This window comes from Chryseobacterium sp. FP211-J200 (assembly GCF_001643375.1).
GTDB classification, from domain to species: domain Bacteria; phylum Bacteroidota; class Bacteroidia; order Flavobacteriales; family Weeksellaceae; genus Epilithonimonas; species Epilithonimonas ginsengisoli.
This window is the reverse complement of sequence record NZ_LSHB01000016.1, coordinates 1-57,671: the sequence shown is the minus strand read 5'-3', so window position 1 is coordinate 57,671 and position 57,671 is coordinate 1. Positions and strand designations below refer to the sequence as shown.

General features: G+C 35.7%; 50 protein-coding genes (1 of these 50 running past the window's edge). 40 read left to right on the top strand and 10 right to left on the bottom strand.

Translation table 11 applies throughout. The features are described from left to right. From AXA65_RS06455 to AXA65_RS06440, 4 genes are all read left to right on the top strand, one after another. On the top strand, window positions 1-369 hold the 3' portion of the coding sequence (locus AXA65_RS06455) for a hypothetical protein (protein ID WP_063969304.1). The gene continues 447 nt to the left of window position 1, outside the view; only the last 369 of its 816 coding nucleotides appear in the window; its start codon lies off the left edge, out of view; the stop codon is at window positions 367-369. A 375-nt stretch (window positions 370-744) separates the two neighbouring features. After that, window positions 745-1,719: a ribonucleotide-diphosphate reductase subunit beta gene (locus AXA65_RS06450; RefSeq protein WP_063969303.1), complete on the top strand. Its 975-nt coding sequence runs from the start codon at window positions 745-747 to the stop codon at window positions 1,717-1,719. 481 nt (window positions 1,720-2,200) lie between these two features. After that, complete coding sequence (locus AXA65_RS06445) at window positions 2,201-3,856, top strand: ribonucleoside-diphosphate reductase subunit alpha (RefSeq protein ID WP_063969338.1); 1,656 nt, start codon at window positions 2,201-2,203, stop codon at window positions 3,854-3,856. A gap of 215 nt (window positions 3,857-4,071) precedes the next feature. Further along, window positions 4,072-4,959 (top strand): DUF72 domain-containing protein, encoded by an 888-nt coding sequence (locus AXA65_RS06440; protein WP_063969302.1) that lies wholly within the window; start codon window positions 4,072-4,074, stop codon window positions 4,957-4,959. 113 nt (window positions 4,960-5,072) lie between these two features. On the opposite strand, the gene AXA65_RS06435 is transcribed toward AXA65_RS06440, so the two are convergent. Next, entirely contained in the window at window positions 5,073-5,369 is a 297-nt protein-coding gene (locus AXA65_RS06435; protein WP_034962796.1) for a hypothetical protein, read from the bottom strand. 163 nt (window positions 5,370-5,532) lie between these two features. Here AXA65_RS06435 and glyA point away from each other — a divergent pair, with 163 nt between their 5' ends. From glyA to AXA65_RS06315, 24 genes are all read left to right on the top strand, one after another. Continuing rightward, the gene (glyA, locus tag AXA65_RS06430) at window positions 5,533-6,801 is read left to right on the top strand and encodes a serine hydroxymethyltransferase (RefSeq protein ID WP_063969300.1); all 1,269 of its coding nucleotides are present in this window, start codon (window positions 5,533-5,535) and stop codon (window positions 6,799-6,801) included. 65 nt (window positions 6,802-6,866) lie between these two features. After that, window positions 6,867-7,343: a regulatory protein RecX gene (locus AXA65_RS06425; protein WP_256333766.1), complete on the top strand. Its 477-nt coding sequence runs from the start codon at window positions 6,867-6,869 to the stop codon at window positions 7,341-7,343. A 100-nt stretch (window positions 7,344-7,443) separates the two neighbouring features. Beyond that, complete coding sequence (locus AXA65_RS06420) at window positions 7,444-8,100, top strand: outer membrane beta-barrel protein (protein ID WP_063969299.1); 657 nt, start codon at window positions 7,444-7,446, stop codon at window positions 8,098-8,100. Window positions 8,101-8,147: 47 nt separating this feature from the next. Further along, the gene (locus AXA65_RS06415; RefSeq protein WP_063969298.1) at window positions 8,148-8,930 is read left to right on the top strand and encodes a polysaccharide biosynthesis/export family protein; all 783 of its coding nucleotides are present in this window, start codon (window positions 8,148-8,150) and stop codon (window positions 8,928-8,930) included. A gap of 8 nt (window positions 8,931-8,938) precedes the next feature. After that, entirely contained in the window at window positions 8,939-11,263 is a 2,325-nt protein-coding gene (locus AXA65_RS06410) for a GumC family protein (RefSeq protein WP_063969297.1), read from the top strand. A gap of 79 nt (window positions 11,264-11,342) precedes the next feature. Beyond that, window positions 11,343-13,151, top strand: a complete 1,809-nt coding sequence (locus AXA65_RS06405) for an ABC transporter ATP-binding protein (RefSeq protein ID WP_063969296.1) — start codon at window positions 11,343-11,345, stop codon at window positions 13,149-13,151. Window position 13,152: 1 nt separating this feature from the next. Then, on the top strand, window positions 13,153-14,451 hold the full coding sequence (locus tag AXA65_RS06400; RefSeq protein ID WP_218281611.1) for a UDP-N-acetylglucosamine 1-carboxyvinyltransferase: 1,299 nt from the start codon (window positions 13,153-13,155) through the stop codon (window positions 14,449-14,451). Between the two features lie 9 nt (window positions 14,452-14,460). After that, a complete protein-coding gene (gene murB / locus AXA65_RS06395) occupies window positions 14,461-15,318 on the top strand; it encodes a UDP-N-acetylmuramate dehydrogenase (protein WP_086048096.1) in 858 nt (285 codons plus the stop codon). 4 nt (window positions 15,319-15,322) lie between these two features. Then, window positions 15,323-17,266 (top strand): acyltransferase family protein, encoded by a 1,944-nt coding sequence (locus tag AXA65_RS06390; protein ID WP_086048095.1) that lies wholly within the window; start codon window positions 15,323-15,325, stop codon window positions 17,264-17,266. A gap of 12 nt (window positions 17,267-17,278) precedes the next feature. Next, window positions 17,279-18,373: a glycosyltransferase family 2 protein gene (locus tag AXA65_RS06385; RefSeq protein WP_063969294.1), complete on the top strand. Its 1,095-nt coding sequence runs from the start codon at window positions 17,279-17,281 to the stop codon at window positions 18,371-18,373. Window position 18,374: 1 nt separating this feature from the next. Further along, on the top strand, window positions 18,375-19,232 hold the full coding sequence (locus AXA65_RS06380) for a glycosyltransferase family 2 protein (protein WP_165596568.1): 858 nt from the start codon (window positions 18,375-18,377) through the stop codon (window positions 19,230-19,232). Beyond that, the gene (locus AXA65_RS06375; RefSeq protein ID WP_063969292.1) at window positions 19,229-20,323 is read left to right on the top strand and encodes a glycosyltransferase; all 1,095 of its coding nucleotides are present in this window, start codon (window positions 19,229-19,231) and stop codon (window positions 20,321-20,323) included. Before AXA65_RS06380 ends, AXA65_RS06375 begins: the two co-directional genes overlap by 4 nt. Window positions 20,324-20,326: 3 nt before the next feature. Continuing rightward, the gene (locus AXA65_RS06370) at window positions 20,327-21,211 is read left to right on the top strand and encodes a glycosyltransferase (RefSeq protein ID WP_086048094.1); all 885 of its coding nucleotides are present in this window, start codon (window positions 20,327-20,329) and stop codon (window positions 21,209-21,211) included. A gap of 12 nt (window positions 21,212-21,223) precedes the next feature. Beyond that, entirely contained in the window at window positions 21,224-22,171 is a 948-nt protein-coding gene (locus AXA65_RS06365) for a glycosyltransferase family 32 protein (RefSeq protein WP_063969290.1), read from the top strand. A 10-nt stretch (window positions 22,172-22,181) separates the two neighbouring features. Next, window positions 22,182-23,087 carry a GT-D fold domain-containing glycosyltransferase gene (locus AXA65_RS06360; RefSeq protein WP_086048093.1) on the top strand — a complete coding sequence of 302 codons (906 nt, stop codon included), beginning with the start codon at window positions 22,182-22,184 and terminating at the stop codon, window positions 23,085-23,087. A gap of 9 nt (window positions 23,088-23,096) precedes the next feature. Then, window positions 23,097-23,963, top strand: a complete 867-nt coding sequence (locus AXA65_RS06355) for a glycosyltransferase family 2 protein (RefSeq protein ID WP_063969289.1) — start codon at window positions 23,097-23,099, stop codon at window positions 23,961-23,963. After that, window positions 23,963-24,847, top strand: coding sequence for a glycosyltransferase family 2 protein (locus AXA65_RS06350; protein WP_063969288.1), 885 nt, complete (start codon window positions 23,963-23,965; stop codon window positions 24,845-24,847). Before AXA65_RS06355 ends, AXA65_RS06350 begins: the two co-directional genes overlap by 1 nt. A 67-nt stretch (window positions 24,848-24,914) precedes the next feature. Then, window positions 24,915-25,988 (top strand): acyltransferase family protein, encoded by a 1,074-nt coding sequence (locus AXA65_RS06345; protein WP_086048092.1) that lies wholly within the window; start codon window positions 24,915-24,917, stop codon window positions 25,986-25,988. Between the two features lies 1 nt (window position 25,989). Then, a complete protein-coding gene (locus AXA65_RS20525; RefSeq protein WP_131797777.1) occupies window positions 25,990-27,024 on the top strand; it encodes an acyltransferase family protein in 1,035 nt (344 codons plus the stop codon). Beyond that, a complete protein-coding gene (locus tag AXA65_RS06335) occupies window positions 27,021-28,097 on the top strand; it encodes a glycosyltransferase family 4 protein (protein WP_063969285.1) in 1,077 nt (358 codons plus the stop codon). The genes AXA65_RS20525 and AXA65_RS06335 overlap by 4 nt, the downstream gene beginning before the upstream one ends. Further along, window positions 28,098-29,213, top strand: a complete 1,116-nt coding sequence (locus AXA65_RS06330) for a glycosyltransferase (RefSeq protein ID WP_063969284.1) — start codon at window positions 28,098-28,100, stop codon at window positions 29,211-29,213. After that, window positions 29,206-30,300 (top strand): EpsG family protein, encoded by a 1,095-nt coding sequence (locus AXA65_RS06325; RefSeq protein ID WP_063969283.1) that lies wholly within the window; start codon window positions 29,206-29,208, stop codon window positions 30,298-30,300. Before AXA65_RS06330 ends, AXA65_RS06325 begins: the two co-directional genes overlap by 8 nt. Then, complete coding sequence (locus AXA65_RS06320; RefSeq protein ID WP_063969282.1) at window positions 30,290-31,198, top strand: glycosyltransferase family 2 protein; 909 nt, start codon at window positions 30,290-30,292, stop codon at window positions 31,196-31,198. Before AXA65_RS06325 ends, AXA65_RS06320 begins: the two co-directional genes overlap by 11 nt. Continuing rightward, window positions 31,199-32,530 (top strand): polysaccharide pyruvyl transferase family protein, encoded by a 1,332-nt coding sequence (locus AXA65_RS06315; RefSeq protein ID WP_063969281.1) that lies wholly within the window; start codon window positions 31,199-31,201, stop codon window positions 32,528-32,530. A gap of 56 nt (window positions 32,531-32,586) precedes the next feature. Here AXA65_RS06315 and AXA65_RS06310 read toward each other — a convergent pair whose 3' ends face one another. Next, window positions 32,587-32,874 (bottom strand): hypothetical protein, encoded by a 288-nt coding sequence (locus AXA65_RS06310; protein WP_063969280.1) that lies wholly within the window; start codon window positions 32,872-32,874, stop codon window positions 32,587-32,589. 854 nt (window positions 32,875-33,728) lie between these two features. Here AXA65_RS06310 and AXA65_RS06305 point away from each other — a divergent pair. The 5 genes from AXA65_RS06305 to AXA65_RS06285 all read left to right on the top strand — a co-directional run bounded on the left by AXA65_RS06305 (window position 33,729) and on the right by AXA65_RS06285 (window position 40,410). After that, window positions 33,729-34,373, top strand: a complete 645-nt coding sequence (locus AXA65_RS06305; RefSeq protein ID WP_063969279.1) for a DUF6266 family protein — start codon at window positions 33,729-33,731, stop codon at window positions 34,371-34,373. 420 nt (window positions 34,374-34,793) lie between these two features. After that, the gene (locus tag AXA65_RS06300; protein ID WP_063969278.1) at window positions 34,794-35,945 is read left to right on the top strand and encodes a glycosyltransferase family 4 protein; all 1,152 of its coding nucleotides are present in this window, start codon (window positions 34,794-34,796) and stop codon (window positions 35,943-35,945) included. 37 nt (window positions 35,946-35,982) lie between these two features. Next, entirely contained in the window at window positions 35,983-38,676 is a 2,694-nt protein-coding gene (locus AXA65_RS06295; protein WP_063969277.1) for a T9SS type A sorting domain-containing protein, read from the top strand. Window positions 38,677-38,880: 204 nt separating this feature from the next. Further along, window positions 38,881-39,471 (top strand): hypothetical protein, encoded by a 591-nt coding sequence (locus AXA65_RS06290; protein WP_063969276.1) that lies wholly within the window; start codon window positions 38,881-38,883, stop codon window positions 39,469-39,471. 60 nt (window positions 39,472-39,531) lie between these two features. After that, on the top strand, window positions 39,532-40,410 hold the full coding sequence (locus AXA65_RS06285) for a mechanosensitive ion channel family protein (RefSeq protein WP_063969275.1): 879 nt from the start codon (window positions 39,532-39,534) through the stop codon (window positions 40,408-40,410). Between the two features lie 4 nt (window positions 40,411-40,414). Here AXA65_RS06285 and AXA65_RS06280 read toward each other — a convergent pair whose 3' ends face one another. From AXA65_RS06280 to AXA65_RS06250, 7 genes are all read right to left on the bottom strand, one after another. Beyond that, window positions 40,415-41,635 (bottom strand): hypothetical protein, encoded by a 1,221-nt coding sequence (locus tag AXA65_RS06280; protein WP_228391634.1) that lies wholly within the window; start codon window positions 41,633-41,635, stop codon window positions 40,415-40,417. Then, window positions 41,619-44,195, bottom strand: a complete 2,577-nt coding sequence (locus tag AXA65_RS06275) for a DUF2339 domain-containing protein (RefSeq protein ID WP_063969273.1) — start codon at window positions 44,193-44,195, stop codon at window positions 41,619-41,621. Before AXA65_RS06275 ends, AXA65_RS06280 begins: the two co-directional genes overlap by 17 nt. Window positions 44,196-44,547: 352 nt before the next feature. Next, window positions 44,548-45,741, bottom strand: a complete 1,194-nt coding sequence (gene sucC, locus AXA65_RS06270; RefSeq protein WP_063969272.1) for an ADP-forming succinate--CoA ligase subunit beta — start codon at window positions 45,739-45,741, stop codon at window positions 44,548-44,550. A gap of 238 nt (window positions 45,742-45,979) precedes the next feature. Next, window positions 45,980-46,240 (bottom strand): hypothetical protein, encoded by a 261-nt coding sequence (locus AXA65_RS06265; protein WP_063969271.1) that lies wholly within the window; start codon window positions 46,238-46,240, stop codon window positions 45,980-45,982. A 9-nt stretch (window positions 46,241-46,249) separates the two neighbouring features. Further along, a complete protein-coding gene (locus AXA65_RS06260; protein WP_063969270.1) occupies window positions 46,250-46,636 on the bottom strand; it encodes a DUF423 domain-containing protein in 387 nt (128 codons plus the stop codon). Window positions 46,637-46,639: 3 nt separating this feature from the next. Further along, window positions 46,640-46,969, bottom strand: a complete 330-nt coding sequence (locus AXA65_RS06255) for a hypothetical protein (protein WP_063969269.1) — start codon at window positions 46,967-46,969, stop codon at window positions 46,640-46,642. Between the two features lie 224 nt (window positions 46,970-47,193). Next, window positions 47,194-48,522, bottom strand: coding sequence for a hydroxymethylglutaryl-CoA reductase, degradative (locus tag AXA65_RS06250; RefSeq protein ID WP_063969268.1), 1,329 nt, complete (start codon window positions 48,520-48,522; stop codon window positions 47,194-47,196). Window positions 48,523-48,694: 172 nt separating this feature from the next. On the opposite strand from AXA65_RS06250, the gene AXA65_RS06245 reads away from it, so the two are divergent. From AXA65_RS06245 to AXA65_RS06230, 4 genes are all read left to right on the top strand, one after another. Next, window positions 48,695-49,471 carry a hypothetical protein gene (locus AXA65_RS06245; RefSeq protein ID WP_063969267.1) on the top strand — a complete coding sequence of 259 codons (777 nt, stop codon included), beginning with the start codon at window positions 48,695-48,697 and terminating at the stop codon, window positions 49,469-49,471. A 153-nt stretch (window positions 49,472-49,624) separates the two neighbouring features. Next, window positions 49,625-50,881 (top strand): putative DNA modification/repair radical SAM protein, encoded by a 1,257-nt coding sequence (locus AXA65_RS06240; protein ID WP_034962736.1) that lies wholly within the window; start codon window positions 49,625-49,627, stop codon window positions 50,879-50,881. Window positions 50,882-50,883: 2 nt separating this feature from the next. Further along, window positions 50,884-51,309: a hypothetical protein gene (locus tag AXA65_RS06235; RefSeq protein WP_063969266.1), complete on the top strand. Its 426-nt coding sequence runs from the start codon at window positions 50,884-50,886 to the stop codon at window positions 51,307-51,309. A gap of 75 nt (window positions 51,310-51,384) precedes the next feature. Next, window positions 51,385-52,143 carry a TIGR03915 family putative DNA repair protein gene (locus AXA65_RS06230; protein WP_063969333.1) on the top strand — a complete coding sequence of 253 codons (759 nt, stop codon included), beginning with the start codon at window positions 51,385-51,387 and terminating at the stop codon, window positions 52,141-52,143. A 3-nt stretch (window positions 52,144-52,146) separates the two neighbouring features. On the opposite strand, the gene AXA65_RS06225 is transcribed toward AXA65_RS06230, so the two are convergent. Continuing rightward, on the bottom strand, window positions 52,147-54,174 hold the full coding sequence (locus tag AXA65_RS06225) for a TonB-dependent receptor (protein WP_063969265.1): 2,028 nt from the start codon (window positions 54,172-54,174) through the stop codon (window positions 52,147-52,149). Between the two features lie 144 nt (window positions 54,175-54,318). On the opposite strand from AXA65_RS06225, the gene AXA65_RS06220 reads away from it, so the two are divergent. From AXA65_RS06220 to AXA65_RS06210, 3 genes are all read left to right on the top strand, one after another. Continuing rightward, window positions 54,319-54,828 carry a YceI family protein gene (locus tag AXA65_RS06220; RefSeq protein WP_063969264.1) on the top strand — a complete coding sequence of 170 codons (510 nt, stop codon included), beginning with the start codon at window positions 54,319-54,321 and terminating at the stop codon, window positions 54,826-54,828. Window positions 54,829-55,230: 402 nt separating this feature from the next. Further along, window positions 55,231-56,058: a 4,5-DOPA dioxygenase extradiol gene (gene ygiD, locus AXA65_RS06215; RefSeq protein ID WP_063969263.1), complete on the top strand. Its 828-nt coding sequence runs from the start codon at window positions 55,231-55,233 to the stop codon at window positions 56,056-56,058. 626 nt (window positions 56,059-56,684) lie between these two features. Next, window positions 56,685-57,656 (top strand): hypothetical protein, encoded by a 972-nt coding sequence (locus AXA65_RS06210; protein ID WP_063969262.1) that lies wholly within the window; start codon window positions 56,685-56,687, stop codon window positions 57,654-57,656. The last annotated feature ends 15 nt before the right edge of the window (window positions 57,657-57,671 follow it).

Sequence of the window (57,671 nt, the reverse complement as noted above, 5' to 3'; positions counted from 1 at the left end):
GCAAAAGTACCTTCCTCTTTCCAACAGCCCAATCTATTGGCAGGACAAATGGATATGGTAAAACTGGCTGGCGTTGTAGGGAAATTATTGGGGAAGGCCACACAATCGCCCAAAACCACCGCCAATTATTCTGAGAAACAGGAGTTTTACAAACGTGTGAAAGCCGTGGTCAATTTGGATTACTATACAGAATACGGTCTGGACGAATATGACTTTGATGTTTTCCTGGCTTATGCCGACGATCAGAAAGACCTTTCCAAGAATTACAGGAACAATTTCAACAAGGTGGCGATAGAAACCCAACTCAAAGTCGTGTTTGCGGAATATATCAAGACGCACAACTTCTCCAAGAAGGTGACAGAAGGTTAATATTTTTAACCATTTCCATCTCCATTTTTCGTGAAGCCGACCTTGTGCTTCTATTTGTTTAACTGTTTTGATGCTTTGTTATTGGGTTTTTTCATCATTTGTTTAATTTAAATTTGACAAGTTAACGCTGTTAGAGAATTTCAAATTATCAAGAATTCCCTATCCATCCACCTTTTAACATAATGTGGAAAACTTTTGCCGATGATTGTCAGTTTTTTGACTCATTTCCTCATTTTGCCCTTTCATTTATAGACTTCAATTTCTATTTTTGTAATCACTTAGAAGATAAAAATAACGCATTTCTCAGGCAGAAATATTCCGTTACGATTCATTATCTTTTCATAGAAACTAATTAATTGATAAAAACAGCTGATAATGGGAATTTTCGATAAAAGAATAAGCTACAAACCTTTTGAATATCCAGAAGTAATGCAATTTGTAGAGGCTATCAACAAGTCTTATTGGGTACATTCAGAAGTGGATTTTACAGCCGATGTTCAGGATTTCCATTCCCAGCTTGAGCCTCACGAGAAAAACGCGGTCAAAAATGCTTTGTTGGCGATCGCACAGATAGAGGTCAATGTAAAAACATTCTGGGGAAATCTTTACGACCACCTTCCGAAGCCGGAACTTAATGGTCTGGGTGCCACTTTCGCAGAATGCGAATTCCGCCATTCCGAAGCTTACTCCAGATTGTTGGAAGTGTTGGGTTACAACGACGACTTTATGGAAGTGGTGAATGTTCCAGCCGTAAAAGACAGAATCGAATATCTTGGAAAAATGTTGAAAAACGCCAATTCTCAGGATCCGAAAGCTTACGTTTCTTCATTGTTGCTTTTCAGTATTTTGATAGAGAACGTGTCCCTGTTCAGTCAGTTTGCGATTATTTTGTCGTTTACAAGATTCCAAGGTTATATGAAAAATGTGTCCAACATCATCGCCTGGACTTCTGTAGATGAGCAGATCCACGCCAATGGCGGGATCTATTTGATCAACAAGATCCGTGAAGAACAACCTGACCTGTTGACAGATGAAGACATAGAAGCGATCTATGACCTGGTTGACGAATCTATAGAAATGGAATCTAACATTTTGGACTGGATCTTCGAGCAAGGCGAATTGCAAAAAGTTTCTAAAAAGAATCTATTAGATTTTATGAAATACAGAGTAGATGACTCTTTGAAAAAAATAGGTGTTAAAACAAGATATAACGTTTCTCCGGAAGATTACCGTCCAATGGTATGGTTCGAAGAAGAAGTTTTCGCCAACTCTATGGATGATTTCTTTGCAAAACGTCCGGTAGATTACACAAAACACGATAAGAGTATTACTGCGAACGATTTATTTTAATTTATGCCAGGAAGCTGGATGTCTGAAGCTGGCGAGTCGTAAACTTTTGATATCAGCGTTGTCATCCTGAACGGAGTCGAAGGACTTTGTATCCAACAAGTACATCACATTGCCATTCTGCAGGAAATTAAACAAAGCTGTCGAGATTCCTACGAAATGACAAAACTGAATAAAAATCCTTTCAAAGTTTCAAACTGAGAAAGGTGTAAAAAAGAAAATTTTGAGAAATGTTTTTAATTCTTGGAGTTTTCTTTTTTATGTGAAATCGTCAAAAATGGCGAAGCGCGCCCCGGCTTGAGTGGAGCTCTTTTTCTGGCATTGCGATGTGGAAATGTTCAATTGGATAGCTTCACATCGTTCGCAATGACAGAAAAAAGCGGGAACGGAAGACGGATGAAGGCGCCCAAAACCTAACAAAGTGGTTCGACGTAAGTCAAATAAAATTAATAAGTTGCTAATTCCCTAAAATATAAAAGTTATGATGGACGAAAATATAGATATCTGGTGGCTTAACGAAGAGTCTGAACAAATGCTGAACAGAGGCTACCTTTTGAAAGGTGAAACTGTAGATGGCGCAATCGACCGTATTACAACGGCAGCTGCAAAACGTCTTTACAAACCGGAATTGCAACCGGCTTTCAAGGAAATGATAGTGAAAGGCTGGATCAGTTTCTCTTCTCCTGTTTGGGCGAATATGGGAACACAACGTGGTTTGCCGATCTCTTGTTTCAATGTTCATGTGCCGGATAATATCGAAGGCATCACGCACAAGTTGGGCGAGGTGATCATGCAGACGAAAATCGGTGGTGGAACGTCCGGTTATTTTGGAGAATTAAGAAACAGAGGAACTGCGGTGACAGACAACGGAAAATCTTCCGGGGCGGTTTCGTTTATGAAATTATATGATACAGCGATGGATGTTGTGTCGCAAGGTGGTGTAAGAAGAGGTGCTTTTGCAGCGTATCTTGACATCGACCACGGCGATATCGAGGAGTTTTTGAGTATCAAAGATATCGGAAGTCCGATCCAAAACTTGTTTACAGGAATCTGCGTTCCAGATTACTGGATGCAGGATATGATCGATGGTGATGCAGACAAACGTAAGATCTGGGCGAGAGTTCTAGAAAGTCGTCAGCAAAAAGGTTTGCCTTATATCTTCTTTACGGATAATGTGAATAGAAACAAGCCTCAGGTTTACAAAGATTCCGGATTGATGGTGAACGCAAGTAACCTTTGTTCCGAGATCATGTTGCCTTCTACGGCCAACGAATCGTTCATCTGTTGTCTATCTTCTATGAACTTGGAATTGTACGACGAATGGAAAGATACGAATGCTGTGAAATTGGCAATCTATTTCCTAGACGCGGTTCTTTCAGAATTCATTGATAAAACGGAAGGGAATTATTATTTGACTTCTGCTAGAAATTTTGCAATGCGTCACAGAGCTTTAGGATTGGGTGTTTTAGGATACCATTCTTATTTGCAGAAAAATATGATCCCGTTCGAAAGTTTCGAAGCGACTCAGTTCAATGCAAGGGCGTTCCGTCATATCAAAGAACAATCTGAAATTGCTTCCAAAGAATTGGCAAACATCTATGGCGAACCGGATATGTTGAAAGGTTACGGATTGAGAAACACGACTTTGATGGCCATCGCGCCAACGACTTCAAGTTCAGCAATCCTTGGACAAACTTCTCCTGGAATCGAGCCGTTTGCTTCTAACTACTACAAAGCGGGTCTTGCAAAAGGAAACTTTATGCGTAAGAACAAATATCTTGCGAAATTGCTAGACGCAAAAGGTTTGGACAACGAAGAAACTTGGAGAACGATTATGCTAAACCACGGTTCTGTACAACATCTTGAAGGTTTGTCTGATGAGGAAAAAGCAGTATTCAAAACGTTCCGTGAGATCTCTCCAATGGAGATCGTTTCTCAGGCGGCTCAAAGACAACAATATATCGATCAGGCGCAATCACTTAACTTGCAGATTCCATCTACAATGCCAGTGAAAGATGTGAATTATGTGATGATCGAAGCTTGGAAGAAAGGTGTGAAAACTTTGTATTACCAAAGAAGTTCATCGGTTTCTAAGGAAATGATGGTCAACTTTGTGAGTTGCTCGGCTTGTGAGGCTTAAGAATAAAAAAAATGAATTAATAATTGAACCACAGAATTTTCTGTGGTTTTTTTTGTTTGAATTTCTTTGGTGAGTTTTACGTCTTTGCGAACCCTAAAAACAGATTTATATTCCAAAAAATCTTTGCGGACTTTGCGTTTAAAATAATTAAAACTTTTCCCTAACTTTAAAGTTCTAAACTAACTTCTAGTTTCTAACCTCTAACTTCTTACAAAATGAAATTCGGACAAGTTGCAGATCCTTCACAGATAGATTTTACATTGCCAAAAGACCATCCTCAAACCAAATTCATTCTCGAGCACAATAAGAAAGGTTTGGAGAATATCTCCATTGGTTGTGCCAAGTGGAACAAGACCGACCTTAAAGGCTTTTATCCCAAAGGAACTAAAGACGAACTGACTTATTATTCCACACAATTCAATTCGATTGAATTGAATGCTACATTTTATGGAATGCCAACTGCCGAACAAGTTAAGACCTGGAAAGAGAAAACACCAAAAGATTTCAAATTCTTTCCGAAAATTACCAATACAGTTTCCCACTTCCGAAGATTGTTGAATATAACTGATGTTGTCACGCAGTTCGCTTCGGCAGTTCTTAATTTTGATGAAAAGTTGGGAATGGTTTTCTTACAGCTTCATGATAATTTCAAGCCAAAAGATTATGAACGACTGGAGAAATTTGTAAAAGATTGGCCAAAAGAAGTGCCCTTGGCGGTTGAACTCAGAAATACGGAATGGTTCACCGATGAAGAGGTTTTCAATACGGTTTGTGAATTGTTCGAAATGAATAACATTACCAATATCATCGTCGATACAGCAGGAAGACGAGATATGCTTCATATGCGATTGACGACGCCGAATGCTTTTATCCGTTACGTTGGTGCCAATGCCGACAGCGATTACGAAAGATTGGAAGATTGGCTGAAAAGACTGACCAAATGGAAAAAAGAAGGACTTCAAAACTTATATTTCTTCGTCCATCAAAATATTGAAAAAGCATCGCCACTTTTATCCGCACATTTAATTGAAAAAATGAATGAGGAATGGAAAACGGATATTCATGTTCCTGTCATGGCGGACGGTCAACCGACTTTATTTTAATCGATTCAAAGAAAAATAAAAATTCCCTTCAGTTCGAAGGGAATTAATTTTTTTCAAAAATTCCCCTCCCTTGGAGGGGCGACGAAAATTCAAAGAATTTTTGACGGGGTGGCCTAAGCCAAAAACTTAAGCTCTTTATCCTTGAAATTGTTATTTTCAACCAGTTTGTTCATCGCCTTCATCGTTTTCTTACGAAGTTTGGCAAGAATGCGGACATTTTTGTCCTCACTGTAGTCGAAGATGTTGTCTTCAAAAGAAAAGACATCACCTTTTTTGAAACTGATGTTGTTTTCCTTTAACTCTTTCAAAAGCATAAGGTTGGTCATCACCTTCAGAGAAGTGCTTTCCGCCGCTTCCATATATTTTAAAGATTTCAGAAGCTCTTTTTTATATTTTTTCTTAGAATTCATATTGTAGATATTTATTATTTTTTTTAAGGTCATATGTTATTGCATCACACTAATGAAAGTTTGAATTTCCAAAAGATGTCAAATTATATTAACTAAATGTTAATCGGCGAAAGTTATAAAAATATCTTCAGAATTTCTTATTTTTGACAAAAATAAATCTAAAATGCAAGACCCGATCTTTGACCTCATTGAAAAAGAAAGAGAAAGACAAACCCACGGAATCGAATTGATCGCTTCGGAAAATTTTGTTTCCGAAAATGTGATGAAGGCGATGGGAAGTGTACTAACCAACAAATATGCAGAAGGCTATCCTGGCAGACGTTATTACGGCGGTTGCGAAGTGGTGGATCAAGTAGAGCAATTAGCGATCGATAGAGCCAAAGAGCTTTTCGGCGTGGATTATGTGAATGTACAGCCACATTCTGGTTCTCAGGCCAATGCGGCCATCTACCTTTCCATTTTGAAGCCCGGCGATAAAGTGATGGGAATGGACCTTTCTATGGGAGGACATTTGACGCACGGTTCTGCAGTCAATTTCTCCGGAATTCAATATGAAGTTTGTTCTTACGGTGTTCAAAGAGAAACTGGTCTGATCGATTATGACCAGATGAGAGAAGTGGCTTTGAGAGAAAGACCAAAAATGTTGATCGCTGGATTCTCAGCTTACTCCAGAGATTTGGATTATGCCAAGTTTAGAGAAGTGGCAGACGAAATTGGGGCTACACTTTGGGCAGATATTGCACATCCGGCTGGTTTGGTTGCAAAAGGACTTTTAAATGACCCATTTGCACATTGCCACGTGGTGACGACTACAACGCATAAAACCTTGAGAGGTCCGAGAGGAGGAATGATCATGCTAGGAAAAGATTTCGAAAATACCTACGGGCACAAAACACCAAAAGGCGAAACGAAACTGATGAGTGCCGTTTTGGACAGCGCCGTTTTTCCAGGAATCCAAGGTGGTCCTTTGGAGCATGTGATTGGTGCAAAAGCGGTGGCATTTGCTGAAGCGATCGATTCTAAATTCGAAGTTTATGCTAAGCAAGTTAAGGCCAATGCGCAGGCATTATCAAAATCAATGGTAGATAACGGTTTCGAAATTGTAAGCGGCGGAACGGATAACCACTTGATGTTGATCGACCTTCGTAACAAGAATGTGAACGGAAAAGAGACCGAGAAAGCATTGGTAAAAGCAGACATCACTTGTAATAAAAATATGGTGCCATTTGATGACAAATCGCCATTTACAACTTCCGGGATCAGACTGGGAACTGCAGCAATTACAACAAGAGGATTAAAAGAAAATGATATGGCAACTATTGCTAATTTAATTTCAGAGGTTGTCGATAATATTACGAATGAAGAAGTTTTAGGTTCAGTTAAAAAGAAAGTGAATGAATTGATGGAGGGTCACGCACTTTTCAATTATTAATAAAATTTTAAACTTGACAATAAAAGAATGGACAATTTCGTTCATTCTTTTTTGTTTGAATACCAATGGAAAAGAAATCCTACACTTTTGACGAGATCAAACAAAAGATGGTCAACTACTGCGTCTATCAAGACCGTTGTCATGCTGAGGTAGAGCAGAAGATGAGAGATTTTTTACTGATTCCGGAAGCGAAAGATGAGATCTTTCTCTACTTGATGAAAGAGAATTATCTGAATGAAGAACGTTTCACGAGAAGCTATATTCGAGGGAAGTTCTATATCAAGCAGTGGGGAAGGAACAAGATCAGGATGAATCTGAAGCAAAAAGGGATCAATGAAAAATTGATCTCAAATTCTATGGATGAGATCTACGAAGAGGATTATGAAAAAACCCTGGCCAAGCTTTATCAAAATTATTTCTCCACCCAAAAAGGTTTGAAGGACTACCAGAAGAAAAGCAAAACGATCAGACATTTGATGTCCAAAGGCTACGAATATGACGTGATCTTGGAAGTTTTTAATAATCAGGATATTCAAAGTTAAATTAAATTAATATTGTAATTAACACATCAAAAACAAATTATTTTCTTAAAATAAATAAAAAATTCATAATTTCGTCCCAAATTAGCTCAATTTAAAGTTCATGAAAAAACTTATTCTTATATACACGCTCTTGTTGTTTGGGTTTGTAGGTGCGCAGTCTATAAAGTATGGTGTGACGGGGAGTGTGCATAAAAGCTCAATGCCTGGGATCCATGGCGTTGGAAAACCTGCTTGGGGTGGTAATATTGGGGTTTTTGCAGACTTTGCATTGGTGCCAAATGACATCTATGACTCTGCTTGGTTGTATTTCACACCGCAGTTGGAAGTTTACACCATGGGTGAGAAAGGTGATTGGAACGAGGATAAGATCAACTACCAAAAGTACAGCAATGTCTATGTAGGCGTACCACTTTATATCAAATATTATCTAAAGAATCAAGGCTACAAAGGCGATATTTACTTTATGGCGGGTCCCAAATTGGAGTTTTTGGCAAGCGAGAAAACAGATGAAGGGAATGCGGTAAATGAAGCCTTGGCTGCTGGAAAAGATCCAAAATTATTTGGTCTGGGTCAGAGAATGAATAAATTCAGTTACGGACTTTCTGTGAAGGCAGGTGCTAAGGTGGCTGAGTCTTTGGAGGTGTTTATTAGATTTGATAGAGGCTTTGCAAAGATCTACCCAGATTACACAGCTCAGACCACATACAATAGATTCCTGGCAATTGGCGTTAGTTATTACTTAGGGGAGTCGTATTAACGTTAAAATATTACTGTGAAAGTTTTTTGTACTTTTGCAGACTTAAAATGAAGAAACAAATATTTCTATTGCTGATATTCTTTTTGGCTTGTTCTTGTAAGCCCAAAGAGAACATGATCTACATGAGCAATCACAACTTCGAGCAGGAAGTTAGCCAAGCCAGATATACTGGGCTGAAAATTAAAGAAGCGGATGTTTTGGATATCAAAGTGTCCGCTTTTGACGAGATAGCGGTTAAGCCTTTCAATTTAACTTCAATGGCAACAACCAACGATCCCAACCAAGAGGGTAATGCGGGTGCTGATGGGCAATATACGGTTTCTCCGGAAGGTTATGTCGTGATGCCTGTATTAGGACGGGTGTATTGTTTGGGAATGACAAAGAAGCAGCTGGAAACTGATATTGAGGAACGCTTAAAGGTCTATTTGACAGATCCAAGGGTGGATATCAAATTGACAAATTTCAGCGTCAGTATTTTGGGAGCGGTGGGAAGTCCTGGGCAAAAGACCACCAACAAGGAAAAGCTTAATCTCTTCCAAGCGATAGCCTTGGCTGGCGATATGAATCCAGCGGCAGATAGAACAAACGTAAAACTGTTGAGATATTCTGAAGAAACACAGAAAGATACCCTGGTAGCTATAGATTTTTCTGATGCCAGCATCGTGAATTCGCCTTATTATTATTTACAGCAAAATGATATTCTCTATGTAGAACCGGATAGAAATGCTCAGATTGCAGCCAATACAACGAATCCTAATAGAGCCTTGTTCTTACAACTTTTGGCAGTAGGCTTAAGTTTAGTGGCTTTAGTTATTAGATTTTCACGTTAATTGTTCACATGGAATTATTAGACCAGGACTTCAGTCCCAATAAAAAGATAAATTTCAAAAAAGAGATTATTCGTTTTTTGAAATATTGGCCATGGATCATTCTGAGCATGGTGGTGTTTTATTTGGCAGCGTATTTTTATCTGAAATATACACAACCACAATACCAATCAAAAACCACATTGCTATTTCAGGAAGCGTCTGGCGGAAAAGGTGCTTTAGGTGATTTGAAGAGTCTTGGGATGGGCGTTAGTGATGGTGATGAGTTACAAGGAGAGGCGGCTATTATTATATCGAAACCGATACTTCAAAGAGTTGGTAAGAATTTAAATCTTGACGTTAGTTTTTTTGTAAAGGGAAAGATAAGAGAGGTTGAGCTATATGACAAGTCACCCTTCAAAGGTCAGATCATCAAGGAAAAGGATGGATTTTCAGGGGCGTCATACTACATAGAACCAGTAGATCAAAATACGTATAAATTATCGGAAGGAAGGTTATTGGCGGGGGATAGATTCCAGTATGGAAGACCAGCTAACTTACCCTTTGGTACTGTGATTATTGACAAAGTACCAAAGATCAGTCCATACAAGCTTAAAGTCATCTTCGGTTCAATGAAGAATGTAGTACGAAGATTAGAGTCTGGAGTAAAGGCTCAAGTCCAAACTGGTTTGCTTATGGATCTTAGTCTGGTTGGCCCGATTCCACAAAAGTCAGAGGATATTCTCAATGAGTTGGCGAGGCAGTATAATATTGATGGAGTAAATGATAAGAATATCGAAGCTCAGAATTCTGCTGAGTTTATTGACAGCCGTTTAGGATTGATCTCCCATGATCTCGAAAAAATAGAAGGAGATAAGGAGAATTTCAAAAAAGCCAATAAGATCACAGATCTTGATGTACAAGCGGGTATTGCTGTCAATCGCTTGACTGGTAATGTTGAAAATATATTTAATCAATCTGCTCAGTTAGAGGTTTTGAATGCGGTTTCGACTTTGGCTGATTCCGGCAAAGAGCAGTTGTTTCCAACAGGGCTAGGTCTTCCTGGCGCAACCGAAACACTTTTGTCACAATACAATGAGTTACTGTTGACAAAAAAAAGAACACTGAAGCAGGCAACCACGGCCAATCCCGCAATTAAGGCCTTCGATAAGGAACTTGCAGAGCTGGGAGTGGCCATTCGTAAAAATATACAGGAAAGTCGTGCACAGATCCAGAAAAGATTGGGGCAGACCAATTATGAAATGGGCGAAGACAAGGCCTCTATCTACAAATATCCCACGCAAGAACGAACCTTTAGAAATATAGAAAGACAAAGAAATCTAAAAGAATCCTTATATCTTTATCTATTACAGAAGCGTGAGGAAAATGCAATTACTTTGGCTGTTACAGCGCCAAAGACAAAAGTGGTAAATCCTGCTTATACGACTGGAGTTGTGACACCTAATTACAGTCAAATTAAAACAGCATCACTGATCGTTGGATTCTTCTTTCCTTTGGCAATCATTTTCTTTATCAGGATACTAGATGTTAAAGTCAGAACGAAAGATGATATTCAGAATTTAGTTCCTAATATTCCGGTGATTTCAGAGATACCATTTGAAGAAAGTGGAAAAACATTGATAGAAAAAAATGACTTTTCTATTTTTGCAGAATCATTCCGGATCCTGACATCCAATATAAAATTTATTCTTCGAGCAAAAGAAATTGACAAAGGTGGGGTGATACTAGTAACATCATCAGTAAAAGGTGAAGGTAAGACCACCATTTCAATGAATACAGCCCTGAGCCTTTCCGGTAGTGGTAAAGTATTATTGATCGGGGCAGATATCCGTAACCCGCAGCTTCACCGTTTCATAAGTAAAAAAACGAAAGGACTTACGGATTATTTGGTTTCAAGTCATGAGACTGTTCATGATTTTATTACAAACTCTGGTTTAGATAAGAATTTGGATGTCTTGTTTAGTGGGGCAAAAGCACCTAATCCAAATGACCTTCTGGATATGAGGAAGTTCGATGATATGATTTTGCTCCTTAAGAAAGATTATGATTACATCATTATGGATTCTGCACCGGTGATGCTGGTGAGTGATTCTATGCATTTGGTAGATATTGCTGATCTGGTAATATATACAGTGAAATCAGAATTTTCGGATAATGAGATGCTGTCATTTGCACAAAGTTTCAGAAAGGATAATCAAATCCAAAATATGGTGTTTGTACTTAATAATGTAAAGCCTGAATATTCTAAATATGGATATAAGTATGGTTATGGCTATTATTCTTACAACAAGCCTAAATCAAAATTAAGGTCTTTGTTTACAAAGAAAAAATCATAAAAAGATTATAATTCTTATTTTAATAATTTTTAGTCAATAATGTAAGTTATTTATTTAATTTTTTTTATGTTTAATAATAATGGCTGATAAAATTTCACATACGCCTTTTGGATACTTTAAGTATTTCTATCGAGCGATGGGTTTCAAACTCATTTTTAATATTTTATTATCGACTCTTTTGGGCTTATTTGACGGTATTGGTCTAGCTTTATTTATTCCATTGCTACAAATGGTAAGCGGAGGACAGTCGGCAGATAAAAACGAAAGTCTAGGTGGGATGACTTTTGTTTTAGATGGATATAAAGCTATGGGTATTCCTGTAAATCTTTTAACAATTCTACTACTTATCGTTATCATATTTACTTTGAAGGGCTTATTAAACTATATCCTCACGATGGAGCAGGTCGATTTACGACAGAAATATATGGTGTCATTACGTCTGAATCAAATTAACCTTCTTAAAAATTTAAGTTACAAAGGTTTTTTAAAGGTCGATTCTGGGATTATACAGAATACCGTTACAGCAGAAGTTGGTAAAAACTTAAATGCGATGATTCAATTTTTGAATACCTCCAAAGCTATTATTTTACTAAGTACATATGTTGTTTTGGCATTTATTGCAAATTGGCAATTTGCAATGTTTATCATTGTTGGTGGTTTTTTATCGAATATGATATTTAAAAAACTTAATAAGCTTATTAAAGAGACTTCGATTCTGATGTCCAAAAGAGGTAATCTTTTTAGTGGGTATATTATTCAAGCAATTCAATCTTTCAAATACCTAAAATCTACCGCCGGGTTTAGTTTGTACACCAATAAAATAGTTGATGTAATGAAAGATATAGAAATGATGAACAGACGAATTGGAAAAAACCAAGCTATTACCGCAAGTGTTAGGGAACCTATTTTAATGGTCATTATTTCAGGTGCTATTTTAATTCAGGTCTATTGGATGGATGCTACTTTAGGCTCAATAATTTTAGCTTTGTTATTGTTTTATAGAGCATTGAACGGATTAATGGGTGTGCAAAGCAGCTGGCAAAGCTTTATGCAAAATGTTGGATCTATAGAATCTATTAGTCAATTTAATTCCCAACTTAAAGAGAATGAAGAATCATTCAACAATAAAGAAAAGTATAATGGCTTTCATGCTGGCATTAATTTAAATAATGTAATTTTCTCCTATGGGGAAAGAAAGGTTTTATCGGATATCAATTTACATATCAAAAAAAATGAGACCATTGCCTTTGTTGGAGAAAGTGGTTCTGGAAAATCAACAATTGCTAATCTCATTGTAAGCCTGATATCGCCTGTTTCTGGAGAGATTAAAATAGATGACAAATCGTATAATGATTTTGATCTGGATAGTTTCAGAAAGAAGATAGGTTATATTACACAAGAGCCTGTCATATATAACGATAATATTTACAATAATGTAACATTCTGGGCTCCAAAGACTCAAGAAAATTTGACTAAATTCCATAATATTATGGAAAAAGTTTCTTTGACAGATTTTATGGAGGATCTATCTGAGAAAGAAGATACCCAACTAGGAGACAATGGACTACTGATCTCAGGTGGTCAAAAACAAAGAATAACAATAGCTAGAGAATTGTTCAAAGAAGTAGATATCTTGGTAATGGACGAAGCAACTTCTGCTTTGGATTCAGAAACTGAAAACTTTATTCAAGATAGTATTAATGAGCTTCATGGCCAATACACGATTATTGTCATTGCACACAGATTATCAACAATAAAGACGGCGGATAAGATCTGTCTGTTAGAAAAAGGAAGGATAGAAGCGGTAGGAGATTTCGAAGAATTAAAATCAATATCGCCGAAGTTCAGCAGAATGATCCAGTATCAAAACATAGCATTAGAAAATTAATATGGATATTATAAGAAATAACCTGACAGCAAAAATCAGAGGGGGTCAAATTCCCCAAGGTAAGGTTCGCGTAAGTGGCGCAAAAAATGCAAGCACCCGACTATTGGCAGCAGCACTGATCTCTGATGAAGAGGTTACACTTTCAAATTTTCCTACTCAGCTTGTAGATGCACAATACAAAATTGATTTTATTAGGAAATCAGGAGGTAATATTACTGTAGATACAGACAAAGAAGAGTTGACGATTGACAGTGGTAGTATCACTAGTTCTATTTTAGAAGATTATAATTATCCTATTAGAACAACCTATCTGCTCGTTCCAGGTTTGATAAAAAAAACTGGGATAGCCAGAATTCCATATCCGGGTGGCTGTAAGATTGGAGATCGAGGTTATGATCTCCATATGATGGTTTGGGAAAAACTTGGAGCAACGATTACGGAAAAAGAAAATTACATAGAAGTGTCTGCGCCATCTGGCTTCACAGCAGGAGAAATAGATTTTCCTATCTCTACAATTGGAGGTACAGAAAATGCGCTTATTTCGGCTTCTATAGCTGTGGGTGAAACTGTGATCAAGAACGCTTACATCAGCCCAGAGGTCAACAGTCTCATTGATTTTCTTAAAAGATTGGGAGTTCATATCGAAGTGGTTGGAAATAGTTTTATCAAGGTGAAAGGAACCAAATATCTACGAGGTACTTTATTTCCTGTTATCCCAGATAGGATAGAAGCTATTACCTGGATTGTCTACGGGATTATCTCAGGCGGTAATATCACTATTGAGGATGTGCCTTTTGATATGATGGAGATTCCATTGATCCATCTCAAACATGCCGGCATAGAAATTTACCGAAATTCCAATAACGTCATCATCTCTCCAGAATGTCTGGTTAATGGCGATATCCAGCCTTTTGAATTGGCTTGTGGTACGCATCCAGGTATTATATCCGATATGCAGCCTTTCTATACTTTACTTGGATTGCATGCGAACGGCATCAGTAGGATTTTTGACTACAGATATCCGGAGAGAATCAAATATTGCGAAGAGTTGAACAAATTCTACCCTAAAGCATTAGATGCAAAAGCTGGCACCATTAAGATTTTTGGAGGCAAAGAAATTATTCCTGCTGAAGCGGATTCTACCGATCTACGTGGTAGCATGGCCGTAGTAATGGCAGCATTGTTAGCGAAAGGTGAGTCCACGATCAATAATGTTGAAATGGCTCTGAGAGGCTACAATAATTTGGAAGATAAACTGAAAAATCTTGGTGTAGAATTCAAGGTGATTTCTAATCAATAATAGAGAGTAATGATAATTGCGGAAAATTTTGATTTGTCTCAATATAATTCCTACAAAATTTCGGCGGTTTGTAAGAGAGCTTTTTTCCCAAATACAGAGGAAGATATCAACTCTATATATTTTCAATATCCTGATTCCAAGAAAATAATCATTGGCAGCGGACATAATATCATTTTGTCAAAAGAATATTATGACGAGGATTTTATCATCTTTTCAGATTGTTTCAATGATGTAAAAATTAATGAGACAAATATAAAAGCGTTATCAGGAATTGACCTTTTAACATTGAGCGAATTGGCATTGGAAAATGAGTTGTCTGGACTAGAGATTTTTTATGACATTCCAAGTTCTTTAGGCGGTGCAGTAGTTATGAATGCTGGAGCAAATGGAGAAGATATCAAAGACCTGCTTGTAGAAACCAGATACTTTGACCCGAATGAAGCAACTTTTCATTCGATTGCAAAAGAAGATATCAATTTCGAATACAGAAACAGCTTTTTTCAGAAAAATCCACATCTCATAATCACCGAAGTGAGTTTACAACTTAAGAGAGGAAACAAAGATGACATTCTTGGGAAAATGCAAACTATAAAAAATCAACGTTGGGCAAAGCAACCTAGAGATTTTCCTAATGCAGGTAGCGTTTTTAAAAGGCCTGAAGGTTATTTTGTAGGCGCAATAATGGATGAATTAGGGCTGAAAGGATTTTCTATAGGTGGTGCAAAGATCTCTGAGAAACATGGCGGTTTTATAGTCAACCATGATCAGGCAACTGGTCAGGATATATTAGCCGTGATAGAGCATGTCCAAAGTATGGTCAAAGAAAAATACGGCTTCGAGTTAGAAGTGGAACAAAGAGTTATTTAGAAGGATGAGCATAAAGTACAGACCAGAAATTGATGGATTAAGAGCGATAGCAGTAATCCCTGTAATTCTTTTCCACATGGGTTTTTCTTGGATCAAAGGAGGCTTCTACGGTGTAGATGTCTTTTTTGTTATTTCTGGATTTCTTATCACTTCCAACATTCTAAGAAATCTGGATCAAGATAAGTTCAGTTTCAAGGATTTTTGGATCAAAAGGGCCAAGAGGATTCTACCTGCTTTGTACACCATGATCTTTATCGTTTTGCTGTTAGCACCATTTTTAATCTTCAAAGGTGATATTCCAGCACTGGTAACAGATGCGGTGCCAGCTATATTTTCGTATTCCAATTTCCATTCTCTGTTTGCGTTTGGAAATTATTGGGGCGGAACCGCGGAGCAATCTTTCTTTTTACACTGTTGGTCTTTATCTGTAGAAGAACAGTTTTATCTCTTCTATCCATTTTTGCTTTATTTCTTATTTAGAAAAAAGAGAAATATAAAGATGTGGCTTGTAGGTATTATTGTGATCAGTTTTTTGCTATTCATTATTGGGAGTTACAAGTTCCCACAGTCTACATTTTATCTTTTGCCGACCAGAGCCTGGGAATTGGCAGCAGGTGCGTTGATAAGTATTATAAAGCCTAACGATGTTAAAAATAAATTCAGCGGCATATTTTCATCATTTGGATTAATTTTAATATTCCTGTCTTACTTCGTTTTTCCGGGTTCGGGTAGCGTGAGTATTTTTGGAATATTACCGGTTTTGGGATCTGCGATGTTTATTTTGTATTCAACTCAACAGAGTTTTGTAAAGAACATAATATCCAATCCTGTCATTGTCTACATCGGGAAAATCTCTTATTCCCTGTATTTGTGGCATTGGCCGATTATCTTGATTGCGAAATATTACGAGTACAGGTTTTCTCATATATATCTCAATGTTGGGATAGTATGTTTAACATTTGTATTATCAATTTTGTCTTATCATCTGGTCGAAAAGCGAACAAGATTTGCATCATGGACTCCAAAATTTGCATTGTCTTTGGGTATTGTTACAATCTTATCCTGTATTTTTCTAAAATCGGATAGCTTTGATAAAACTTATAAGAATGATTTTAACAAAGTTATCTTTTATGGACTATACTATGATATCTCGCCCACTATCAAAGAGGTGTCAGAAATCAATAAAGCAAAAAGAGAAGGAATAATTGCACCAATTAGGGAAGATTATTATAAAAATGCATACAAAAATGGAGGAATGACATTTGGCAAAAGTGACTCAGATTCTAAAACTGTAGTTATAGGAGATTCCCACGGTGCCATGTGGGCAAAGGTTCTTAGAGAAATTTCTGATGAAATGAATACAAAAATATCATTTTACACAAGTGTAGGGAATAGTCCGTTTTATAATATAAACGATGTAGATAATCAGCAGGCTACAAAAAGTTTTACTCAAAAAGAACGTATAGATTATGCTCAAAATCTGAAAAATAAAATAGATGATTGTAATTCCGAACTTATCATTTTAGCTTGCAGATGGGAGACAATAAGTAAAAAAGATTGGCAATATTTTGAAGACTTACTTCAATATTTAAAATCAAAAGATAAAAAAGTATTGATATTGAATCAACCGCCGGTAACTGATTCATTTATAGATAAAAATTCTGTTCAGTATTTATCATTCTTAGGTTTTTCACCTAATAACAAAGTTCAATTCGTAAAGATTTTAAATGAGAAAAAAGTTTTAGATAAAAATCAATCTTTAGAAAAACTTAAAAAAAAATATGAAAATATAAATATTTTTAATGTCTACAAATTATTTTCTAAGAATGATTCAATTAAAATAATTAGTAGTAAAGATGTTTTATATTATGATGATGATCAGCTAAGCTATCAAGGAACACAAATCGTGACAAAGGCACTGGGTCAAAAAGTAAAATCTATTCTTTAGAATTAATAATATATGGAACAACAACCTTTAGTAAGTATTATTTCAGGCTATCACAATAGAGAAGATTTCGTAGATGATTCTATACAAAGTTTGATTAATCAAACGTATAAGAATACAGAAATCATTATTTTTGATGATTGTTCTACGGATAAAACCTATGACAAGCTTGTGAAAATTGCAAGCACAGACACTAGAATCAGACTCGTTAGAAATGCAGAAAACAAAGGTTTTGTAAAGTCATTGATAGCTGCTGTAGAATCTGCAAAAGGCGAATATATTGCCATACACGGTTCTGGCGATTTTTCTTACCCCACAAGGATAGAAAAACAGGTTGATGTTTTAAATAGTCGGGCTGAGATTGGTGTAGTTGGTACATTTGTGGAAAATATTACGGTGAATGAAGAAGGAGAAGATATGGCTCTAATGAAAAATTCTATTGATGGAAGCGCTACCGAAATATTGAAAAGTAGAAACATCTTTACCCATGGCGAAGTCATGTTTAGAAAAGCTTTGCACGATGAAGTTGGAGGATATCGTGAATTTTTCAAATTTGCCCAAGATTACGATCTGTGGGCAAGGTTAAGTTTCAAATGTGACTTCTACACAATTCAGGAATTTTTGTATAAAAGATTTCTACGAAGTGATGGCGCAACTGTCGTACCAGAGAAAAGATTGATGCAAATAAGGATGACAGAAGTAATCAAACAGAATCTTCAATTATTAGAAAATGGTGAAAAGGATTTGTTAGAGAAACACAGTAGTGAGGCATTTGAGAACATAAAAAATATAAGTAATGAAAGTCTTCGAGTTATTCTTGATAGGATTTTCGAAACCACATTGGCTTCAGCTGATAAGAAAAACAGGTTGGTAAGAAACACTGTCTTTACACTAATAAGAAGATCAAAAAGACCTATGCTTAATTATAAATTAATTGAGTTGTTTTTTTTAAAGTCCCATCGCAATGCAAAAGATTACTTGACATTGATTGAAAATAGGGAGTACGTGAAAGAATTAGTTTACAATAGTGCAAGTGTTTTTATTAAAGGGCAATTGCCAGTGACTTATAATTTTTTAAAGAATGTACAACAACGTGTTAAAAAAAAATAATGTGAAAAAAGTTTCAGTTATTATTCCTAATTATAATCACGCTGATTATCTCCAGCAGAGGATAGACTCTGTGTTGGAACAAACTTTTTTAGATTTTGAGGTGATTATTTTAGACGATTGTTCCTCTGATCATAGTATGGAAGTTATTGAAAAATATAGAGATCATCCAAAAATTTCTCATATTGTTTATAATAAGGAAAACTCAGGGTCAACATTCAAACAGTGGAAAAAAGGTATAGATTTGGCAAAAGGAAAATGGATCTGGATTGCAGAAAGTGATGATTATTGTAAAGAAAATTTTTTAGAAAATGTACTTGATGCTATAGATAATTCGGATGCAGTATTAGGTTTTTCCCTTTCAGAAGAAGTCGATTTGAATAATAAGACAATTAGAAAAAGACCATTATCGATAGAACATAATGTCGCTCATGGAAAAGATTATATACTCTCAAATTTAATATATCAAAATGATATTTATAATGCAAGTATGGTTTTGTTTAACAAGGAATACATAGACCAAAATATTTATAAAAAGCTAACTAATTATAAATATGCTGGAGACTGGCTATTTTTTGGTGATATAATAAAAAAAGGTTGTGTTATAGAGGTTCATGAATACCTAAATTATTTTAGACGACATAATAATAATGTGAGTAATCCTTCGATGAAGAAAGGTTTATCTTTTTTAGAAGGTCTTGAGGCTGTTTTAGAATTAAAGAAAGGTTTTGGAATTCGAAAAATTAATTTTCTAAAAAAGTGGATTTCTAAGTGGAAAGTTTTTAATGATAATTTTCGTTTTTCAGCGAAAACCAATTTATTGATTTTTATAAAAATAATAAAAACTGTTCTCCATCCATGAAAAAAAATATTGCAATAGTTACCAATTCAAATAATTTGTATAGTGAGACTTTCATACAGGCTCATAAAAATATTGATGCAAATGTATTTTTTTATTATTCTGGAAGAATTCCTGAAATGTTAGAGAATTATGGTCCATTATATAAGCATTCGTTTAAACAAATAATTCATAGATTATATTATAGACTTTTTAAAAATAAAAATATTTCTGCATATCTATTCAGAGAGTCTTTGAAGGAAAACAAAATTGATACAGTATTATCAGAATTTGGAACAAATGCTGTTCATATATTGGATATTTGTAGACAGGAAAATATGCCACTTGTTACCTATTTTTTTGGATTTGATGCTTACAAAACGGAAGTTTTAAAAGAATATGCAAATCAATATAAAGCGCTTTTCGAATATTGTAAAGCTATCATGGTAGTGTCTCTAGATATGAAAGAGCAATTGATCTCTCTTGGGTGTGATGAAAAAAAAATTGTCTATTCACCATGTGCCGCAAGTGATATTTTTCTCAAGGTACAACCATCCTTTGAAGAACCAAAATCTTTTATTGCACTTGGGCGGTTTGTTAACAAAAAATCTCCAGATTCTACAATCTTGGCATTTAAAAAGGTAATAGAAAAATATCCCGAAACTAAATTATATTTTGGAGGCAATGGTGTTTTAGAAGAAACATCAAAGAGATTGGTTAATTATTTTAACTTGAATTCAAATATAAAATTCATTGGTGTCCAGGATCAAAATAGTTATATTCGTTATTTTCAAAAGGTAGCAGCATTTGTTCAGCACTCTATAACTGCCGAAGATGGAGATAAGGAGGGTACACCTGTTGCTATTTTGGAAGCTAGTCTTGCAGGGTTGCCAATTATTTCTACATTACATGCAGGGATTCCAGAAGTTGTAATCAATGGCGAAACAGGAATATTGGTGGAGGAACATGACATTAATGGAATGGCGAATGCAATCATTCAAATAATAGAAAATACCGATAGGGCAAAGATGATGGGTGAAAAAGGCAGGAATTATGTGAAACAAAATTTTTCAATGCAGAGTCATTTGGAAATTTTAGAGAAAACACTTTTCTAAAAAATGGATAGTAGAATCACTATATATATGCCAACCAAAAACAGGTTGTCGCTGCTGATAAATGCGGTTAATTCCGTTTTAGAACAAACTTATAAAAATTGGGAATTGATCATTGTAAATGATGCTTCTACCGATGAAACAAAAAAGTATCTTGATCAATTGGTCTCAAAGAATACGAGAGTAAAAGTAATACATCATACAGAATCACTTGGCGCTTGTGTATCAAGAAATGATGCACTTTCTTTAGCAACCGGAGATTTTATTACAGGTTTGGATGATGATGACGAGTTCAAGCCAGACAGATTAAAGATTTTTATTGACAATTGGGAAGATGATGAAAGTACGATTGGGCTTTCTGCTTACAAGAGCAATAAAATTGATGGCATAGTTGGAGAAACGAGAAATGATTTAAAACCTTTTTATATTATGCAGGACGACCTCCTTTATAAAAATGATATTGGAAATCAAGTCTTTTTACGAACAGCGGATTTAAGAAATATAAATGGTTTCGATAAAGAATATAAAATCTGGCAGGATTTCGATTGTTGGTACAGATTACTTAGTAATAAAAAAAAAATTAAAAAAATTCCTTTTGATACTTATATTTTTGAACATAGTGAAAGGCCAGACAGAATTACGCATAGTGGTAAAAAAAATGTGATGAACTCATATGGATTATTTGTGAAAAAAAATAATTTGAACTTTCGAAAGAGAAATATATTAAAATTTCATTTGCTAGGATACGGAGTCAAAAATTATACGATTTTTTTTTATTTTGAACTAGTTTTTATGACATTGTTTGATTTAAAGACCATTGAAAAACTTAATAATGAATATTTAAAACCTTTGATTAAAAATAATCTTAAAAGAATAGGCTTAATAAAATAAGAGTCAAAAAGAATGTCTTTCAAATCAATCAAAATAAAAAATGCGCCGGAACCCAAAATCCTATCTTGGGGAAAAGGTGAAGATGACTTTCAAGATATACCCAAAATCATTTGGATGTTTTGGCAATCAAAAAAGCCATCTATTTTTGTCAATATTTGTATTGAAAACTTAAAAAAAAGACTTGCTGACTATGAAATTAGAGTCATTGACTTTGACAATATAGATGAATATATTACGAATCCACCAAAATTTAATGATTTACCTCTGGCTAATATTGCTGATTGGATCAGATTATATTTGATAAAAGAATTTGGAGGATATTGGTTGGATGCAAGCATATTGGTTACAGATAACTTTAAGTGGATTGAAAAACTCAAAATTCAATATAAATCCGAATTTGTTGGGTTTTATTCTGACGATTGCACTATAAATTTAGAATATCCAATAGTTGAAAATTGGTTTTTTGGAGCTCCGAAACATTCTAAATTTATAACTGATTGGTTTGTAGAGTATAACAATTGTATATTCTCTGGAAATCGCCAAGTTTACTATAAGGATTTGGATGCCAGTGTTTTGCAAAATATATGGAATCCTAGTTATCTTTTGCCGTATGTATCAGTTGCAGTAATTATGAGGAGGAATAAAGATTATAAACTTACGCTTATCAAAGCAGGTGATATGGGACATTTCTATTCATATAATTACGTATTCACTCAACCTTGTGTGATACAAAATGTAATGCTATTCAGTAAACCGCCCCAAATTATTCCCAAAATCATCAAAATGACAAGCGGAGGAAGATCAGCATTGGACTCATATTTAGAAAAAGGCTTTTATAATTTTAGCTCACTGCTATTTAATATAATAGATGAGAAAAATATTGATAAAAAATTAAGAGTCAATAGATTGCTGCAGTTTTTTATTAAAAAAATCACAAGGTCAAATATAAAATCTATCTAAAAATTTAAAAGTGCTAAAATACCTCAAAATCAAAATTAATAATATTGTCACAAAGGTTTCTGTACAGATAAATCTATTGTTGAAGAAAATATTTCCTATTAAAAATGTATATAATGTAGATGAGACCATAGATTTTCTGTTAAAGACAAAAAGTTCTATAAGCAGATTGGGAGATGGAGAATTTCATCTCATTTTTGGAAGAAGTAGTTTAGGTTTTCAAAAAAATTCTTTGGAATTACAACAAAGTCTAAAAAAAATTTTAAAAAATGATGTGAAGGGATTGATAGTGGCCATTCCTCATAACATAATCTATATGGATGATTTATTGCCCTATTCATTTGATTTTTGGCGACATTTTTATGGGACACTTTATTATAAATTATATCCAATTTTAGTTAAAAATAAGTTCTATGCTGATACAGGATTATCAAGATTGTACATGGGCTATAAAGATAAAAATAATCCAAAAATTGCTGAAAGGTTCGCAAAAGTAAGGTTATTGTGGGAGGGGCAAAATATTATAATAGTAGAAGGAACGGATAGTAAGTTAGGAACTATAAATAATTTTTTTGCAAATTCGGCATCCTTAAAAAGAATTATATGTCCCTCGAAGAATGCTTTTGAAAAGATAGAGACCATTGAAAAAGAAATAGTGAATAATTATAACAAGGATGATATAATTATTCTTGCTCTAGGACCAACAGCTACTGTCTTAGCTTACAACTTGGCTCAAAAAGGTATCAGATCTTTAGATTTAGGTCATATTGATGTAGAGTATGAATGGTTTAAAATGAAAGCCACAGACAAAGTACCAATAAAGGGAAAGATACTTAACGAAGTGGTAAATACTCAGTCGAACTCTGAGTCTTTCAAAAACATCGAGTACGAGAATTCGATTATTATAACTCTAACTTAATTGTAGCAATTGAAAATTTTATCAGTAATAATAACCTACAATTCTGAATATTGGATTAAAAAAAATATCACTTCAATACTTAATAATAGTGAAGGAGTAGATATTGAGATTCTGGTAGTAGATAATGCATCCAATGATAGCACAATTAATATTATTAAGAATAATTTTCCGGAAGTAAAAATTATAGAATCAGGAAAGAACTTAGGTTTTGGAGCCGCTAATAATTTGGCTTTTTTATATGCATTAGAAATTGGTTATGATTTTGTCTTTCTAATAAATCATGATGGTTGGTTGTTACCAGAATTTTGGAAGAAAACATTGCCTATACTTTCTGATGAGGAGTACACAAAATATGGACTTTTATCTCCAATTCATTTTGATGCGACATTAAAAGATTTTGATTTTGGATTTAAAAGATACCTCGGAAATACTTTGGGAAAAAATAATAACGAAGTGATAAATGTAGATTTGATAAATGGAGCATTTTTGTTTATTTCAAAAGAATGCTTGATAAAGGTAAGGGGATTTGATCCCATTTTCTTTTTTTATGGTGAAGATATAGACCTTTGTTTGCGAGCGAAAAAAAAAGGTTATAAAATAGGTATTATCAAAAATGCAAGTGTTGTACACGATCGCAAAGAAAGAGTGTTGTCAGATGATAGGATTTGGAATCATTTGGTTGCAAATCATTTAATCCAGATTAAGTCAATTTCTGGAGGATTCTACAAAAGCTTCTTTAAAACAAATTATAGTATATTCGTTGAATGTTTTCGTAATATTTCAGACAAAAAACAGAGTAAAAATTATCTCAGATTATTTTTTTATTTATTGAGAAATATATCACAGATAAAAAATGCATATTATAATTTTAATTAATGAAAGCATCCATCATCATTACAACATATAATCGTCCGGAGTTTTTGAAGCGCGCTATATCAAGCTGCAAAACTCAAAAAACAAATTATGAATTTGAGATAATTGTAGTAGATGATAATGGAATAGCTACACCGGCACAAATTGAAACTTTAAAGATTGTAAATGGATTTGAAAATGTAAAATATATTATCTTGGAAACTAATTCTGGGGCTTGTATTGCGCGTAATCGAGGTGCAAAACTGGCAGAGGGCCAATACTTGTTTTTTCTAGATGATGATGATGAGTATCTTACTGATAAAGTTCAAATGCAGGTTGATTTTTTAGACAACAATCCAAAATATGATGGTTGTTTGGCTGCTTTTAAAAGAGTTAATACAAATGGAACGCAAATTATTGCAAATAGTAATTTTCCTGTAGTAGGAGATTTTAAAAATTTCGTTGCAAATGGTAATTTTTTTACGCCGATGATTTGTATTCGAAAAGATTCTTTTTCACTAAGTGGAGGATTTATAGATATTCCGCGTTTCCAAGACAGATTTTATATGATGACGATGCTGGAAAAAGATTTTAAATTTGAAGTTATTATGGATCAACTGCATATAATGTATGAACATGATTCTGAAAGAATAACATCAAAATCCATTGAAAAGACGCAAAAATCTATTGATCAGATGATGGTTTGGTTACAGGCTCGAAGACAGGATTTTACGAAACAAGAATGGAAATATATTGAAATAGATGGTTTACGTAAAATTGGTATTAGTCTGTATAATTCTGAATCACGAGTGAACCGACAAAAAGCAGCAAGATTATATTGGGATATTTATATCAGAAGTTTTGTTTTTTCGGACTTCATATTGATGCTTAAAAGTTTAATTAAGTAAGATTGTTTTAGTTGTCTAATGAAATTCCAAAAGTATATGTATAACATTTCAAATAAAATTTCCTAATATGTCAAAGCGTATAGATATATTAGACGGATTAAGAGTCGTTGCTATTTTAATGGTCATTCTTTATCATTATTACAGTAGATATTTTGGTATTCATTACTCTTATTCTGTCAACACGAAAAATGTCTTTCACTTTGGTTATCTTGGAGTGGAGTTGTTTTTTATTATATCAGGCTTCGTAATCACATTGACTTTGGATAAAAGCAAAGATATTTTTGATTTTTTGAAAAAAAGAATTATCCGTCTTTGGCCCGCCATGTTTCTTTGTTCCTTGCTTACTTTTGTTTTTGTAATTTCCTTTGACCACCAATTATTGTTCCCTGGATCTCATGATTTTAAGAATCTATTGATATCAAATACTTTTATAAGCCCAAGTTTGATCAATTGGATTTTCAATACCCAGTTCAGTTACACAGATGGAGCATATTGGTCTTTATGGGTTGAGATCTCTTTTTATTTTATAGTGTCTGTGTTGTATTTTATTAGTAAAAAGAATCTAATGAGAAATTACGGGCTAGCTGCGATGTTTTTCGTAATTGTTCATTTTTTATTTATTTCGGGAACAGGCAAATTGGTCGTAACAAAAATTTTAAGTGAAGATCAATATGATGTCATAAGAAAGTTTGTTACTATTTTCAATATAATGGAGATGGGATTGTGGTTTTACATAGGTATGCAATTGTTAGAGATGTTTCGTTACAGAAAAATTAAAAACCTTCTATTATTCTCAGCTTTTTTTATAGTACAAACCTTATTACTAGGTATGGGAAAGGAGACATTGTTGTTTTGCTTTTTTGTATATATTATTTTAATAATGTTTATTTACTCGCCTCATTATCTGAGGTTTTTAGAAAATCCTGTAATATCTAGATTGGGAATATGTTCTTACTCTGTGTATTTGATACATGAAAATATCGGGGTTATTATTATTAATAAATTGAGTCCTTATCTAGTTGGATTCAATTGGATTGTTGGAGTGGCTCTATTGATAATTTGTTTTATTTTTGGGATCTATTGTTATAAATATTGGGAAAATCCAATATCAAAAAAAATTAAAACTCTTATTTTTAAATAGGATGAGTATAAGCGTTCAAAAATCTAATCAATTAAAAGTAGTAGCAATATTAATGATGCTTTGCCTGCATCTATTTAATAGAAACTATAAAGGACTTTTTGAACCTTTTCTTTTTGTTGGGAAACAACCTCTAGTATTTTATTGGTCATTATTTTGTGATGCTTGCATGCCAATTTTTGCATTTGTAAGTGGTTATGGATTATATTATAAATTCCAAAATGATAAAGCAGCTTTTGCTAATGGGAATTTTGCTAGACTAAAGAGGTTATACGTCAATTACTGGATCATTATTTTAATTTTTCCTGTGACACTTGGATTGATTCTAAAATTTCCTGATTATCCCGGTAGTATCACAAAAGTCATTTATAATATCATCGCTTTTGATAACTCCTACAATGGAGCTTGGTGGTTTTTTACGACATACGTGATTTTTGTTTTTACAAGCAATTTTTGGTTTATCTTACTACAGAGGCTTGATCCCTATTTGTATATTTTTATTTTATTTATAGTTTATATAGTTTATTTTTACTTGAGACTTAATAGATTTTGGGAAGAGAGAACCTCTTTTGAGGTGTTAAATATCTTTCTTAAAGATTTAATATTATTTTTCTATACACTTTCCCAATTTATGCTAGGTGCTTTCGCGTTGAAATACAATTGGAACAAAATTGTAAGTCAATGGTTCAAAAATATCAGGTATAAAAATATAACAATCTTAATCCTGATTTCAGGATTGATAGTATTGCACGCTACTATACCCAATTTTATTATTTCACCCTTCATAGCACTTTGTTTCATATTTCTATTCTGCCAAATAGAATTAGGTTTATACATATCAAAAGGTTTAGATTTTCTCATACCTCATTCAACAAATATATGGTTGATACATATGTTCTTTTATTCGATATTTTTCCCAAGTTTTATTTATTCATTCAGATATCCTTCCATAATATTTTTCATGTTGCTTATGATTTGCGTTCTTTGCTCTTATGTTATTAATTTTATCAACTTACAGATTCAAAAATTAATCAAATGAAGTTACTCTACATCACAAATGGCATCAATGGTTCTGGTGGATTAGAAAGAGTTCTTTCTTTGAAAGCATCTTTGTTGGCAGAGAACTATGGCTATGAAGTTTCAATATTGGTGCTTAATGATTCCGACAAAGCTCCGTTTTACAATTTCAGTTCCAGAATCAGATTCTATTCCATCGAGGTTGGAGGAAATCCAATTGGGTATGTTTTGAGTTATAAAAATGGAATACAAAGGGTAATAAACGAAATCAAACCTAACATTATTTCTGTCTGTGATGATGGTTTGAAAGGTTTTTTCATCCCGCAATTTGTGAGAACGAAAGCCAAGATAATCTATGAAAGACATGTGTCAAAATTAGCAGAGACAAATTCAAATCAATCAATTTTACAGAAGGCTAGTACCCGTATAAAATGGTTGCTGATGGAAATGTTAGGTAAGAAGTTTGATAGCTTTGTTGTATTGACCGAAGGTAATAAAAAAGAATGGGGGTCATTACGAAATATAGAGGTTGTGCCCAATCCATTGTCATTCTATCCAGAAATGTCTTCTCATTTAGATAATAAGAAGGTGATTTGTGTGGGAAAGATCTCATTTCAGAAAGGTCAAGATCTTTTATTAAAGGCATGGAAAAATATAACTCAACAATTTCCAGACTGGACTTTGGAATTATACGGTAAAGAGAATCGTAATTTTCTGGATACATCTACTTTACCTGAAAATGTGTCCTGGTACCCTCCAGCAAAAAATATCAAAGAAAAGTATCTTGCTAGTTCCATCTACGTGATGTCATCACGTTTTGAAGGCTTTGGTATGGTGTTGATAGAAGCAATGGCATGTGGTGTTCCTTGCATCAGTTTCAATTGCAATTATGGGCCTTCGGATATAATAAGTGACGGGATTGATGGTTTTCTGGTACAAAAAGAAAACGTAGATGAGCTGTCAAGAAAAATCGAGTATTTAATTGAAAATCGGGAAAAAAGAATAGAGTTTGGAAAATCGGCCAAGCAAAATGTAAAGCGATTTTCACCGCAAATGATTGTAGAACAATGGAATAATTTGTTTAAAAATTTATAAATGAAAATAATTTTTAATACAGATCAGACCTTCCTTCATGGTGGAATAGAAAAAACAATGGCAACCAAGGCTAATTATTTTGTTAATATTCCCAATGTGCATGTTTATATTGTTACAACAGAACAAAACGGCAAGTTACCATGTTATTTTTTAGATGCAAGAGTTACACTAATAGACTTAGGTATCAATTATGACCGTCGGCTAAGTTATCTTTCAAAAAGAAATCTTAAAAAGACCTTTCAGCATTTTCGTCGTCAATATGAATTGTACAAAATATTGCAGCCGGATGTTGTTATTTCTGCAAACTTTAATTTTGATCATTATTGGCTGCCCTTTTTACTATCCAAGGTCAAAGTGATAAAAGAGAGACATGGTTCAAGGTTTTTTGAAGATAAGCTTAGAAAAAACACCTCATTTTTGAATAGACTTAAATTTGCCTTTAATAATTGGTTAGATAGTAAATATAGTCATATTGTTGTCCTTAATGAAGATGAAAAGAAATATGTAAAATCCAACAATGCAGTTGTTATCCCGAACTCTGTCTGTGTTCCAGAATACAAAGCTGAGCTAAAAAATAAGACCGTTATTGCTGCGGGACGTATCTCGCCTGTTAAAGCATTTGATGAGTTGATACAGGCGTGGAAGGTTGTCTATGATAATTTCCCCGATTGGCAATTGCACATCTATGGTGACGACTATTTAGACACTGGGGAAAAACTCTCAGAGCTTATTGGTCAATTGGAGCTTCAAGATGTGATTTCTTTCAAAGAAAGTGTAAAAGACCTCCCGTACGTTATGCAACATTATAGCATCTATGCAATGTCTTCTATTACAGAATGTTTTCCAATGGTTTTGTTAGAGGCATTGTCGGTAGGTCTTCCTATTGTATCTTATGATTGTCCAAATGGTCCAAGGAATATTATTAGGGATAAAGAAGATGGACTTTTGGCGGAGTATAGAAATAAGCGTAGTCTTGCTGAAAAGCTGTTAGAATTAATAAATGATGAGAACAAAAGATTAGAAATGGGAAATTCAGCAAAGATAAATGTCCAACGTTTCAATAATGACCGTGTAATGGAACTATGGTGCAATTTGTTAAATTTGCAGCATGTTTGATTTTGTGCCGTTGCCAATATATTCTGCAGTTTATTACAACGTTATGTTTGTGATTATGCTGATGGTATTATTACATTCAATGGTCTATGATATTCGCGAGAAAAAAAGTCTTGATTTTTTTCATGTTTTAGGTTACATCCTTATAGTCGTAATGATTCTGTATATGGGTTTTCGTCCTGTTAGTGGGCGTTACTTTGCTGATATGGCTACTTATAGAAAAGGATATCTATTGATGCAGAGAGGTGTTGTAAAAATTGAACATGATTATGCATTCAATTATTTTATGTGGGCATGTTCACAAATTATGCATCACAAATATTTTTTCTTCATTGTTGATGTACTTTATATCATTCCATGTTACATCTTTTCGAAAAAATATTTTTCAAGTTATTGGTTTTACGCATTTTTTATGTTTGCTGGCTCTTTCTCGTTTTGGGCGTATGGGACCAATGGCATCAGAAATGGTCTGGCAACTTCATTTTTTATTTTAGCACTTTGTTATTATGAGAAAAAATGGATGATGTATCTTTGGTTCCTAATTGGTATGTTATTTCATAGTTCTTTGGTAATTCCGTTGGCGGCATATATTACTTCAAGTCTTTACAAAGACCCGAAAGTGTACTTATATATATGGCTGGCAGCAATTCCTCTTTCTCTTGCAGGTGGAAGTGTCTGGCAAGAATTATTTTTTAATAATTTGGGATTTTCTGATCGTACTAGTGGCTATATGGAAGGCGAAAGTGTGGAAGGTTCTTTCTCGTCATCAGGCTTTAGGTGGGACTTTTTATTATACAGCTCTTTTGGTATTATCGCGGGCTACTATTTTATATTTGTAAAAAATATACATGACAAATTTTATATTCATCTATTTGGTATTTACAGCATTGCAAATGCATTTTGGATATTAGTTATTACAGCCAATTATAGTAACCGTTTTGCTTATTTGTCTTGGTTCATGATGGCGCCTGTAATAGCCTATCCAATGTTCAAGTATAAAATATGGAAGGATCAGTATAAAATGTTCGGGATTATACTAAGTATTTATTATTTGTTCACGTATCTAATGTTTTTGAAAAATGGAAAGTAGGATAACAGTTTTCACGCCAACCTATAATCGCGCACATCTTTTACCAAAGCTTTATGACAGCTTAAAAAGACAATCTTTGCGAGACTTCGAATGGCTCATAATAGATGATGGCTCTGTAGATAATACGGAAGAGGTGGTTAGTGCTTGGATCAAAGAAGGTGAAATAAAAATCGTTTATCATTTTCAAGAGAATCAAGGAATGGTGGCGGCTCACAATACCGCCCACTACCTTATGACGACGGAACTTTGCATTTGCATAGATTCTGATGATCATATGCCGGATGACGGGATAGAGAAAATATTGGGTCTTTGGGAGAAATATGGTTACGAAGATTCTGCCGGAATGGTAGGTCTGGATGCCTATACCAACGGAAAAATCATAGGTACTAAATTACCTGATATCAAAGAATGCAAATTCTCCGAACTTTATACGAATTACAAGATCAGTGGCGACAAAAAATTTATCCATAACAGAAAAGTTTTTAATCAATACCTACCATATCCAAGATTGGGAAATGAGAAATTCCCTGTTACAAGTTACCTTTACCTCTTTATAGAACAGAAGCATAAGTTGTTGATTTTTAATGAGGTGTTCTGTATTGTAGAGTATATGGAGGATGGTCTTTCTAATAATCTGATAAAACAGTACAGAGAAAGCCCGGATTCTTTTGCTTTTTACAGGATTGCTAAGATGAAATTCGCTCTCAACTACAAAGAGAGATTTCAGAATGCTATCCATTATGTTTCTTCAAAATTATTAGGAAACCGTACTGGACTTCTAAAGGATTCTCCTGCCAAATTGACCACGCTTTTAGCGTATCCATTTGGAGTCATGCTTTATTATTATATCAAAAACACAAATAAAACAGCCGTAAATAAAACCTTAAATAAAAAATAAATGAAGGCGATCATAGTCCCTGGAATTACAGATATGAACAAAGGAGACCAGGCGCTGGTCTGGGAGAGTTACAGATTGGTAAAGGATACTGGTCTCTACCAGGATATCTACATTCTAAATTCTGGCGATACAGATGAAGAGAAAAAAAATCTTAGCGAGCAGACACATAAAAGAGGCTTCCCTATATTGGAAAATATTCTAAAGCATCCGAGAAGAGGTCAGCACAAAAAAGATGAACACATCAAGGAGTCCAAATTAGAGCTTGCAAAACAAATCAAAAATGCTGGACTGGATTTTTTGAGCACTTGGTTTTTGATTTTAATTGCAAACAACACACAGCTTGTAAAATTATTTTACGGCAAAAAAACGCAGACAACGGTTTCTCATTTCAGAGAGTCTGATGCTGTTTTTGTAAAAGGTGGCGGATTTATCCACGCATATGGTGAGAAGACAGCTCCTTATCTAATGTGGTATTTCTTGTTTTATGTTAGGCTTGCAAAAAAAATGAAAAAGAAAGTGATTTTCTTCCCCAATTCTTATGGTCCATTTCATGGGGTAACAGTAAAGTCACAGGTCAAAAATGTCTTTAGCACATTGGATTTGGTGTACGCAAGAGAGAAAGTTTCTTCGGATGCAATGTCCGGGTTGTTAGGTAAGAATATACCAGTCGAAATGGATCTCGGATTTTTTCTTGAGAAAGGCTCTGAACAAAAGGCGGTGGAGATTCTTGAAAAATACGGTCTTGATATAGCCGATAAAATTGTGGGGGTCACAGTTAGGCCTTGGCGTTTCCCAGGTAAGGACAATCCTTTGGAACTCTATGCAAACTATCTGGATTCTGTTTATCAGCTGGCTCAATATGCAATCAGCAAAGGATTCAAAATTGCCTTATGTAATCAATCGATTGGGCCTAATTCTCATGAAGACGACCGCAATGCAATTAGAGATTTATTAAAGAAATTTGGAACCAACAGTAATGTGTTCTGGATCAATGAAAATTTGGATTGTGATGATTTGAAAGCTCTTTATTCGTACTTTTCAGTTTTTGTCGGAACGCGTTTTCATTCAGTTATTTTTTCTTTAACCTCTCTAGTGCCCTCGATTGCCATAGGTTATGGAGGTAATAAGGCGAAAGGTATTATGGGGGATTTTAATTTTGATAATCTGGTCGTCCAGATAGAGGACGTCACTTCTAATTCATTGATAAAAATGTTCAATGAGATTACGGATAATTACGAGTTAAGCAAAAATAAAATCAGTGATTACCTTTATAAACTGGATGTGAGTCGAAATAGGATCATGTCAGATATTATTAATTTATATGAAGATTGATATTACCAATGTTTATGTAAAAATCTCAATAAAATGCAATATATTATTGATGAGTTTTAACAATCTTTCCGACTGTCCAAACACAGCAGGATAAGTTCCGCATAAAGAAGAACTTTGATATAATAGACCTGGCCTTCTAATTTCAAAAACGACAGACGTTTGCGAGCTCGGTACGCCCTCATCGTTCGTTTACTGACACCTAGCACTGCTGCTACGCGCTCCTCAGGAAGAATATGATCTTGGTCAAAGGGTAGTTCTACGATGTTTATCTGTTGGTACATCTTTTTGAGGTCCAAATACCATTCACGGATCTGGCCCTCACTGAAAAGTGAAAATTTTTCCATCATTTGTGTATTTGAGACGAATTTAGAAATTCCAACTCAATAAAAATTACGGGTTTCCGTAATTTGATAAAATTTCTAAAAGATATTTCCATTTCTTTCATTAAGGATTTCCTCAATTGAGTGACACTTAAAAGAAAACACTTAATTTTAAGATGTAAATATCAGTTACAACCCACTAAAAATTACATTCCTCGCATCTTATACAGCCTTTAGAGTCAGGATAGAAAATGCCAGTTACTTTTAGTGATCTTTTCCAAACCAGTAAGTCAATGATCAAAACTTAAAAATCTAAGTAGGAGTTACAGCTTACCAAGAATTACTATCCACACATCTAAGACACCCTTTAGGGTCGGGGTGAAAATTTTCTTTACCGCGATTATCAACATCACGCAATAAATCGAGAAATACCTTATTATTTAATATCGAAATTAATATAAGACTCCCTTTAGGGGTGGGGTAGATACCAGCCACTTTAGTCAGTGTTTTAAACAATTTAGTCAATAATCAAAACTTAAAAATCTTAAATATAAGTTACAGCTTACCAAGAATGTCCACACATCTAAGACACCCTTTAGGGCCAGGGTAAAAACACCCTTCACCACAATCATCCCGAGTTACACTCAAAACACTCCCACGCTCCAACCCCAAATCCTCCACATCATAACAATCCCTATACAAACCTAAGACAAAGCCTATACAGTGACTTCCAAAACCTATAGCGGGCCTATAGAAAGTATAGCCAAATGTTTATTTCTTATATCAAAAAGGAAAATTTCGGCAAATTTTGGAAGTGCCAAATAGATTAATGGGGCATGTTTCTAATTTTGGAACATTAACCCAAAAAAAATACAACAATGGGAAAATTAAATGATTCTTTATTATCAGGATCCAGCGGTCGCACAGGCCGCTTAGTGGTGGCAAATGTTGCCGGAACAGAAATTTTGAGAGTGCGTCCTCGCAAAAAGACCTCCGCACCCTCATCCAAGCAACTGTTGATTCAGGACAGGATGAGACAGTGTTATGATTTTATTCTGCCTTACAAAGGTTTTGCGTCTTTGTATTTTGGAACCAAGGTCGGTTTGAGATCATGCTACAATCAGGCGATCACGAATTTGCTGAATGCTTACAAATTAGATTTTACGCTACTGACGATCACGCCGGAATATACCGAGATTGAATTTGCAAGGGGTAATTTGTTGGCTCCGATTCCGACAGGCCTCACATCTCCTGCTGCAGGCAGTTTTGAAGTCGAATGGTACAACAATGCGGCGGGTGACCCTGACAGGGAAACTGATCAGCTTCAGTTATTGTACATGGCAGAAGGTCAAAAGAGTCCAGTGTTCATAGAAAACATGGGCGAAAGGGTAGATACAACATTGACAGTTACCGTGCCACCCAATCTACAAGGAAAAATGGTCCATGTATGGATAGCATTCCGTGCACTGGACATGATGCAGGTCTCATTATCGGCCTATGTGGGAAGCGTGATGGTTCCTTAAGAGCACTTTAAAGGCTGTCTTAGCAAAAAAAATCGGTGGGTGATAAATATAGCACGTCCAATGACCACCTCTATTTTGATACAAACCGAATGTTAGCTAAGACAGTTTTTTATTATTAAGAATAAAGCTTAACGTAATTAATGTCCTCACATCTAAGACACCCTTTAGGGTCGGGGCAGAAAATACCCATCACATCCAGTATCACCTTCAAACCAATTTGCCGCTATCGAAATTTAATAAAATTAATAATTCCGCCTTGTGTGAAGCCATGTCATAATATCTAAGACACCCTTACCTTTAAATGCCACCTTAAGGCGATGAATCAAGAAATGTTATAATATTGTTTAAAAATGATCTATGGAAATCTTCGGCAGAAAAAGTAGACCAAAAACCAATATCTTTGCCCATTATCGCTAGACTATGAAAAAAGTATTTCGCATTTCCACGGTGCCAAGCTCTCTCAATATCCTTCTGAAAGGGCAGCTGAGGTATTTGAACCAGTTTTTTGAGATTACTGCGATTTCCGGGTCTGGCCAAGATCTGGATGACACCAGGCTAAGGGAAAATGTGAAGACGCATGTGATCGAGATGCAGCGTCCGATCTCGCCTTTTAAAGATCTCATATCACTGGTCAAACTTTATTGGTATTTCAAAAAGGAGAGACCGGACATTATTCATTCCATAACACCCAAAGCGGGATTGCTGTCCATGATCGCTGGCAAATTGGCTGGTATTCCCATAAGGATGCACACCTTTACAGGCTTGGTTTTTCCATATAAAAATGGATTGATGCAGAAGGTTCTGATAATGATGGACAGACTTTTATGTTACTGTGCTACCAATATTTATCCCGAAGGACAAGGCGTTAAGAAAGATCTGGAGCAATACGAGATTACAAAAAAGCCTTTGAAAGTCATCGCAAATGGAAATGTCAACGGCATCGATATAGCCTATTTTGACCCTGTACTGTTTTCTGAAATTGACAAGCTCGCACTAAGAAACGAATTAGAGATTGATGGAACCGATTTTGTATTCTTGTTTGTAGGGCGTTTAGTGAGAGACAAAGGAATCAATGAGTTAGTTGAGGCTTTTGTGGAACTGAATATTAAGTCTCCCAAAACTAAATTATTGTTGGTCGGGCCTTTTGAAGAAGAGCTTGATCCTGTTTTACCAGAAACGAAAAATAAGATACAGAATAATGCGAATATCATTTCAGTAGGATTTCAAAAAGATGTTCGGCCGTACTTTGCGATATCGGATACATTTATTTTTCCAAGCTATAGGGAAGGCTTTCCAAATGTGCTGTTACAAGCTGGTGCGATGGGCTTGTTTAGTATCGTTACGGACATCAGCGGGAGTAATGAGATCATTAAAAACGGATTGAATGGCCAGGTCATACCGGTAAGGGATAAAAATGAATTGTTCAAGGCGATGTCAGCTCGGTTAAAGAATAACAACGATGGGTCACCTAATGAAAATATCTGCAGGTCGCTTATAGCAAAGGCCTATGAACAAAGTAATGTGTGGGAATCTATAAAAAATGAATATTATTCTCTGATTGATAATAATTAATTCTTTAATTTTGCAGAAATAATAAAAATAAAAGGTTATGAAAATAAATATACTTTTTAAAAGTGTGTTTTTGATTATGTTCTTGATGGCCATAACAATGAAGGCACAAGTTGTTGTTGCAGAATTCAATAATTGGACAGCAAAATATGCTGTTGGAAATTATACACAAGTATCAACAGCAGGAGTATGGAATATGACCCGAGCATCGGTGTATCCTGCAGGAAGCGCGAGTATTTCTTTGAATGGTTATGTAGAACTTGCAATTTCTAAGTCTACAGAAGTTGCCGGAACTTTAACTACTCCGACTATAGCAAAAGGGGGTGCACGGTCAATCACTGTTTTGGTAGCGGTAAGGCCTATAAATATAAATTATACAGAAACCACAAGAGTTTTGGTGGAGAAAAGTATTAATAATGGTAGCTGGACATCAGTAGGGTCGTATAATGTAATTACACCAAAGACTTTAACTGTTGAAAATTTTACAATTCCGGTCAATGATTATAGCGACAATATAAAATTTAGAATTTCGAGAACTTCTGGTAAATCAATATTCTTAGACAGAGTAGTGGTAAATCACTCATTCGTCCTTTCGTCCAGTACTGAAACTGTCTGTCCTAATACGCCAGTGGTTTTGACAGCTCAAAGTTCAGCACCTTTTAACTATACCTGGTCTAGCACTGTTGGTGGTAATCTCGTTCAGAATACAGGCGCTTCAGTAACAGCCAACCCTTCACAGAACGCAACTTATACTGCATTTGGAACATACACCAATTCTTTTGGAACATTTACGGATACAAAGATTATAAATGTTAATACCAATGTTACGCCTACAGCAACTTTGACAGGTGGTGGAACGATTGATACCGAACCAGGTTCAGTAAACCTGCAAGTTGCACTGACAGGAACGGCCCCTTGGTCAATTACTTATACTGCCAATGGTGCAAATCCTCAAACCATAACAGGCATAACAAATTCACCATTTATTCTGACAGTCTCTCCGGAGGTGGATACCAATTATCAAGTGACAGCAGTCTCTGATGCCTCATGTAATGGAACAGGAGTTGGTGTTTCATCGGTATTGGTCAATAAAACGGTTTGGAGAGAAAGCAACAGTGTTGTAGGCTGGTCCAACGGATTACCTAATGCCACTTTGAATACTTACATTTTCGAACCATATGTTACCGGCACTAAAGGCTCTTTTATTGCAAAAGACTTAACAATAAATAACAATGGGCTATTGACCGTAAGTCCTAATACAGTAATTACAGCAAGTCGTTATATTAATGGCATCACATCTGATAGATTTGTTGTCGAAAGCGATGCTAATATCATGCAAAGTTCCAATTCAGAGAATAATGGAGCAATCACAGTGAAAAGGATTTCTAACATGGCAAAAATGCATTTTACGTATTGGAGTGCACCAGTATCAGGTCAAAATATGTATGCATTTTCAGATGGAGGATTAGTAGGTGGAACACCTAAAAATAGATTCTTTATTTACAGTGAGTCCACGGATTTATTCGACTTTTATGGAATTAATGATGCGTATAGCTTTAGAGTAGGTCAAGGTTACGCAATCAGAGGTAAAGACAGTTATAATACAAATTTTAACAGCCCTGCTCCATATACATTTACATTCACTGGTATTCCAAATAATGGAAACTTAGCTTTTCAAAACTTAAAATGGACAAATGCAGCTCACGGCTACAACTTGGTAGGTAATCCTTATCCTTCGAATTTAGATTTTGATGCTTTGTACGATGCTAATAGCTCTTTGATATATGGAACAGCATATTTCTGGACAAACCAACAATATGTTCCAGATCAGCAAGGGGGTAACTATTCTGGTTCTAACTACGCCATCTACAACAGAAGTGGTGGTGTACCGGCAACGTTCCAGGATGGTGTAGATTCTCCTGTCCCTACACAATACATCAAAGTGGGTCAAGGATTCTTGGTTCAAAGTATGAGCGGTTCGCACAATCAGCCATTACAGTTCAACAACAGTATGAGAAGTTACAGTGCATCTAGCATCTTCTTCAACAAGCAGGAAGTTAAGTCAAAAGACAGGTATTGGTTAAATCTAAAATCGCCTTCAAACATCAACAACACGATATTGGTATCTTACATGCCAGGTGCTACAGACGGTTATGAGAGATTGTATGATGCAGATATCTTGGTATTAGGTTCAGATGCTTTCTATACAACAAATGGTACTGCTAAATTGGCCATCCAAGGTAGAAAATATCCATTGAGAGCAGATGATGTGGTAACATTGGGAACAAAATATTTTGAAACTGGTAACTACACTATTTTCCTGAAGGAGAAAGAAGGTATTTTCGACACAGATCAGGCAATCTATCTGAAAGATAAACAACTGAACAAAGTGATCAACCTTTCTGAGGAAGGTCAATATACTTTCGCAGCTAGTAAAGGTACAAACGACATAAGATTCGAGGTAATCTACCAAGACATCCTGTCTTTCGATTCTGTGAACAGGTCTGCAGGAAGCGTAAGTGTTGCCAAAGATGAGGTGGACGTAGTGGTGAGAGATACCACAAACAACATCACCGTAATTGATGTGTTCGACGCTTCTGGAAAACTAGTTCAGTCTGTTGCAGGTAAGAGTCAAAAAGAGGTTAGAATAAATACTTCAGGTTTGATCAAAGGGGTTTATATCCTAAAGATCACTTCTGATAAAGGAATAACAACCAAAAAGGTGATCTTGTAAAAACTCACCAACTAAATAATAAAGGCCAATCTGCAAAGATTGGCTTTTTTATTTTACATAAAAATAAACTCTTTTTATGTATTTTTCGATTTTTACCAATTTCTGTTAAAAGTAGCTACGTGACATTTTGCAGTCTCATTTTCCGGAATGGCACAACCTTTGTAAAATGTAGAAAAGATAATTATTAACGAAAAATTTAACAATATGAAAAAATTATTATTAGGAGCAGTAGTGTTAGTTGCAGGATTATTCTCTACAGCAAACGCTCAGATACAAGAAGGAAACTGGATGGTAGGAAGTAGTTTACTTTCAAGTAATTTTGGTCTTAACACTGGTGCTGGTTATGATATCGCATTACAGCCGAAAGCAGCCTATTTCATCAAAGATAATGTGGCGTTGGGAGGTTATGTCAATTTAGGGATCAGCAAAGTGACAAAGGGTTCACCTACAAGATTTGATTATGGCGTAGGAGCTTTGGGTCGTTATTATATTTCTCCAGGTGAGGCAGGTGTTGACAACCTTCTTAATCACGGACGTTGGTTCTTCGAAGGTAACTTAGGGGTTGGAGGTTCTTCAGTAGAAAATGGAAATTCAACAACTGGATTAGATTTCGGAGTAGGTCCAGGTTATTCTTACTTTATTACGCCTAACATCGGTATCGAAGGGTTGGTAAAATATGTAGGACAGTCAGGTTTCGGTAACGAAGGTTTGAATTCGAATATCACTTTCAACGTTGGTTTCAGTATCTATTTACCAAGCGGACAAGCAAAAAGAATTGCAAACGAAGCTAAATAATTTTAGACTCAGCATACAATAAAACCGGCTTTTGTCGGTTTTTTTTATTAATATCACATTATGGAATATTTACACACCGTTTACGCCGTCCTAAAAAGATGGTACATCAGTTTTGCAGAACTTACACCAAGGCTCATCGTTGGGATTCTGGTCTTCCTCTTTTTCCTGATGACCAGTACTTACCTGAGTCGTTGGTCTGTAAAACTTTTTCACAAGCTTTTCCCAAAAACGAAAAACGAATCTGTGGTCACCCTGATCTCCGTATTCAAATTTCTGATCATTCTAATGGGTGCCTTCATCTCATTGGAGATTATGGGGTTCAGTGGCTTCTTTATCAAGTTCTTGGGAAGTTTGGGTGTTGCCGGGGTAATTGCGGGGGTTGCGCTGAAAGATCTTGTATCAAGTATGTTTTCCGGAATGTTGGTCGGTGTAGACAAAGCTTTTAAAATTGGAGATTATGTCACGATTGGCGGCAACTCTGGAACTGTTCAGGACATTGGATTGTTGACCACCAAAATGATCACAGATGATGGAAAGAAAGTTTACATTCCAAACCAGATCATCTTCAACGCACCGTTTTTCAATGTGACGGCTTCACCACAGCGCAGGATCATTTTGGACTTCGAAATTCCTGTTGGTGAAGATATTCAGAAAACAAAGGCGGCAATCTTGGATGAGATCAAAACTTTGGCACATGTCGATAAGACCGATGCGACTGAGGTTTTGTTCACCAATGTAAAACAAGGCGTTTTCAATCTGCAGGTCAAATTCTGGTTGGAGAAAGGCAACAACTTTAGCCAACTTAAAAGTGGTGCGATCATGCAGATCAACGAAAGATTGGTGAAAGAAGGCGTCAGCCTCGTAACGCCGACAAGCATCAATGTTACGACCTCACAAGAAGCTGCTAAAGAACAGGTCAATCATGATGACAAAGTCTAAATGATCAATTTTCTTTATTTAGATCCTTTATCATCGTCATGGCAAAATAACCAATGATCAACACCGCAAAACCAATGCAAAGCCACATGAACAAAGAGGTTTGCCAAAAGGTCTTAGATGAATCGGCTTCTTTTGGATCATCAATTTTGTCTAAATTTGAAATTGTTGCAACAGGATAGTTTTGATTAAAATCAATGCCTGAGTGAGCCAGATCATAAGCTGGAGCAGAAAGTTTCGAATCGATTTTTAAAGTGTAATTTTCATTGGCTTTCAGGTCTGCAAGAATGCTCACTGGATCTTGGAACAAAGAGATTTTGTTGATCTGTAATTCTGGATTGTCTTGGTTATCAATTTCTATCGTGAACTCTTTAACGAACAATTCTGAAACTTCAAAACTGTTTTTGACTTTTGAATTCAGTTGGAAATTGCTAACCGTTTCATTATAATCAACTTCAGTTCTTTTCTGAGTTCTGGTTTTATTGATGACGATCCGAGCTTCTCTCAAATAGAAATTGGGCGCCGAAATATCAAAACCAATCGCATCGATCACTTGTGGATCTTTGAAGCTGATATGGATCTTCGTTTGCTTCTTCTTTTTATCCGTCGTTATTTTTTGTTCGAAGTTTTGAAGTTCTATTTTTGATTTTTTGACAGCATAATTTTTCTCCAATCGAACTTCCAACACATTGATTGGAAGCGAATTTTTATCAATGAAATCAAATCTCAGAAACTTATAATTATTTAGCGGAAAAGAAAAATTGCGTTCCACAGAGGTTTTTCCGCTGTCATTCAAATCGTTTATGGTTTGATTAATGACCAGACCGAACCATTCCTGATTATCGTTGCTTCCGCTAATGCTGTAAGTTTTATCAACATCTGTATTGGCGATTTTCAAAATCAGATGTTCCAGATTCAACGCTTTTTCATTCGAAACCACTACAGAAGTTACTTTGTTTGGAACCGCATTTCTTGATACGATCGTCAAATTCTCATATTGTAGATCCGTAGATCTTCCTTCAAAAAGAACGTAAGGAACTTCATTGTTTTTCGCATCGAAAATTCTTAAAAAATCCAAGTTATTTTGCGATGCAGAACGCACTTCCGGCGAAAGCACGATTTGATGCAAACCACTTTCTGAAACTTGATTTATTTGCCCTTGATAATTTTGTGCTAATGAAAAACTCAATGCAAAAAAAGTGGAAAGAAGGCTAAATATTTTCTTCATTGTCTGTGTTTTGAGGTTGCTCATCGATCACCAGTTTTTTGATCTTCTGATAAACGAATGAGATAATTAAAATAAGAACGCCCAGCAAAATAAATGCAATGATCTTACCAGTTTCTGATACATTTTTGATATCGAACAGGAATAGTTTCGCGATCGTTAAACCTAATAACGAAAGGGAAATGATACGCAAAGGTTTGTTCTGTCTTTTGATACCAACAATCAGGAAGGCAAAAGATAGAACGCCCCAGAGAATTGGGTAACCGATCTTGACGATCTGCATTTTTGCTAAAGAGAATTTGTTATCGATAAATGAAACTTTATCGCCATTGTATAGACCATCTTTGATCGGATACGTTTTCGCCAATTCTACCTGATCTACAATATCGCTAGAGAACATCAGACTGTGGATCATCACTTCATTGCTCAAAATGTAGACGACACAAAAAGCCAAAAGCCAAAGTGCGAATTTGTGATTCAGGAATTTTGAAAACTCATTGTTGGCTCTATTTTTAACGATAATATAAAGGAAATATCCTATGCAGATCAACAACAAATAATGCGTGAAATATGCAACTTTACTTGATGTAGATTGCGTTACATTTTCAACCATTTCGTTCGTCGTCAGTTGGAAATAGATGATGAGGTAGAGTAAAATGTTGATTCCGGCTAAACTAATGGCAAAGCTTGTATTGAAGTTGTTTTTCTGTTTTAAAACAAAGAAAATCAAGCCTGCACTGAAAATGAAATGGTACAAGACCGGAAGCGATGTCGCCGAATAATAATTGGAAATATATTCGTTAGACTGGTAATAAACCTCGAACATTCCGACGAAATAACCAATAATTACAGCCAAGATTATTGCCGTAGTTCTGTATATTTTTGGATCGATCTCGAGGAAATAGAACATCGTGATCTCTCGTTCTTTCTTTAATAAGTAATAAGTTGCAACCAATGAAGCCAACGCTACCAAACCTGTGATGAAGATCTTGTTGAAAAATGGTTTCAAAGTAATATCCGTAAACTCGTGATAATATTGATTCCAATCGATGAACAAACTGAAAAGCATCAAGATTTGAACGACAATTGCACCAAATTTGAAAGTCGCGATCTTTGATTTTTGAGAAAGCCACAACAGCAAAACCGCTTCGCCAGCCCAGAATAAGGTGATGTAATTTCCATTGAACTGGAATGGAATGGTCAGCGTGATAAACGTCAAAGCCAAGCCTAGCAAAAAGTAGATCGCGTTTTTGTTGATCCCGAATTTTCGGTACAAAATCATTGCAAAAACCAAGTTATACAATGCTAACGCAATCGTGAAAATTCCTTTGAACTCAGGTTTCCAACTTTGGATCATGGTCGCGCCCATTCCGAAATAGAAAAACGTGTTTGCCAACATCAGGAAATATTCCATCTTGGTGAATCCACCTTTGTTACGAATATTATTAATGACCGCTGCAATGCTAAAGATGATGTAGAAAATGGTCGCGAAAAACAACCCACCACGATACGGAAGTTTGTTATCGGAAAACTCGACGCCGAACCATCCAGAGAACAAGACACACGTAAAAATGAACGCCAACAACGTCACCAGATTCCACTTCTTGAAATAGGCAATGATCAGCATTCCAATGTTGAGGATCGCAATGTAGGTAAAGAGAACTTTGTAGTTTCCTTCGCCTGTGCTGACCATAAATGGAACGGCAAAACCGCCAATCAATGACAGAACTGCTAATTCTTTTCTATTGTAAGAGACCGAAACCAGCACACTGAAAATGGTGATCACCACCATAATGATGAAGGCGACGGTTTGGCTGAATAATTTGTAATCGTGGAAGGCAATTCCAATCGTGAGGTAGAAAATACTGATTGCGCCGGCCACAAAAACAGAACTGAATGCGGCGTAATTTTTCTTCAATCGGTGGGCGATGACCATCACGATGGCGCCACTTAGGATGCCGATGCCGACACGCGCTGGCTCATTGATCCAGTCTTTGTCGATCGCATATTTCACAAAGAAACTGATTCCTAGGACCAAGATCAGGATCCCGATCTTGTTGATGAGGTTTTCACCGATGAATTTCTCGATGTCCGGATTTTTCTCTTTGAAGTTTTCTATCCAGGATTTTTTTGGAACAATCGGTTCTGAAATGATTGGAATTGCAGGTTCAAGAGTTTCTTCTTTCACCTCAACTGGATTTTCGTTGGAACTGAAAGCAACTTGAGAAATTTGCGCTTCTTCCTGTGGAATGATCTCTTCTATAATTTCTTGTTCCTCGATGATCGGCTCTTCAACAATTGTTTCCTCAATAACTGGTTCTTCAATTTCTGGTTCAACAACCACTATTGGTTCAGATTCAGCGATTGGAAGTTTTTCTTCTTTAGACGTTGGTTTTGACAAATCATTAAGAATGAATCGAAGGGTCGAGATCTGCTCTTTCAGGTCATCGATCTTGTCATTGAGTTGTTTGAAGTTCTGTTGTTGGTCGGCGGGTTTTTGATTCGTTTTGTTGTAAATAATCAAAGTGAAAATCAAAATCGCTAAGAGTAATGCTACTTCCATAAGTGTTCTATCTGTAACAAATATAATATAATTAAAATTAGGTCTCCTGATGTTTGCTATCAGAAAGTTATGTTTATAAAACTTGACTATTATTTAAGCAATTTTGTTATTCTTTATTAATACCAAAAAAAGACTTGAAAAATCGTCGAAGAAAGAGAAAATATTCAATTTCCAAACAATGTTGAATGTATGCGAAGCGCAGCCCGACTTGAACGGAGCTCATTTTTTGCGGCGGGAAATGCGGTGGGAAAAATAGCGGGAGTGGAAGGCGGATAAAGCTGCCCAAATTATAATGCAAAAAAAAATCCGCTCAAAAAAATTGAACGGATCTGATATTTATTTTAGAAAATTCTTAGCTAGCTAGAACTTCTTTTACTTTGTTTGCAGCTTCTTCCAAAGTAATTGCAGAGTGAACAGGTAGTCCAGACTCGTCAATTAGTTTTTTAGCTTCTACAGCGTTGGTTCCTTGCAATCTTACGATCAATGGAACTGGAAGGCTTCCCATCGCGTGGTAAGCGTCTACAACACCTTGCGCTACTCTGTCGCATCTTACGATCCCTCCGAAGATGTTGATCAAGATCGCTTTTACGTTCGGGTCTCTCAAGATGATTCCGAAAGCAGTCTGAACTCTTTGTGCATCAGCTGTTCCACCAACGTCCAAGAAGTTTGCAGGATTTCCGCCAGACAATTTGATGATATCCATAGTCGCCATTGCAAGACCAGCTCCGTTTACCATACAAGCTACGTTTCCGTCCAACTTCACGAAGTTAAGACCAGCTTCGCCAGCTTCTACGTCCAATGGATCTTCTTCTCTTGTATCTCTCAATTCAGCAAGGTCTTTGTGACGGAACAATGAGTTGTCGTCCAAAGTTACTTTTGCATCTACAGCGATGATCTTGTTGTCTGAAGTTTTAAGAACCGGGTTGATCTCGAAAAGAGAAGCATCGATTCCGATGTAAGCGTTGTAAAGAGACGTGATGAATTTTGTGAATTCTTTGAAAGCATTCCCTTCAAGACCTAGTCCGAAAGCAATTTTTCTAGCCTGGAAACCTTGCAATCCGTAAGCTGCGTCGATCACTTCTTTGTGGATCAAATGTGGCGTCACTTCTGCAACGTGCTCGATGTCCATCCCACCTTCTGTAGAATAAACGATCGTGTTTTTACCTAAAGCTCTGTCTAGAAGGATAGAAACATAAAATTCTTTAGTTTCAGATTCTCCTGGATAATATACATCTTCAGCTACCAAAACAGAATGTACTTTTTTACCTTCAGCAGAAGTCTGAGGTGTGATCAGTTGCATTCCGATGATGTTTCCAGCGTTTTCTTTCAGTTTGTCCATATTTGGAGAGAACTTTACACCACCACCTTTTCCTCTACCACCAGCGTGGATCTGAGCTTTTACTACCCAAGCTTGCGCTCCCGTTTCAGCAGTAAGTTTTTCGGCAGCCGCTACAGCTTCATCCACATTGTTTGCAACAAAACCACGTTGGATATTAACCCCGTATTTTGCTAAAATCTCTTTTGATTGATACTCGTGAAGATTCATAATATATTATTGATTAATTTTTAGATTTTATAAGATTCACAAATTTAAGAAAAAGTGATGAATTACATTATATAAATGTCTGATTGAAATCAGTTTTCAATATTATCTGGGTGTGTCCCTCGCCAGCGCTAAGTTCCAGCCGCTCGGGTCGCTACGTCCGCTGCAATTCCTCATTCCGAGGCTTTGGCCAGCGCGTATTCCGGGATTTCCACTACCATCGCTCACACAGCTTGGGTTTTCAGTAGTTCCTTCCAACTTCTTTACAAAGTTCCAGATATTCTTTCGGCATATTAGATGATCCAAATCCCGTCTCATAATATTCATCCGAATGTGGAATGTAAATGCTGTATTTCTTACCAAATGGAAAAATCGGAATGAAAAACAACTCGAAATAATTCTTGTAAACCGAAACAATAGCGTTCGCCATAAAGCCGTTTTTCAGAACTTTACGGTCTTCTTTTCCTACGAGTTTGGTTTTGATTCCGAAGATGAAAAACATTGGGGATGATTAGAACTTAGCCTTCGCAAAATACCAGATCAACATTCCCCAACTGATGATCATAAACAAACCGCCAAGTGGTGTGATTGGTCCAAGGAATTTAAGATTTACGCCCCAAACATCTTGGAAAGCCAGACAATAAATGCTCACAGAAAAGATAAAAGTTCCGGCAATCATTAAAATTGAAATCCATTTCTCAGATGTCGTTTCGAATTTTAAAATATATCCGACAATGAGAAGGAAAAACGCCGCATACATTTGATAACGAACACCTGTTTCGAAGCTTTCTAATCTTTCGATTGATAATATTTTTTTGAAGGCGTGTGCCCCAAATGCACCGAGAACTACGGACAATAAACCGTAAATTCCGCCGATAATTAAAGTAAAGTTTTTCATATTTTAATTTTTACAGATTTCTTCAATTTTATGATTGAAATTAATTTCCCATTCTTCATTTCTATTTTCGTTGTCGACTTTCAATAAGTTAAATATGTCATCAATTTTTTCTATAGTTTCTTCTCTAAAAGAAATCGCTTCTTCTTGGGAACTACAAAAATAAGTGTGAAACATCAGGTTGTAAATTCCGATTGTTACAGAAAAAGGTGCAATGTTGCCATCTTGTTCAATTGTTATTCTCGCACCATTGCTATTTTCAAAATCTGAAAGAATAATTCCTCCTTCAGAACCTTTTTTACCAATTGAATTTGAATTGTCAAAGATATACCACATTTATCTATTCCTTAATTTTTCAATTCTGCAATTACTTACCGTTTTATAATTACAATTCTCCTTTTTGATATAAAATAATAAGTTTTCCTGCAATCGTTAATAATCCCAACACAATGAGTAGCCAAGAAAATCGTTTGGCACCTGCAAATCCCGGATCCTTTGTGAATTTTAAAAATATCCCAAAGAACAAAATAAAGGCTGAAAGTAAGATCCCAAACATATGTCTATTTATTTCTCAATTTCTCCAACTCCGAAATCACCTCGTGATGGCTCACCGTTTTATCTTTGAAATAGGTCACAAAATGCTGTTTTTCCTCTTCTGTTGCACCAAATTGATTCAAAATATTGAAAAGGTGCATCTTCATATGACCTTTCTGGATTCCCGTTGTCACCAAAGAACGAAGCGCTCCAAAATTCTGCGCCAAACCTGAAACCGCCAAAATACTCATCAATTCCTGAGCAGATGGTTTTCCAAGAAGTGCTAAAGAGAATTTTACCAACGGATGGAGATTCGTCAATCCGCCAACCACACCGACTGAAATCGGCAAGTCGATCCAAAATCTGAAAATCCCGTTGTCCGTTGTGCAATGCGTGAGTGAAGAATATTTCCCGTTTCTCGCCGCATAAGCATGCGCACAAGCTTCCGTCGCACGGAAATCATTTCCAGTCGCGATGACTACAGCATCAACACCATTCATAATCCCTTTGTTATGCGTGGTTGCTCTGTAAGGTTCAATCTCTGCAATCGTCACCGCACGTTTGAATTTCCACGCAAATTCCTCATTAGAAATCCCGCTGTCGTCTTTCAAATCTTCAATTTTGCAGGAAACTTCGGCTCTTACGATGCAATCCGGCGTGTAATTGGAAAGGATATTCATCACAATCTGTAAAGAGTCTTTTTCTTCCTGAGAGAAACTTTCTTCCTTTGCAACTTCTTCCTTCAAAGTTTTTCCGAATTGTTCCAGACAAGAGTTAATGAAATTGGCGCCCATAGAATCCACAGTATCAAAACTCGCTTTCAGTTGGAAATAATCTTCCAGTTCAGCAGTTTTGTCGATGAGTTTGATATTTAGGATTCCGCCGCCGCGGTTGCGCATATTTTTGGTAATGTCTTCCGTGGCTTCCAACAATTTTTTCTTCAGTTTAAAATTGAAAAAATGCAACAATTTATGAGCTTCGGTTTTGAAGATAAAATGCGTGTGACCCAGTTTTTCTGTATTGATGATGGTTGTTTTGAAACCACCTTTGTCAATCCAGAATTTGGCCGCTTTACTCGCTGCAGCCACTACGGAACTTTCTTCAACTGCCATTGGAAGTGCTAGTAATTTCCCGTCAATCAGGAAGTTTGGAGCAATTCCGTAAGGCATATAAAAATTGGAAATCGTGTTTTCAGAAAACTCGTCGTGCATTTTTTGCAGATTAGAATCGTTGTTCCAATATTGCTGCAGAATCTGCTCGTAACTTCTGTCGTTGCTTAGATATTCGGTGATTAGCCAATCGATTTTTCTTTGTTTTGACAATTTGGAAAAACCTTCAACTGGTTGATGGTTCATAAGTGATGATTGATAATTAATAAATGATAATTGATTTTAAATAATTTAAAACTGAAAATCGAGTCTTGAATTAATAAAAACATTATGAAATTTTATGTTTGTAAAGATAAGGATTTTGGGAGATTGTGATAGGATTGGTTTGTATATTTGTAAGTAATCAAAATTTACTAAAATGTTTGATATAGAAAAATTAAAGAATCAAATTGAGCAATTTAAAATTGAATCTAATTCTGTTCGTGAGATAATTAGTCCTTTTCTCAGTGATGACTTAAGTACGGCTAAAACTATTGAGTTATCTCATTTAGGAAAATTTCTATATAAACTTGAAGAAAAATATAATATTAAATCAATAACTGAATCTCCTGATTTTATTATCGAAAATGAATACAAAAAGATTGGAGTTGAAATAGTAGGTATTTTTACTAAAAACATTGAATACGAAAAGTTCAAGCAGCAATTAATAAAACTTTCAGAACAAAAATTTATTGAAAAATATCCAGATGTAAATTTTCTTGCGAATGTCTATTTTAAAAATGAAGAATTAAAGCTTCAGAAACATCAACTTTTTGAAGAAGCTGAAAAAATAGCTAACCACATTTATAATATTTATAGACAGCATACATTTTTTAATGATTGTGAAATAATTGAAGAAGTTGAAATTATAAGTAATTCACAACTTTCATTTTCATATAATCCTGGTGGTTATATGGTTAATAGTTTGACACCAGAATTGGTTAGCAACACAATTTTAAAAAAAGAAGGAAAAATTATAAATTATAAACAGAAAAATTTAGATGAAATCTGGTTACTAATTGTTGTTTCTCATTCTTCTCCTGAATCATATGAAATATTTGATGAGGATGAACATCTGTTCAAAAACTATGATTCTAAATTTGATAAAGTTTATATTTTAGAAGATTTCAAAGCGCAGATTTATTGTTTAAAATGAGAATTATTTTGATTTTTTAATTGTGCTGTGGAATTATTTTAAGTAAAATTTGTTAGTAACTTAATTGACAAAAACTATCAAAGTTGTAATTAATTGGACTTATTTTTGACGTAATTTTAGAGCTTAATTCTTCTTAATAAAACCCTCCAAAATATGAACTTCGACCGCACAAAAGAAAAACTGGAAATACTTGCCGACGCTGCAAAGTACGACGTTTCCTGCTCATCAAGTGGCGGGAAAAGGAAAAATAATGGCGGATTAGGAGACAGTTCTGCCAGCGGAATTTGTCATACTTATACAGAGGATGGGCGATGTGTTTCGCTTCTTAAAATCCTTTTGACCAACCATTGCATTTACGATTGCATCTACTGCGTTTCCAGAAAATCAAATGACATCAAACGCGCCGCTTTCACGGTGGAAGAAGTGGTGGATTTGACCATCAGTTTTTACCGCCGAAATTACATCGAAGGATTATTTTTAAGTTCAGGAATTTTCAAAGATGCAGATACGACGATGGAACGTTTGGTTCGGGTGGCAAAAAAATTGAGAAATGAGCATAACTTCAATGGTTATATTCACTTAAAATCGATTCCTGGAGCGAGTGATATTTTGATGCAGGAAGCCGCACTTTACGCAGACCGACTTTCCGTAAATCTGGAAATTCCGACAGAATCTGGATTGAAGCTTTTGGCGCCGGACAAAAATCGGGAAGATATGTTGCAACCAATGCGAATCGTGCAAAAAGGAATCCAGCAATACAAAGACGAGAAGAAAATCATCAAAAGCGTTCCGAAGTTTGCTCCAGCAGGACAATCCACCCAAATGATTGTCGGCGCAACCAACGAAAACGATTTGCAAATCATCAAAGTCGCCGACCATTTCTACCAAAATTACGGAATGAAACGCGTTTATTATTCAGGTTATATTCCTGTGACGTCGGACAATCGATTGCCGGCAATCACGGCGGAAGTTCCTGTTTTGAGAGAAAATCGTTTGTATCAATCCGATTGGTTGATGCGTTTTTATGGTTTCAAAGCAGATGAAATTTTGGATTCCAATATGCCGTTTCTGGATTTGGAAGTGGACCCCAAATTAAGTTGGGCGTTGCGTCACTTAGACCAATTTCCAGTCAATCTTCAAACCGCTGATTACAAAATGATTCTTAGAATTCCGGGAATTGGTGTGAAAACGGCGATGAAGATTGTCAGCTCCAGACGTTTCCAGGTTTTGAATATCGATAATTTGAAAAAGTTAGGCGCAGCTGTCAATCGTGCAAAATATTTCATCGATTTCAGTTACGGCAATCCATTTTTGAAACATTTGACAGATTTGAATTTGAGAAAATTAATTATCGGCGGAAGTCAGTCGAAATTTCAAAATCAGTTTTCTCAGCAATTGACTTTGTTTTAAATATGAGAACAAAAAAAGCGTTTCGCCACGACGGACTAAAAATTAATGAGATTGAAAATTCAATTTCGAAATTTTCTCAACAATTAATGTCAAATTCAAAATGGATTAGATTGATTGAGCAAATAGTTGTTCACAATAATGAAATAATGAAAATAGAATTCAAGAAGATTCAAAATGACAGAATTGGAGAGTTGTATTTGAATGAAGAAAGTATTTTCGAATTTGATTATTGGCAAAGTGCTTTTGAAGGTAATAATTCTTTTAACGAATGGCTTGAATATCGAGAAATCGAATATTTGATTTTTCCTAAAATCATAAATCCAAGTACGAATCAAGACTTAAACAGAATATCAGCCATAATAAAAAATGTTGGAGAATTTGATTTGGAATTAGATGAAAATGAATTGAAGCTTATTTGTTACAAGTAATTTGTAACTAAATTGATATTCCTGAAGAATGACAAATTGCGTTCTCTCAACTCCAAAAATCTTCAACTCTCAAAAATGAAAACCCTCCTCTACGACGGCAGTTTCGACGGACTTTTGACCGCAGTATTCGAAGTTTTTGAATACAAGTACAATGATGTCGAAATCCGAAACAGGGAAAGATTTCAACAGGAAAATATGTTCGCCGAAATCCACGAGGTTGTGACTCAAAATGAGAAATCTGACAGAGTTCTCAAAAAATTAGAATCGAGCATTGGAAAATCCGGAATCAAACAATTGCTGATGGTTTTCCTCTCAGAACTTCCGGAATCTGAAGATTTGATTTTTTCAGCCATCAAACAATCTATTAAAAGTCCTGAAAATAATGTCCTGCAGAATTTCGCCAACGATGATATTCTTCAGATCTCAAAAATCTGCAAATCCGTCAGTCGAGAACGCCATCGGATGACTGCGTTTGTCAGGTTTGAGAAAATGAAGGACGATATTTATTTCGCTAAGATTGACCCTGATTTTGATGTTATACCTTTGATTCGAAAACATTTCAAAGACAGATACGCGGACCAAAAATGGATGATTTACGACCTCAAACGACATTACGGCTTGTTTTATGATTTAGAGGAGTGTGAATTTTTTTATCCTGACGAAAAATTTAATCTCAATCAATACCAACAGAAATTCCACGAGGAAGAAATCAATTATCAGGAACTTTGGAAAAGTTATTTCACGAAAACGAATATCAAAGAAAGGAAAAATATCAAGCTCCACGTCCAACACGTCCCGAAACGTTATTGGAAATATTTGACTGAGAAATTCTAAATTTTATAATTGAATAGTCGCGCCCACCACAAAATTCCGTTTTGCCGATGGATTATAAAATCGGTTTCCAAAAGCATTGATGTCAAATCCTAAAACATAATCCGTATTGTACAAATTCTGAATTTGGAAATACAAATCCAACTTTGATTTTTCAAAAACAATTGGGTATCGGAATTGAATATTAGAAACCAAACTCGGTTCCGACCAAACAGAATTCGAGTCTGTCAAAGGAATTTTTGAAGTCAGAAATTGAGAATAATCAACGGCTAATTTTTTGAAGAAAGTGAAATTCAGCAAACTGTTGATGGTGGTTTTCGGAACGCCTGTCAAAGCATTTCCTGAAAAGTCAGAAGTTCCCTGAACATAATTTTTAAATTTAAAATCATAAAGACTTCCCGAAAATCTGAATTTGAAATGACTCAAAATATCATTTTTCAAATCAAACCGCTTCGATTCCAAAAGAAATTCCCAACCTTTCTGAACCGTGTTTCCTTGATTCACAAAATATTCCTGGCCAGCTTCATTCTGCCTTCGGACAATCGCATCTTTCATTCGGAAATCAAAATAATTCAGTTCCACAAAAACCGTGTTTCCAAATTGTTTCCGTACGCCAATTTCCTTATTCCAGCCATATTCCGGAACGAGATTGAAATTGAATTCCTGATTGGAAGAACGGATCTCTTCATTTGTCGGCGCCGAGTTACCTTTCCCGATTTTTCCTCTCACAGAAAATCTTTTATCCAAAACGTAGGTCATTCCAAAATTGGGCAACCATTGATTCTTAAATTTTACATTTCCAGTTTCAGAAGTCGGAAAAATCTTTTGCCATTTGTAAGCATTTGAATTTAAACTAATGGAAATATCAGTAAATAACCGCTCATTAACATTCAGTTTCTGCGATAGAAAATAGAACCCGGAATTGTTTCTCAGCTTATCAAAATTCTGTGGATTCCCTTCTATTCCACTATTGTTGTCATAGTTTTTGATATAAATTGTATTGGTCGCACCTTCGTAACCTAATCGCCATTCAGCTGAAACATTATTCCAATTTTTCTCGTAATTGAAATGCGTTCTAAGTGCATAATTACTTTCAAATCGGTTTTCAAAATTGGTGATGAAAGGATTCTCAAAATCGACATAAGAGCCTTGAACCAAAACAAAATGTGAAAGTCCGTCTGTCAATTGATATTGATTGGAAAGTCCAGCCAAGACCATTTTATTTCTGATTCCTGCATTTTGCTCTTTCGCTCCGGGAAGTGTTGCCGTTGCCGGTCGGGCTTGTTTTCGGTTGGCTTCCATTTGCGCCAATGTTAATCCAGCAGGCGTCTCGTAATCAAAATCGGAAAAGAGTAGCAGCGCTTTCAGTTCGCCTTTGTCAGAGTATTTGAAATTGTCCTTAATGAAAATTTGCTTTCGCTCAACCGCCGATTGTTCCCGGTAAGAATCTGTTCTGTAATAATTTTGATAGACTTGAAAAAAATGCTTCCCCAATTCCTTTGAAAAATTGATACTTTCATTAAAAGTCCCATAACTTCCAGACGAAAGATTCAAAGACAAGTCATCAGAATTCTGAGTTTGAAGCAACAAAGTTCCGCCAGTCACTGCACCAAAATCACCACTTTCGGGACCTTTGTAAATCTCGATTTTATGAATTAAATCCGGCGAGATCTGATTAAAATAAGTATTCCCCGAAGCATCGGACAAAATAAAATCGTCCAGATAAACTTTTACATTCCGAACGCCAAAAGGCGAAAGCAAAGAACTTCCGCGCACCGCAATCCTGTAACTTCCCGGCGAACGTTCTTCCATTCTCGCACCAGCAATTTGGTTCACAGATTCCAGCAAACGGTCTGGCGGATTCTGAGAAAGCAAATTTTCCGAAACCACAGACACAGATTTGGTGGAAGCAATAAAAGAAACAGGTTTTTTATAAGCATCGATTTTAACCTCTGAAATTAGTGCTACAGAATCGCTCTTCTGCGAAAAATAAAACACGCTGGAAAGTAAAAATAGGTAGGAAAGTTTTTTCATTGTTCTCAACACAGAAATCTTTGTGCCGAAACATGGCAATCGTTAAAAAATTCACAAAAAAGTAATTCTTAACTTACATCAATGTGAGAGGAACGTCAGCGCTCTAAATTTGCACTATAATTAATCAACAAAATATTAAAAATTATGGCAACTAAATGGTTATTAGACCCAACGCATAGCGAAATCACTTTCAAAGTAAAACACCTGATGATCTCCAACGTGAAAGGAGAATTCACAACTTTCAATGCAGAGATCGACGCAGAAGATGACACATTCGCAAGCGCAAAAGTTTCTGCTTTCATCGATACAGATTCTATCTTCACCAACAATACAGACAGAGACAATCACCTGAAATCAGCAGATTTCTTCAACGCAGAAGCCAATCCGAAAATCACTTTCGAAGCTTCAACTTTGAACGGCGATGTGACTGGAAACCTAACATTGAACGGTATTACCAAAGAAATCAGTTTGGACGTTGACTTCGGCGGAATAAATTCTGATCCGTGGGGTAACACCAAAGCAGGTTTCTCTTTCGAAGGGAAGATCAAAAGATCAGACTTCGGTCTTACTTGGAACGCAGCATTGGAAACAGGTGGCGTGATGGTAAGCGAAGACGTGAAAATTGCAGGAGAACTGCAGTTCGTAAAACAATAATACATCATAGTATTTTTATAGTTTGAGTTTTTTAAAGTGTGAGCAAAGGCAACTTTGTTCACGCTTTTTTGATTTCAATCGTTTTGATTTTAATAATTTGGGCAGCTAATCCGCCTTCCGTTCCCAATCTTTTTTGCAGACGATTTCATTTTAAATAGAACTTGAGTACACGCAAAAAAGGATTTCCACTCAAGTCGGGCTGCGCTTCGCAAAGTTGAACTTTTGTCTATCAATTCACAATCGTCCAAAATCGAAGATTTCAAAATCTTAATTGTTCTTATGTGACTTTTGTAGTTCAAAAAAAATCAACTTAAGTGTTTCAAAAATCTGCTCAATCCGCCAAATCTGCGAGAAAATAAAATACATTTTACATTAATACATTTTACTTTTTACAAAATAAAAATGAACCTCAACGACCTTTCCAACATCTCCGATAACTTCAGAACCACCCAAAAAATGCCCGTCCTTTTCCTGGGACACGGCTCTCCGATGAACGCCATCGAAGAAAATATTTTTGTGCAAGGTTTCCGAAATATCAGCAAAGAAATTCCAAAACCGAATGCCATCATCTGTATTTCGGCACATTGGTTTACCAACGGAACCTTCGTCACAGCAATGGAACTTCCCAAGACCATTCACGATTTTGGAGGTTTCCCGCAAGCCTTGTTCGATGTCCAGTATCCGGCAAAAGGAAATCCTGAATTAGCCAGAGAAACTGCAGAATTATTGTCTCCGGTTTTGGTGGAAGAAGACCACAATTGGGGATTGGACCACGGCGCGTGGTCGGTTCTTCGGCATCTTTATCCTGATGCGGATATTCCGGTCATTCAGCTAAGTATTGATTATTCAAAACCGCCACAGTATCATTTTGAGTTGGCCAAGAAATTATCCAAACTTCGGGAAAAAGGAATTCTTATTATTGGAAGTGGAAACATAGTGCATAATCTCAGATTGATTGACTGGAAAAATATTGACACCGTTGGAGCAGGCTGGGATTGGGCGATAGAAGCGAGAGAGAAAACCAACAATTGGCTTCTGGATGGCGATTTCCAGAAACTTATCGATTATCAAAAACAAGGAACATTCTTGCAATACGCCGTTCCGACGCCCGATCATTATTTACCATTGATCTATAATCTCGGACTTAAAGATAAATCAGAAGAACTTTCATTATTCAACGATTCTTTGATTGGCGGTTCATTGAGTATGACTTCGATAAGAATTGGATAAATGGTTTTTCCAAAATGCTCCAGCGGAGTAACCTGTTAATAGCAACATTAGATAGACAAGCAAAAAGCTCCGTAGGAGAGACCTGTTAATCACATTTATTATCAGGCCGCTCCTACGGAGCTTTAGCACAATGATGGATTTTATTTTCTAATAACAGGTCATCCCTCTGGGATTTTTAAAATTTAGATTCAATTATCTAGTCTAGGGATTTAAATTATTCCGTTATTGTAAAGAACATTTGTTTAAAGCGTTGAATCATAAGTTGAAATAACCAACTACTTAGTTAAGGTAATCAATTACTTTGTTAAGTCGTCCAACCACTTAGTTGAAGCAATCAACCACTTAGTTGAAGCGTTCAAGTAGTTAGTTGAGGCAATCAACCGCTCCGTGAAGACAATCAACCGCTCCGTTGAGGCGTTCAACCACTCCGTGAAGGCAATCAAGTGCAATTTTTTGCATTTCAGTGCTTTATACGGTTTTTTAAAACTTGATTAAGACAAGATCGTTATGAATTATCACAATCTTTTTAAATATTAACCAACTAAAATGATGAAAAATAGATTCAAAGGGTTTTGCATGGCGAAATCCTTTTTTTATTTGTTAATTTAGAAGTTCAAATATTTCACGTGAGGTTTTTACAGTTTTTATTTTTCTTTTTCGGGACTTTATTTCTTTATTCCCAAACCATTTCGGGCAAGGTCCAGACTGAAAGTGGTTCAGCCATTTCGAATGTGAATGTCTACTTGGATGGAACAAAAGTCTCGTCAGTTTCCAATGGCGACGGAAGTTTCCAGCTGGATGTACAGGCACAGAAAAGCGGGAATATCATCTTTCAAAAAGATAATTACGAGACCAGTATTTTTCCATTAGAAAAGGCAATCGGGAAATCTGTGAAAGTGATCATAAACCCAATAAGTGAGATTGAGGAAGTCGTTATCATTCCTTACACAGAGCAGGCTTACAAAGATTTTATCAATTATTTTCTGGATCAGTTTATTGGATTTGACCAGGATGATGTGAGAATCAAAAATCAACGGACGCTCAAGTTTTCATTTGATAAGAAAAATCAATTTCTGAAAGTGAAAGCGCCACAAACTTTGGTCATCGAAAATAAGAAATTGGGCTACACAATCCAATACAATCTGATCAATTTCCAGGCTGACTTCAAAGCGAAAAGTACCAGTTATCTGGGAACTTCATTCTTCAAGGAAAGCAGTTTTCGGAAAGATATTACACTTAATCGGATGAATGCCTACAACGGCAGCATGATGCATTTCCTAAGAAGTCTTTACAATAACGAACTGGAAAAGGAAGGTTTTATCGTGAATCATGCGAAGCGAATCCCAAATCCGGATTATCCCACGGAAGCCGAATTGCAGAGATTGACAGATCATTTCGAAATTGTAAAAGCTCAGAAAAACTCGACGTTGCCTTGGACGGATGAGTTGGAAGCCATTGCGCAAAAGAAAAGTAAAAACTCCGAATTTGTGATGGCCATCTTGAAAACCAAAATGAAAGAGTCGGAATTTACGAAGCGTCAAAGTGACCGCTTGTTCTTAGACTTCGAAGATCTGCTTCAGGTCAATTATCAGAAATAACCCGTAGTGCATTAT

What these genes read in the sequence shown, in the direction of transcription:
- AXA65_RS06450 (WP_063969303.1), top strand. Translation starts at nt 745, where the DNA reads ATGGGAATTTTCGATAAAAGAATAAGCTACAAACCTTTTGAATATCCA.
- AXA65_RS06445 (WP_063969338.1), top strand. Translation starts at nt 2,201, where the DNA reads ATGGACGAAAATATAGATATCTGGTGGCTTAACGAAGAGTCTGAACAA.
- AXA65_RS06440 (WP_063969302.1), top strand. Translation starts at nt 4,072, where the DNA reads ATGAAATTCGGACAAGTTGCAGATCCTTCACAGATAGATTTTACATTG.
- AXA65_RS06435 (WP_034962796.1), bottom strand. Translation starts at nt 5,369, where the DNA reads ATGAATTCTAAGAAAAAATATAAAAAAGAGCTTCTGAAATCTTTAAAA.
- glyA (WP_063969300.1), top strand. Translation starts at nt 5,533, where the DNA reads ATGCAAGACCCGATCTTTGACCTCATTGAAAAAGAAAGAGAAAGACAA.
- AXA65_RS06425 (WP_256333766.1), top strand. Translation starts at nt 6,867, where the DNA reads ATGGAAAAGAAATCCTACACTTTTGACGAGATCAAACAAAAGATGGTC.
- AXA65_RS06420 (WP_063969299.1), top strand. Translation starts at nt 7,444, where the DNA reads ATGAAAAAACTTATTCTTATATACACGCTCTTGTTGTTTGGGTTTGTA.
- AXA65_RS06415 (WP_063969298.1), top strand. Translation starts at nt 8,148, where the DNA reads ATGAAGAAACAAATATTTCTATTGCTGATATTCTTTTTGGCTTGTTCT.
- AXA65_RS06410 (WP_063969297.1), top strand. Translation starts at nt 8,939, where the DNA reads ATGGAATTATTAGACCAGGACTTCAGTCCCAATAAAAAGATAAATTTC.
- AXA65_RS06405 (WP_063969296.1), top strand. Translation starts at nt 11,343, where the DNA reads ATGGCTGATAAAATTTCACATACGCCTTTTGGATACTTTAAGTATTTC.
- AXA65_RS06400 (WP_218281611.1), top strand. Translation starts at nt 13,153, where the DNA reads ATGGATATTATAAGAAATAACCTGACAGCAAAAATCAGAGGGGGTCAA.
- murB (WP_086048096.1), top strand. Translation starts at nt 14,461, where the DNA reads ATGATAATTGCGGAAAATTTTGATTTGTCTCAATATAATTCCTACAAA.
- AXA65_RS06390 (WP_086048095.1), top strand. Translation starts at nt 15,323, where the DNA reads ATGAGCATAAAGTACAGACCAGAAATTGATGGATTAAGAGCGATAGCA.
- AXA65_RS06385 (WP_063969294.1), top strand. Translation starts at nt 17,279, where the DNA reads ATGGAACAACAACCTTTAGTAAGTATTATTTCAGGCTATCACAATAGA.
- AXA65_RS06375 (WP_063969292.1), top strand. Translation starts at nt 19,229, where the DNA reads ATGAAAAAAAATATTGCAATAGTTACCAATTCAAATAATTTGTATAGT.
- AXA65_RS06370 (WP_086048094.1), top strand. Translation starts at nt 20,327, where the DNA reads ATGGATAGTAGAATCACTATATATATGCCAACCAAAAACAGGTTGTCG.
- AXA65_RS06365 (WP_063969290.1), top strand. Translation starts at nt 21,224, where the DNA reads ATGTCTTTCAAATCAATCAAAATAAAAAATGCGCCGGAACCCAAAATC.
- AXA65_RS06350 (WP_063969288.1), top strand. Translation starts at nt 23,963, where the DNA reads ATGAAAGCATCCATCATCATTACAACATATAATCGTCCGGAGTTTTTG.
- AXA65_RS06345 (WP_086048092.1), top strand. Translation starts at nt 24,915, where the DNA reads ATGTCAAAGCGTATAGATATATTAGACGGATTAAGAGTCGTTGCTATT.
- AXA65_RS20525 (WP_131797777.1), top strand. Translation starts at nt 25,990, where the DNA reads ATGAGTATAAGCGTTCAAAAATCTAATCAATTAAAAGTAGTAGCAATA.
- AXA65_RS06335 (WP_063969285.1), top strand. Translation starts at nt 27,021, where the DNA reads ATGAAGTTACTCTACATCACAAATGGCATCAATGGTTCTGGTGGATTA.
- AXA65_RS06330 (WP_063969284.1), top strand. Translation starts at nt 28,098, where the DNA reads ATGAAAATAATTTTTAATACAGATCAGACCTTCCTTCATGGTGGAATA.
- AXA65_RS06325 (WP_063969283.1), top strand. Translation starts at nt 29,206, where the DNA reads ATGTTTGATTTTGTGCCGTTGCCAATATATTCTGCAGTTTATTACAAC.
- AXA65_RS06320 (WP_063969282.1), top strand. Translation starts at nt 30,290, where the DNA reads ATGGAAAGTAGGATAACAGTTTTCACGCCAACCTATAATCGCGCACAT.
- AXA65_RS06315 (WP_063969281.1), top strand. Translation starts at nt 31,199, where the DNA reads ATGAAGGCGATCATAGTCCCTGGAATTACAGATATGAACAAAGGAGAC.
- AXA65_RS06310 (WP_063969280.1), bottom strand. Translation starts at nt 32,874, where the DNA reads ATGGAAAAATTTTCACTTTTCAGTGAGGGCCAGATCCGTGAATGGTAT.
- AXA65_RS06305 (WP_063969279.1), top strand. Translation starts at nt 33,729, where the DNA reads ATGGGAAAATTAAATGATTCTTTATTATCAGGATCCAGCGGTCGCACA.
- AXA65_RS06300 (WP_063969278.1), top strand. Translation starts at nt 34,794, where the DNA reads ATGAAAAAAGTATTTCGCATTTCCACGGTGCCAAGCTCTCTCAATATC.
- AXA65_RS06295 (WP_063969277.1), top strand. Translation starts at nt 35,983, where the DNA reads ATGAAAATAAATATACTTTTTAAAAGTGTGTTTTTGATTATGTTCTTG.
- AXA65_RS06290 (WP_063969276.1), top strand. Translation starts at nt 38,881, where the DNA reads ATGAAAAAATTATTATTAGGAGCAGTAGTGTTAGTTGCAGGATTATTC.
- AXA65_RS06285 (WP_063969275.1), top strand. Translation starts at nt 39,532, where the DNA reads ATGGAATATTTACACACCGTTTACGCCGTCCTAAAAAGATGGTACATC.
- AXA65_RS06280 (WP_228391634.1), bottom strand. Translation starts at nt 41,635, where the DNA reads ATGAAGAAAATATTTAGCCTTCTTTCCACTTTTTTTGCATTGAGTTTT.
- AXA65_RS06275 (WP_063969273.1), bottom strand. Translation starts at nt 44,195, where the DNA reads ATGGAAGTAGCATTACTCTTAGCGATTTTGATTTTCACTTTGATTATT.
- sucC (WP_063969272.1), bottom strand. Translation starts at nt 45,741, where the DNA reads ATGAATCTTCACGAGTATCAATCAAAAGAGATTTTAGCAAAATACGGG.
- AXA65_RS06265 (WP_063969271.1), bottom strand. Translation starts at nt 46,240, where the DNA reads ATGTTTTTCATCTTCGGAATCAAAACCAAACTCGTAGGAAAAGAAGAC.
- AXA65_RS06260 (WP_063969270.1), bottom strand. Translation starts at nt 46,636, where the DNA reads ATGAAAAACTTTACTTTAATTATCGGCGGAATTTACGGTTTATTGTCC.
- AXA65_RS06255 (WP_063969269.1), bottom strand. Translation starts at nt 46,969, where the DNA reads ATGTGGTATATCTTTGACAATTCAAATTCAATTGGTAAAAAAGGTTCT.
- AXA65_RS06250 (WP_063969268.1), bottom strand. Translation starts at nt 48,522, where the DNA reads ATGAACCATCAACCAGTTGAAGGTTTTTCCAAATTGTCAAAACAAAGA.
- AXA65_RS06245 (WP_063969267.1), top strand. Translation starts at nt 48,695, where the DNA reads ATGTTTGATATAGAAAAATTAAAGAATCAAATTGAGCAATTTAAAATT.
- AXA65_RS06240 (WP_034962736.1), top strand. Translation starts at nt 49,625, where the DNA reads ATGAACTTCGACCGCACAAAAGAAAAACTGGAAATACTTGCCGACGCT.
- AXA65_RS06235 (WP_063969266.1), top strand. Translation starts at nt 50,884, where the DNA reads ATGAGAACAAAAAAAGCGTTTCGCCACGACGGACTAAAAATTAATGAG.
- AXA65_RS06230 (WP_063969333.1), top strand. Translation starts at nt 51,385, where the DNA reads ATGAAAACCCTCCTCTACGACGGCAGTTTCGACGGACTTTTGACCGCA.
- AXA65_RS06225 (WP_063969265.1), bottom strand. Translation starts at nt 54,174, where the DNA reads ATGAAAAAACTTTCCTACCTATTTTTACTTTCCAGCGTGTTTTATTTT.
- AXA65_RS06220 (WP_063969264.1), top strand. Translation starts at nt 54,319, where the DNA reads ATGGCAACTAAATGGTTATTAGACCCAACGCATAGCGAAATCACTTTC.
- ygiD (WP_063969263.1), top strand. Translation starts at nt 55,231, where the DNA reads ATGAACCTCAACGACCTTTCCAACATCTCCGATAACTTCAGAACCACC.